Annotated in this window: 40 protein-coding genes, 1 other RNA gene, 2 pseudogenes and 1 other annotated feature (1 of these 44 running past the window's edge); of the genes and pseudogenes, 20 read left to right on the top strand and 23 right to left on the bottom strand. The window is 53.1% G+C overall.

The genetic code is table 11. The features are described 5' to 3' along the window. Positions 1 to 505: 505 nt before the first annotated feature. The 3 genes from clpB to rluD form a co-directional block, all read right to left on the bottom strand. Positions 506 to 3,079, bottom strand: a complete 2,574-nt coding sequence (gene clpB / locus ACLEXF_RS18345; protein WP_004206837.1) for an ATP-dependent chaperone ClpB — start codon at positions 3,077 to 3,079, stop codon at positions 506 to 508. Positions 3,080 to 3,207: 128 nt separating this feature from the next. Next, a complete protein-coding gene (gene yfiH / locus ACLEXF_RS18340) occupies positions 3,208 to 3,939 on the bottom strand; it encodes a purine nucleoside phosphorylase YfiH (protein ID WP_023318894.1) in 732 nt (243 codons plus the stop codon). After that, positions 3,936 to 4,916 carry a 23S rRNA pseudouridine(1911/1915/1917) synthase RluD gene (rluD, locus tag ACLEXF_RS18335; protein ID WP_004206840.1) on the bottom strand — a complete coding sequence of 327 codons (981 nt, stop codon included), beginning with the start codon at positions 4,914 to 4,916 and terminating at the stop codon, positions 3,936 to 3,938. Before rluD ends, yfiH begins: the two co-directional genes overlap by 4 nt. Positions 4,917 to 5,047: 131 nt before the next feature. Here rluD and bamD point away from each other — a divergent pair, with 131 nt between their 5' ends. The 4 genes from bamD (at position 5,048) to pheA (ending at position 7,807) form a co-directional block, all read left to right on the top strand. Then, positions 5,048 to 5,785: an outer membrane protein assembly factor BamD gene (gene bamD, locus ACLEXF_RS18330; protein WP_004145664.1), complete on the top strand. Its 738-nt coding sequence runs from the start codon at positions 5,048 to 5,050 to the stop codon at positions 5,783 to 5,785. Positions 5,786 to 6,056: 271 nt separating this feature from the next. After that, positions 6,057 to 6,392, top strand: coding sequence for a ribosome-associated translation inhibitor RaiA (gene raiA / locus ACLEXF_RS18325; protein ID WP_002914111.1), 336 nt, complete (start codon positions 6,057 to 6,059; stop codon positions 6,390 to 6,392). 105 nt (positions 6,393 to 6,497) lie between these two features. Continuing rightward, positions 6,498 to 6,622: a sequence feature (Phe leader region), on the top strand. Then, positions 6,499 to 6,546 (top strand): pheA operon leader peptide PheL, encoded by a 48-nt coding sequence (pheL, locus tag ACLEXF_RS18320; protein ID WP_100250063.1) that lies wholly within the window; start codon positions 6,499 to 6,501, stop codon positions 6,544 to 6,546. (Overlaps the previous feature by 48 nt.) 24 nt (positions 6,623 to 6,646) lie before the next feature. Further along, positions 6,647 to 7,807, top strand: coding sequence for a bifunctional chorismate mutase/prephenate dehydratase (pheA, locus tag ACLEXF_RS18315; RefSeq protein ID WP_049092790.1), 1,161 nt, complete (start codon positions 6,647 to 6,649; stop codon positions 7,805 to 7,807). On the opposite strand, the gene ACLEXF_RS18310 is transcribed toward pheA, so the two are convergent. The 3 genes from ACLEXF_RS18310 to aroF all read right to left on the bottom strand — a co-directional run bounded on the left by ACLEXF_RS18310 (position 7,804) and on the right by aroF (position 10,940). Continuing rightward, positions 7,804 to 8,676 (bottom strand): SMP-30/gluconolactonase/LRE family protein, encoded by an 873-nt coding sequence (locus tag ACLEXF_RS18310; RefSeq protein WP_004206842.1) that lies wholly within the window; start codon positions 8,674 to 8,676, stop codon positions 7,804 to 7,806. The two genes, pheA and ACLEXF_RS18310, sit on opposite strands and share 4 nt — an antisense overlap. A 62-nt stretch (positions 8,677 to 8,738) precedes the next feature. After that, positions 8,739 to 9,860, bottom strand: a complete 1,122-nt coding sequence (tyrA, locus tag ACLEXF_RS18305) for a bifunctional chorismate mutase/prephenate dehydrogenase (RefSeq protein WP_049003974.1) — start codon at positions 9,858 to 9,860, stop codon at positions 8,739 to 8,741. A 9-nt stretch (positions 9,861 to 9,869) separates the two neighbouring features. After that, positions 9,870 to 10,940 (bottom strand): 3-deoxy-7-phosphoheptulonate synthase AroF, encoded by a 1,071-nt coding sequence (aroF, locus tag ACLEXF_RS18300; protein ID WP_004206844.1) that lies wholly within the window; start codon positions 10,938 to 10,940, stop codon positions 9,870 to 9,872. A 342-nt stretch (positions 10,941 to 11,282) separates the two neighbouring features. Here aroF and ACLEXF_RS18295 point away from each other — a divergent pair, with 342 nt between their 5' ends. The 3 genes from ACLEXF_RS18295 to ACLEXF_RS18285 are packed head-to-tail and all read left to right on the top strand — an operon-like array spanning position 11,283 to position 13,504. Beyond that, on the top strand, positions 11,283 to 11,792 hold the full coding sequence (locus ACLEXF_RS18295) for a YfiR family protein (protein ID WP_017900644.1): 510 nt from the start codon (positions 11,283 to 11,285) through the stop codon (positions 11,790 to 11,792). Beyond that, entirely contained in the window at positions 11,785 to 13,008 is a 1,224-nt protein-coding gene (dgcN, locus tag ACLEXF_RS18290; protein ID WP_004206845.1) for a diguanylate cyclase DgcN, read from the top strand. Before ACLEXF_RS18295 ends, dgcN begins: the two co-directional genes overlap by 8 nt. A gap of 13 nt (positions 13,009 to 13,021) precedes the next feature. Then, the gene (locus ACLEXF_RS18285; RefSeq protein ID WP_407259632.1) at positions 13,022 to 13,504 is read left to right on the top strand and encodes an OmpA family protein; all 483 of its coding nucleotides are present in this window, start codon (positions 13,022 to 13,024) and stop codon (positions 13,502 to 13,504) included. An 8-nt stretch (positions 13,505 to 13,512) separates the two neighbouring features. Here the strand turns inward: ACLEXF_RS18285 and ACLEXF_RS18280 are convergent, their stop codons facing one another. The 7 genes from ACLEXF_RS18280 to ffh form a co-directional block, all read right to left on the bottom strand. Continuing rightward, positions 13,513 to 14,871 (bottom strand): PepSY-associated TM helix domain-containing protein, encoded by a 1,359-nt coding sequence (locus ACLEXF_RS18280; RefSeq protein WP_259119930.1) that lies wholly within the window; start codon positions 14,869 to 14,871, stop codon positions 13,513 to 13,515. 53 nt (positions 14,872 to 14,924) lie between these two features. Next, a complete protein-coding gene (locus tag ACLEXF_RS18275; RefSeq protein WP_407259631.1) occupies positions 14,925 to 15,386 on the bottom strand; it encodes a DUF2946 domain-containing protein in 462 nt (153 codons plus the stop codon). A gap of 119 nt (positions 15,387 to 15,505) precedes the next feature. Next, positions 15,506 to 15,853, bottom strand: a complete 348-nt coding sequence (gene rplS / locus ACLEXF_RS18270; protein WP_002914145.1) for a 50S ribosomal protein L19 — start codon at positions 15,851 to 15,853, stop codon at positions 15,506 to 15,508. A gap of 39 nt (positions 15,854 to 15,892) precedes the next feature. Next, a complete protein-coding gene (gene trmD, locus ACLEXF_RS18265) occupies positions 15,893 to 16,660 on the bottom strand; it encodes a tRNA (guanosine(37)-N1)-methyltransferase TrmD (protein ID WP_002914147.1) in 768 nt (255 codons plus the stop codon). A 31-nt stretch (positions 16,661 to 16,691) separates the two neighbouring features. Next, a complete protein-coding gene (rimM, locus tag ACLEXF_RS18260; protein WP_004150977.1) occupies positions 16,692 to 17,240 on the bottom strand; it encodes a ribosome maturation factor RimM in 549 nt (182 codons plus the stop codon). An 18-nt stretch (positions 17,241 to 17,258) separates the two neighbouring features. After that, positions 17,259 to 17,507, bottom strand: coding sequence for a 30S ribosomal protein S16 (gene rpsP / locus ACLEXF_RS18255; protein ID WP_002914149.1), 249 nt, complete (start codon positions 17,505 to 17,507; stop codon positions 17,259 to 17,261). Between the two features lie 306 nt (positions 17,508 to 17,813). Beyond that, a complete protein-coding gene (gene ffh, locus ACLEXF_RS18250) occupies positions 17,814 to 19,178 on the bottom strand; it encodes a signal recognition particle protein (protein WP_002914152.1) in 1,365 nt (454 codons plus the stop codon). Between the two features lie 163 nt (positions 19,179 to 19,341). Here ffh and ACLEXF_RS18245 point away from each other — a divergent pair, with 163 nt between their 5' ends. Together ACLEXF_RS18245 and ACLEXF_RS18240 are read left to right on the top strand one after the other, a co-directional pair. Continuing rightward, positions 19,342 to 20,133 (top strand): cytochrome C assembly family protein, encoded by a 792-nt coding sequence (locus tag ACLEXF_RS18245; protein ID WP_002914153.1) that lies wholly within the window; start codon positions 19,342 to 19,344, stop codon positions 20,131 to 20,133. 19 nt (positions 20,134 to 20,152) lie between these two features. Next, entirely contained in the window at positions 20,153 to 21,439 is a 1,287-nt protein-coding gene (locus ACLEXF_RS18240; protein WP_423265801.1) for an HlyC/CorC family transporter, read from the top strand. Between the two features lie 121 nt (positions 21,440 to 21,560). On the opposite strand, the gene grpE is transcribed toward ACLEXF_RS18240, so the two are convergent. Beyond that, positions 21,561 to 22,151, bottom strand: coding sequence for a nucleotide exchange factor GrpE (gene grpE / locus ACLEXF_RS18235; RefSeq protein ID WP_017900639.1), 591 nt, complete (start codon positions 22,149 to 22,151; stop codon positions 21,561 to 21,563). A gap of 124 nt (positions 22,152 to 22,275) precedes the next feature. On the opposite strand from grpE, the gene nadK reads away from it, so the two are divergent. From nadK to bamE, 3 genes are all read left to right on the top strand, one after another. Further along, positions 22,276 to 23,154 carry an NAD(+) kinase gene (gene nadK, locus ACLEXF_RS18230; protein ID WP_002914158.1) on the top strand — a complete coding sequence of 293 codons (879 nt, stop codon included), beginning with the start codon at positions 22,276 to 22,278 and terminating at the stop codon, positions 23,152 to 23,154. Between the two features lie 86 nt (positions 23,155 to 23,240). Further along, complete coding sequence (gene recN / locus ACLEXF_RS18225; RefSeq protein ID WP_004206849.1) at positions 23,241 to 24,902, top strand: DNA repair protein RecN; 1,662 nt, start codon at positions 23,241 to 23,243, stop codon at positions 24,900 to 24,902. A gap of 146 nt (positions 24,903 to 25,048) precedes the next feature. After that, positions 25,049 to 25,390, top strand: coding sequence for an outer membrane protein assembly factor BamE (bamE, locus tag ACLEXF_RS18220; protein WP_004206850.1), 342 nt, complete (start codon positions 25,049 to 25,051; stop codon positions 25,388 to 25,390). A gap of 69 nt (positions 25,391 to 25,459) precedes the next feature. Here bamE and ACLEXF_RS18215 read toward each other — a convergent pair whose 3' ends face one another. Then, positions 25,460 to 25,750, bottom strand: a complete 291-nt coding sequence (locus ACLEXF_RS18215) for an RnfH family protein (protein ID WP_004206851.1) — start codon at positions 25,748 to 25,750, stop codon at positions 25,460 to 25,462. After that, positions 25,740 to 26,177, bottom strand: a complete 438-nt coding sequence (locus ACLEXF_RS18210) for a type II toxin-antitoxin system RatA family toxin (protein ID WP_004145683.1) — start codon at positions 26,175 to 26,177, stop codon at positions 25,740 to 25,742. The genes ACLEXF_RS18215 and ACLEXF_RS18210 overlap by 11 nt, the downstream gene beginning before the upstream one ends. Positions 26,178 to 26,326: 149 nt before the next feature. Here ACLEXF_RS18210 and smpB point away from each other — a divergent pair, with 149 nt between their 5' ends. From smpB to ACLEXF_RS18180, 6 genes are all read left to right on the top strand, one after another. Further along, positions 26,327 to 26,809: an SsrA-binding protein SmpB gene (gene smpB / locus ACLEXF_RS18205; protein WP_002914164.1), complete on the top strand. Its 483-nt coding sequence runs from the start codon at positions 26,327 to 26,329 to the stop codon at positions 26,807 to 26,809. A 143-nt stretch (positions 26,810 to 26,952) separates the two neighbouring features. Next, positions 26,953 to 27,315, top strand: a transfer-messenger RNA (tmRNA) gene (gene ssrA / locus ACLEXF_RS18200). A gap of 562 nt (positions 27,316 to 27,877) precedes the next feature. Further along, positions 27,878 to 28,105, top strand: a complete 228-nt coding sequence (locus ACLEXF_RS18195; RefSeq protein ID WP_087450304.1) for a hypothetical protein — start codon at positions 27,878 to 27,880, stop codon at positions 28,103 to 28,105. Positions 28,106 to 28,135: 30 nt separating this feature from the next. Next, positions 28,136 to 29,095 (top strand): reverse transcriptase family protein, encoded by a 960-nt coding sequence (locus ACLEXF_RS18190; RefSeq protein ID WP_108433337.1) that lies wholly within the window; start codon positions 28,136 to 28,138, stop codon positions 29,093 to 29,095. Positions 29,096 to 29,376: 281 nt separating this feature from the next. Continuing rightward, complete coding sequence (locus ACLEXF_RS18185) at positions 29,377 to 30,624, top strand: integrase domain-containing protein (protein WP_407259629.1); 1,248 nt, start codon at positions 29,377 to 29,379, stop codon at positions 30,622 to 30,624. Positions 30,625 to 30,670: 46 nt separating this feature from the next. Further along, positions 30,671 to 31,270: a hypothetical protein gene (locus tag ACLEXF_RS18180; protein WP_108433335.1), complete on the top strand. Its 600-nt coding sequence runs from the start codon at positions 30,671 to 30,673 to the stop codon at positions 31,268 to 31,270. Positions 31,271 to 31,465: 195 nt separating this feature from the next. Here the strand turns inward: ACLEXF_RS18180 and ACLEXF_RS18175 are convergent, their stop codons facing one another. The 6 genes and pseudogenes from ACLEXF_RS18175 to ACLEXF_RS18150 all read right to left on the bottom strand — a co-directional run bounded on the left by ACLEXF_RS18175 (position 31,466) and on the right by ACLEXF_RS18150 (position 40,782). Beyond that, on the bottom strand, positions 31,466 to 35,305 hold the full coding sequence (locus ACLEXF_RS18175) for a DNA-binding protein (protein WP_108433334.1): 3,840 nt from the start codon (positions 35,303 to 35,305) through the stop codon (positions 31,466 to 31,468). A gap of 400 nt (positions 35,306 to 35,705) precedes the next feature. Continuing rightward, positions 35,706 to 36,782, bottom strand: a pseudogene (locus ACLEXF_RS18170) (IS3 family transposase). 194 nt (positions 36,783 to 36,976) lie between these two features. Continuing rightward, positions 36,977 to 37,288 (bottom strand): annotated as a pseudogene (locus ACLEXF_RS18165) (helix-turn-helix domain-containing protein); the annotation flags it as partial. 127 nt (positions 37,289 to 37,415) lie between these two features. Beyond that, the gene (locus ACLEXF_RS18160; protein WP_108433333.1) at positions 37,416 to 38,267 is read right to left on the bottom strand and encodes a toll/interleukin-1 receptor domain-containing protein; all 852 of its coding nucleotides are present in this window, start codon (positions 38,265 to 38,267) and stop codon (positions 37,416 to 37,418) included. A 695-nt stretch (positions 38,268 to 38,962) separates the two neighbouring features. Next, a complete protein-coding gene (locus ACLEXF_RS18155; protein ID WP_407259626.1) occupies positions 38,963 to 39,763 on the bottom strand; it encodes a nucleotidyltransferase domain-containing protein in 801 nt (266 codons plus the stop codon). Between the two features lie 134 nt (positions 39,764 to 39,897). After that, positions 39,898 to 40,782 (bottom strand): LysR family transcriptional regulator, encoded by an 885-nt coding sequence (locus ACLEXF_RS18150; RefSeq protein WP_064178282.1) that lies wholly within the window; start codon positions 40,780 to 40,782, stop codon positions 39,898 to 39,900. 211 nt (positions 40,783 to 40,993) lie between these two features. Here ACLEXF_RS18150 and ACLEXF_RS18145 point away from each other — a divergent pair, with 211 nt between their 5' ends. Further along, positions 40,994 to 41,566, top strand: a complete 573-nt coding sequence (locus ACLEXF_RS18145; protein WP_004205767.1) for a flavin reductase family protein — start codon at positions 40,994 to 40,996, stop codon at positions 41,564 to 41,566. A gap of 19 nt (positions 41,567 to 41,585) precedes the next feature. On the opposite strand, the gene ACLEXF_RS18140 is transcribed toward ACLEXF_RS18145, so the two are convergent. Beyond that, positions 41,586 to 41,939 (bottom strand): helix-turn-helix domain-containing protein, encoded by a 354-nt coding sequence (locus ACLEXF_RS18140; protein ID WP_148933793.1) that lies wholly within the window; start codon positions 41,937 to 41,939, stop codon positions 41,586 to 41,588. A 333-nt stretch (positions 41,940 to 42,272) separates the two neighbouring features. On the opposite strand from ACLEXF_RS18140, the gene oqxA reads away from it, so the two are divergent. Further along, positions 42,273 to 42,662 carry the start of a multidrug efflux RND transporter periplasmic adaptor subunit OqxA gene (gene oqxA / locus ACLEXF_RS18135; protein WP_049115824.1) on the top strand. The gene runs 786 nt beyond the window's last position, so only the first 390 of its 1,176 coding nucleotides appear in the window; the start codon lies at positions 42,273 to 42,275; the stop codon falls past the right edge of the window.

Genomic DNA, 42,662 nt, shown 5'->3' with positions numbered 1-42,662 from the left:
CGCCAGCGTTCAATCTGAGCCATGATCAAACTCTTCAATTTAAGTTTGATGCTCAAAGAATTAAACTTCGTAATGAATTACGTGTTCACTCTTGAGACTTGGTATTCATTTTTCGTCCGGGGACGTTAAGAATCCATGTCACTTTGAGTGCCCACACAGATTGTCTGATAAATTGTTAAAGAGCAGTTGCGACGCGCTTTAGTGCTCTGTCGCGAGGTCCCGTATAATACGTTTTCCTCATTCAGAGTCAAGCGCTTATTTTGCTTTTCTCTGTCGACTTCAACGTTATCTTTCGCCGTTGAATCCTGCTGCCCCGGCGGCTTGCTTGCCGTTGTTCCGTGTCAGTGGAGGCGCATTATAGGGGGTAATTCTGAAGTGACAAGGATAAATTCAAAAAAAGAATTCAATCGCTCACTTTTCAACCAAATAAGGTATTGAGCTTTAATTCTTGCCTGGTTTTTAAACAAAAACGAGCCCGCTGGGCCCGTTTTTGTCGTTTTGTGACTTACTGCACTGCCACGATACGGTCGTCTTTCACTACCAGCTCGACGGTTTTACCCGGAATCAGCTCACCGGAAAGGATCTGCTGGGCTAACGGGTTCTCAATCTGCTGCTGAATAGCGCGTTTCAGTGGCCGCGCGCCGTATACCGGATCGTATCCGTTGGCGCTGAGCAACTTCAGCGCCTCATCGGACATCCGCACTTCATATCCGCGCTCTTCCAGACGTTTATACAGGCGCTGCAGCTGGATCTGGGCAATAGAAGCAATGTGTTTCTCACCCAGCGGATGGAAGACCACCACTTCATCGATACGGTTGATGAACTCCGGACGGAAGTTCTGGCTGACAACCCCCAGCACCAGGTCTTTCATATGTCCGTAATCCAGCTCGCCGAACCGTTCCTGAATCAAATCGGAACCGAGGTTCGAGGTCATGATGACCACCGTGTTACGGAAGTCGACCGTTCTCCCCTGGCCATCGGTGAGGCGCCCGTCGTCGAGTACCTGCAGCAGAATGTTGAACACATCCGGGTGCGCTTTTTCCACTTCATCCAGCAGGATGACGGAATAAGGACGACGGCGCACCGCCTCGGTCAGGTAACCGCCCTCTTCATAACCGACGTATCCCGGAGGCGCACCGACCAGACGCGAGACGGAGTGTTTCTCCATAAACTCGGACATATCGATACGCACCATTGCGTCGTCGCTGTCGAACATAAAGTTAGCCAGCGTTTTACACAGCTCGGTTTTACCGACCCCGGTCGGACCGAGGAACAGGAATGAACCAATCGGCCGGTTCGGATCGGACAGCCCGGCACGGCTACGGCGAATAGCGTTAGATACTGCTTCAACCGCCTCATCCTGACCAATCACCCGATGATGCAGTTCCTGCTCCATACGCAGCAGTTTGTCACGCTCGCTTTCCATCATCCGGGAGACCGGGATACCGGTCCAGCGGGCCAGCACTTCGGCGATTTCAGCATCCGTTACTTTATTACGCAGCAGACGCATGGTTTTCCCTTCGGACTGAGTGGCTGCCGCCAGCTGTTTCTCCAGTTCCGGAATTTTGCCGTACTGCAGCTCGGACATCCGCGCCAGGTCACCGACGCGACGCGCCTGTTCGATGGCGATTTTCGCCTGCTCCAGCTCGGCTTTGATGGTCTGGGTGCCGGAGAGGGACGCTTTTTCCGCTTTCCACTCTTCTTCCAGCACCGAGTACTGCCGTTCTTTATCCGCCAGCTCCTCGTTGAGCATATCAAGACGCTTCAGACTCGCCTCATCAGACTCTTTCTTCAGCGCCTGCTGCTCCAGTTTCAACTGGATGATACGGCGATCGAGACGGTCCAGCTCTTCCGGCTTCGAGTCGATCTGCATACGGATGCTGGACGCCGCTTCATCGATAAGGTCGATGGCTTTATCCGGCAGCTGCCGGTCGGCAATGTAGCGATGCGACAAGGTCGCCGCCGCCACGATAGCCGGGTCGGTGATCTGCACATGGTGGTGCAGTTCATAACGTTCTTTCAGACCGCGCAGAATAGCGATGGTATCTTCTACCGACGGCTCGGCGACGAACACCTTCTGGAAGCGGCGCTCCAGCGCAGCGTCTTTTTCAATGTACTGACGGTATTCGTCGAGCGTCGTCGCCCCGACGCAGTGCAGTTCACCACGCGCCAGCGCCGGCTTCAGCATGTTGCCCGCGTCCATCGCGCCGTCGGCTTTACCAGCGCCAACCATGGTATGCAGTTCGTCGATAAACAGAATGACGTTGCCTTCCTGTTTCGACAGGTCGGTCAGCACGCCTTTCAGACGCTCTTCAAACTCACCGCGGTATTTCGCCCCGGCCACCAGCGCGCCCATATCCAGCGCCAGCACCCGGCGGCCTTTCAGCCCTTCCGGCACTTCGCCGTTGACGATACGCTGCGCCAGGCCTTCGACGATAGCGGTTTTACCCACCCCGGGTTCACCAATCAGCACCGGATTGTTTTTGGTACGGCGCTGCAGTACCTGAATGGTACGGCGGATCTCTTCATCACGGCCGATAACCGGGTCCAGCTTGCCCTGTTCGGCACGCTCGGTGAGATCGACGGTAAATTTCTTCAATGCCTGACGTTGGTCTTCGGCACCCTGATCGTTCACGCTTTCACCTCCGCGCATTTGTTCAATCGCCTGAGTCACGTTGGCGGTTGTTGCTCCGGCGGATTTTAAAAGGTCGGTCAGCGTACCGCGTGATTCAAGCGCCGCCAGAACAAACAGTTCTGACGATATAAAGTTGTCCTTTTTCTTTTGCGCCAGCTTGTCGCAAAGGTTCAGGATCCGCACTAAATCCTGAGAAGGTTGCACATCGCCGCCGGTGCCTTCCACCTGCGGTAAACGGCTCAGAGCCTGTTCGATGTCAGTGCGCAGTTTCCCGGCATTCACGCCCGCCGAGGTTAATAAAGGACGTACCGATCCCCCTTCCTGATTCAGCAAGGCGCTCATTAAATGAAGAGGTTCGATGAATTGGTTGTCGTGCCCGAGTGCAAGCGACTGGGCATCGGCAAGAGCAAGCTGGAATTTATTGGTAAGACGATCCAGACGCATAACTCCTCCCATAACAGGTCAAATTTGCTACTGGAGATTAAATGAGGTCATCCCTCAATTATTCAAGGTTAAAGACCTGAACTATGCGAAAAATAAGTTTGCCTTCTGGATCGTCTTGATTCTCTAGGTTATATCAGCCAAATGAAACTTGCCATACGACCGGTGGTCTTGTCGCGCCGGTAAGAGAAAAAATCATCCTTTTCGCTTAGCGTGCAGCGATCGCCGCCGAAAATCTGCTCAACGCCGACGTTTGCCAGGCGCTGCCGAGCCAGCTGGTAGATATCAGCAAAATATTTTTCGCCTGCCGGACGAAAAGCCTGATGCGCATTCTCATCCTTAGCCATAAAAGCGTCGCGAACTTCTGGGCCCACCTCAAACGCCTGCGGACCGATGGCGGGTCCCAGCCACGCCATAATGTTTTCGGCTTTATCGGCGAAACGGGCGACCGTCTCTTCCAGAACCCCTTCGCATAAGCCGCGCCATCCCGCATGCGCCGCGGCGACTTCAGTACCGGCGCGGTTACAGAACAGGACCGGCAGGCAGTCAGCGGTCATCACCGCGCAGACAGTCCCTGGCGTACGGCTATAAGAGGCATCCGCGCGTTTCGACGGATAGGGTCCGCCGTCCAGCGTGAGCACATCGGTACCATGAACCTGCTCAAGCCAAACCGGGTAAGACGGTAAGCCGCCGGCGGCAAACATCCTCCGCCGGTTTTCTTCGACATGCTGCAGATTGTCGCCGCAATGGGCGCCCAGGTTGAGCGAGTCATAGGGCGGCAGACTCACGCCGCCGATGCGGGTAGAACTACAGGCCGCCACGCTGCCGGGCATTGGCCACTGCGGTACAATCAGTTTAGTCATAACCAGTCAATATCGTCCTTATGGGCTTCAAAATCGGCGCGCATCGCCTCGATGAGCTCGACCATATCTTGTGGGATGGGCGCGTGCCACTCCATTTCAATGCCGGTAATCGGGTGGTACAGACGTAGCATGGTGGCGTGCAGCGCCTGGCGGTCGAATTTACGCAGCGCGGTGATGAACTCCTCCGACGCGCCCTTCGGCGGACGCGGGCGGCCGCCATACACCTGGTCGCCTACCAGCGGATGGGTGATATGCGACATATGCACGCGGATCTGATGCGTACGACCGGTTTCCAGACGCAGGCGCAGGCGGGTATGGATGCGGAAATGTTCCATAATGCGGTAGTGGGTCACCGCCGGTTTGCCCATCGGGTGCACCGCCATATGGGTACGCTTGGTCGGATGACGGCTGATCGGTTCTTCAACCGTACCGCCGGCGGTCATATGACCGATCGCCACCGCTTCGTATTCACGGGTGATCTCGCGCAGCTGCAGCGACTCCACCAGCCGGGTTTGCGCTGGAATGGTTTTCGCCACCACCATCAGACCGGTGGTGTCTTTATCCAGACGATGGACGATACCCGCACGCGGCACATCGGCAATAGGCGGATAGTAGTGCAGCAGCGCATTCAGCACAGTACCGTCAGGGTTGCCCGCGCCAGGATGTACAACCAGATCGCGCGGTTTGTTGATCACGATGATGTCATCATCTTCGTAAACGATATTGAGCGGAATATCCTGCGGCTGGAAGCGCGCCTCTTCTTCGATTTCCACATCGATAGCGATGCGTTCTCCCCCCAGCACTTTTTCTTTCGGTTTATCGCCAATGGTGCCATTGACTAATACGCGTTGGTCGAGGATCCATTCTTTTATCCGCGATCGCGAATAATCAGGGAACAATTCGGCCAAAGCCTGATCTAAGCGTTGACCGAGTTGATTTTCGGTCACCGTTGCGGTGAGTTGTACTCGTTGTGCCATATACAGCTTCTTCGTTTAACGTTGGGTTTTACGGCTTTGCCGTTTAATATAGTGTGCTATTGTAGCTGGTCTTAATCGGGAGCAGGAACAGAGATTCTCCCGCATAAACATTTTGAGGAAGTCAAAACGTCATGACGCGCATGAAATACCTGGTGGCAGCCGCCACACTGAGCCTGGCTTTGGTGGGTTGCTCCGGCTCTAAGGAAGAGGTGCCTGATAATCCGCCGAATGAAATCTACGCGACCGCCCAGCAAAAACTGCAGGACGGTAACTGGAAACAGGCGATAACGCAACTGGAAGCGTTGGATAACCGTTATCCATTCGGCCCTTATTCCCAACAGGTACAGCTGGATCTGATTTATGCGTATTACAAAAACGCTGATCTGCCGCTGGCTCAAGCGGCCATCGATCGCTTCATGCGCTTGAATCCCACCCATCCGAACATCGACTACGTCATCTATATGCGCGGCCTGACCAACATGGCTCTGGATGACAGCGCCCTGCAGGGCTTCTTCGGCGTCGATCGTTCCGACCGCGATCCGCAGCACGCGCGCGATGCCTTCAATGACTTCTCCAAACTGGTACGCGGCTACCCGAACAGCCAGTATGCCACGGACGCCTATAAGCGCATGGTATTCCTGAAAGATCGCCTGGCGAAGTATGAGCTGTCGGTGGTGGATTACTATACCGACCGCGGCGCATGGGTTGCCGTCGTTAACCGCGTGGAAGGTATGATGCGTAACTATCCGGATACCCAGGCCACCCGCGATGCCCTGCCGAAGATGGAAAATGCCTATCGTCAAATGCAGATGAACGCTCAGGCTGACAAAGTCGCGAAGATTATCGCCGCGAACAGCAAGAACACCTGAGCCTGACTCATGGATCGCAAACGGCAGCCACTGGCTGCCGTTTTTTTATTCGTTATCCTGGTTAGCTGAAGCGGTTTAGCGTCGAGTTAACTCATCAAATATGGCCTGCTTTGGCAGGTTCGACAAGTAAAATCTCACTTCTTCCTGCCCTGTCTCACAAAATGAATTCGTTGACAAAAAGTGACAATAAAACGTGATTTAGATCACACATTTTGACATTAGGAAAGGTATGCTGGATTCACCAAGACGGGAAAGACAAGAGGTAAAATTTATGACAATGAACATTACCAGTAAACAAATGGAAATTACTCCGGCAATCCGCCAGCATGTCGCAGACCGTCTCGCCAAACTGGATAAGTGGCAAACTCATTTAATTAACCCGCACATCATTCTGTCTAAGGAGCCGCAGGGTTTTATCGCTGATGCAACCATCAACACGCCAAACGGCCATCTGGTTGCCAGTGCGCGTCATGAAGATATGTACGCCGCCATTAACGAATTGATCAACAAGCTGGAACGGCAGCTCAATAAAGTGCAACACAAAGGGGAAGCCCGCCGCGCCGCGACGTCGGTGAAAGAGGCAGGCTTTGTGGAAGAAGAAGAGTAATCCTTAACTTAAGTTGTGTCATGCCACGCGCCTTCGGGCGCGTTTTTTATTGACAGAGTGAAAACAGTACAGGTACTGTAATCCCCACTACTTAAAGGAATTCATCATGAAACTCGTCCCGTTCTTCTTCGCATTCTTTTTTACCTTCCCCTGACCGGGAGGCAATTCGTCGTATAAGAAAGAATGCGAAGACGAACAATAAGGCCTCCCACCCGGGAGGCCTTTTTTATTGGATAACAACAAAGGCAACATCTATGACCGAGGAAAACCCATTACTGGCGCTGCGCGACAAGATAAGCGCGCTGGATGAGAAACTGCTTGCTCTGCTGGCGGAGCGTCGCGGGCTGGCTGTTGAGGTTGGTAAAGCCAAACTGGCCTCCCATCGCCCGGTGCGTGATATTGACCGCGAACGCGATCTGCTGGAGCGTCTGATGACCCTCGGCAAGCGCCATAATCTGGACGCTCATTACATCACCCGCCTGTTCCAGCTGATTATCGAAGACTCTGTACTGACCCAGCAAACCCTGCTGCAGCAGCATTTGAATAAAATTAACCCGCATTCGGCTCGCGTGGCGTTCCTCGGTCCCAAAGGCTCTTATTCGCATCTGGCGGCGCGTCAGTACGCCGCTCGCCACTTTGAGCAGTTTATTGAAAGCGGCTGCGCGAAGTTCGCCGATATTTTTAATCAGGTGGAAACCGGCCAGGCCGATTACGCCGTAGTGCCGATTGAAAACACCAGCTCCGGCGGGATCAACGATGTCTACGATCTGCTGCAGCACACCAGCCTGTCGATCGTAGGCGAGCTGACGATCCCTATCGATCATTGCGTACTGGTCAGCACCTCGACGGATGCCGATAAAATTCAGACCGTCTACAGCCATCCGCAACCGTTCCAGCAGTGTAGCCAGTATCTGAGTCGCTACCCGCACTGGAAGATTGAATATACCGAGAGCACCTCAGCGGCGATGGAAAAAGTCGCGCAGGCGAACGCCCCGACCGTCGCGGCGCTGGGCAGCGAAGCGGGCGGCGCTCTGTACGGCCTGCAGGTGCTGGAGCACTGCCAGGCCAACCAGACGCAGAATATTACGCGCTTCCTCGTTCTGGCGCGCAAATCGGTAAACGTCTCCGATCAGGTTCCGGCGAAGACCACGCTGTTAATGGCGACCGGTCAGCAGGCGGGTGCCCTGGTGGAAGCCTTACTGGTGCTGCGCAATCACAATCTGATCATGACCAAACTGGAATCTCGCCCCATCCATGGCAATCCGTGGGAAGAGATGTTTTATCTCGATATTCAGGCAAACCTGGACTCGCTGCCCATGCGCAAGGCGCTGAAGGAGCTGGCGGAGATCACCCGCTCCATGAAGGTTCTCGGTTGCTACCCCAGCGAAAACGTCGTGCCGGTGGATCCGGTTTAACGTTCGCGGAACGGTAATTTCTTCATCCCTGCCACCGCCACCGGCAGGGTGAAGATGGCGCCGGACAGCGGATACTGCGCCAGCTCATCGTCCTCCATGTTTTCCCGGGTGGTGGTGATATAGAGCGTTTGCATATCCGCCCCGCCAAAGCAGACCATCGTCGGGCAACGTACCGGCATCGGGTAGGACTCCAGCTCCTCACCCTGCGGAGAGAAACGGGCGATCCGCCAGCCGTCAAACATTGCGCTCCAGTAACACCCCTCCACGTCAATCGCCGCCCCGTCCGGTATCCCTTCGCCAGGCTGAAAACGGCGAAAGACTTCGCGCCGGCCAGGCTCACCCTGCTCATCCAGCGGCGTACGGTAGATCACGGCGTTCGGCGTATCGGAGGTATACATCCAGCGCCGGTCGGCGCTAAACGCCAGACCGTTGGCGCCATGGATGTCACACTGGATCACCGTCGGCTTCAGGTCGTTATCGACCCGCATCAGCAGCGCGCCGTTATAATCCCCCGGGCCCCAGAAGGTGCCGGCATAAAAGCGCCCATCGCGATCGGTCCCACCATCGTTAAACCGCGCCAGTTCCGGATTGCTCGGGTTATCGCAGACTTTACGCCGTAGCAGACCGTGGGCGTCGGTCAGCCAGATACCGCTGCGCAATGCAACGATAAACCCACCCTTCTCGCGCAAGGAAAAACAGCCGACCTCCTCCGGAAATTGCAGCACCTGGTGTTCGCCGCTGCGGGTATCGTAGCGGTGAATTTCACATTCCATAATATCGGCCCAGTAGAGGGCCTGCTCTGCCTCGCTCCAGGTCGGGCATTCCGGCAGGTATCCGGTGTAGTCAAACAGCGGTTGTGGTTCAGCCATCGTTGTCATCCCTATAAAAAAAGCCAGCGGTCGCTGGCTTTATTGTATACACCTTTTTCGCTTTACTGCCGATTATCGTTCGCCTGACGCAGCAGCGTGCGGCTCTCGCTCTGGAAACGCTGGGCGTAATCGCCAAACCAGTGTTCGACTTTACGGAAGCTATCGATAAATGCCTGCTTATCGCCCTGCTCCAGCAGACCGATCGCCTCGCCAAACCGCTGGTAGTAGCGCTTAATCAGCGCCAGGTTGTTTTCCGAGGACATAATAATGTCGGCGTAGAGCTGCGGATCCTGGGCAAACAGACGGCCCACCATCGCCAGCTCCAGCCGGTAAATGGGTGACGAGAGCGCCAGCAACTGCTCAAGGCGCACATTCTCTTCCGCCAGATGCAGCCCATAGGCGAAGGTGGCAAAGTGGCGCAACGCCTGAATAAAGGCCATGTTCTGATCGTGCTCCACCGCGCTGATGCGATGCAGGCGCGCGCCCCAGACCTGAATTTGCTCGAGGAACCACTGATAGGCCTCTGGCTGGCGGCCATCGCAGTAGACCACCACCTGCTTGGCAAGGCTGCCGCTGTCCGGACCAAACATCGGGTGCAGGCCGAGTACCGGGCCCTGATGCGCCGCCAGCATCGCCTGCAGCGGCTCTGCTTTAACCGAGGCAAGGTCGACCAGAATGCAATCCGCCGGCAGCGGCGGCAGCCTGGCGATCGTCTCCACGGTGGTGTGAATCGGCACGCTGACAATGACCATGCCGGCATCGGCGACGATATCCGTCGCCCGCGCCCAGTCCTCTTTTTCCAGAATGCGCACCTGGTAGCCGGACAGCGTTAACATCTTCTCAAACAGACGCCCCATCTGCCCGCCGCCGCCGACGATCACTACCGGCCGCAGATTCGGGTAAAGGGTTTTGAAGCCTTTGTCGTTTTCGCTGGAATAGGATTCGCGCATCACGCGACGCAGAATGTCCTCGATCAGATCCGGCGGAACGCCGAGCGCAGCCGCCTCTTCACGCCGGGAGGCGAGCATCGCCGCCTCGCGTTCCGGGACGTAAATCGGCAGGCCATACTGGCTCTTCACCTCGCCGACTTCGGCCACCAGTTCCAGGCGCTTAGCCAGCAGGCTAAGCAACGCTTTATCTACTTCATCAATTTGATCGCGTAACGCGGTCAGTTCAGCAACCATACTTTCCTCTTACACCAAACGGGCCGCCAGGTGGCCGCGGAGATCCTTATCCAGTTCACGCAGTAGCGCATCGGTGGTTTCCCAGCTGATGCAGGCATCCGTTACCGAAACGCCGTATTTCATCGCCTCACGCGGCTGTTCAGAGGACTGATTGCCCTCGTGGATATTACTCTCGATCATCAGGCCGATAATGGAGCGATTGCCATCTTTAATCTGCGCGACAACGGATTCAGCCACGGCCGGCTGGCGGCGGAAATCTTTATTGGAGTTCCCATGACTGCAATCTACCATCAGCGACGGCTTCAGTCCCGCCTGCGCCATCTCTTTTTCGCATTTCGCCACATCGTCCGGACCGTAGTTTGGCGCCTTACCGCCGCGGAGGATCACATGGCCGTTCGGGTTACCCTGCGTTTGCAGCAGGCAGACCTGCCCGGCCTGGTTGATACCGACGAAACGGTGCGGCATCGCCGCGGCGCGCATGGCGTTGATGGCCGTGGCCAGGCTGCCGTCGGTGCCATTTTTAAAGCCTACCGGCATGGAAAGACCAGAGGCCATTTCGCGGTGCGTCTGAGATTCCGTGGTTCGCGCGCCGATGGCGGACCAGCTGAACAGATCCCCAAGGTACTGCGGGCTGTTGGGATCCAGCGCTTCCGTCGCCAGCGGCAGTCCCATATTCACGAGCTCGACCAGCAGACGACGCGCAATCTTCAGGCCGCCTTCAACATCAAACGAACCATCCATATGCGGGTCGTTAATCAGCCCCTTCCAGCCAACGGTAGTACGGGGTTTTTCAAAATAGACGCGCATCACCAGATAGAGGCTATCGCTGACCTCTGCGGCAAGGGCTTTAAACCGACGAGCATATTCGATCGCCGCTTCCGGATCGTGAATGGAGCAAGGACCGCAAACCACCAGCAGGCGCGGATCGCGGCCGGCGATGATATCGGAGATGGTTTCACGGGCGTGCGCGATCTGCGCTTCCTGTTCAACGCTCAGGGGGAATTCCGCCTTCAGTTGCTCCGGGGTCATTAACACATGTTCGTCGGTAATATGTACGTTATTCAGCGCGTCTTTTTGCATGATTGCGATCCTGTGTAGCTCGTTTGCGATAGGGGTTGCCTCAGCGGGCATGACGTAACGATACCATACAAAGTAAAGAATTCAATCCATATTCCGTAAATTTTACTTTACACCAATAAATTAATTGGCACTTACCACGGCATTAAACGTACAAAAATATTTACACATAGCGAAATCGCGCCAAAATGGCTCATCAGAGCCATCGGCATTACGAAAAATCCTGGTGAGATTTGTCCCAAAGCAAAGGGCGCATCTAATGACGGGTTTTGCTATCAGTGATATTCTTCGCCGGGCATCGGCAGCGGCTTTTCCCGCGTCAGGGCGAATTTGACGGAAGCGTTAATGACAGTATTACACCGTCTTTTATTGACTGTATTTTTTCTCATCGCGGTATCTCCTGTTTTTGCTGCCGGACCTTCAGAACATGTTCGCGCGATTGTTTCCGGGATCGTGACCTATACCCGTTGGCCGTCATTAACAGGGGCGCCGAAGCTGTGCATTTTTGCCTCATCACGCTTCACCCATAGCCTGGCTCATGAAGATCCGGATGCATTGCCCTATCAACCGGTGATAGTACGTAATAGTGAAGAAGCGTTAAAAACAACATGCGATGGTTTTTATTTTGGCAGCGAATCGCCGACCCAACAGTCGGAATTAACTCGCCGCTATGGCTCGAGGCCGCTGTTACTCATCGCAGAACAAAATACGGATTGCTCAATTGGTAGCGCGTTTTGCCTGATCATCAACGACGACAGGGTCCGCTTCTCCGTTAATCTGGACGTTCTGACGCACAGCGGGGTTCGGGTTAACCCGGACGTCCTGATGCTTGCCCGGAAGAAACCACATGAATAAGGACTTTTCACAGACATCGCGCCCGACGTTCAAACGCGCGCTGCGTCGCATTAGCGTGATAAGCGTGGTGATTTCCATGACGCTGGTCTGGCTGCTGCTGAGCACGGCCTCTATCTTCACGCTCAAGCAGTACGCGCAGAAAAACCTTGAGCTCACTGCCGCGACCATGGGCCGCAGTCTCGAAGCCGCCCTGGTGTTTGGCGACAGCGCGGCAGCAGAGGAGACCCTCGCTTCGCTGGGGAAGCAAGGGCAGATTTCCCAGGCAATCGTGCTCAACGGCCAGAAGCAGCCCTTCGCCGCATGGCGCCACGAACCGCTGGCCAACAAAGAACAAGTGAGCGGCCTTATCAGTAAATGGCTGTTTCCGGAGCCCACGGTGCAGCCCATCTGGCACCAGGGCAAACAAATCGGCGAGCTGCGACTAACCGCGCTTGATGAACTAATTAGCCACTTTCTGGGCATCTCGATTCTGGTACTGACAGGCAGCATTCTGCTCGCCTCGTTTATCGGCCTGCTGCTGACCCACTCCCTGCACCGGGGGATCGTCGCCGCCCTGCAGAGCATCACCGAGGTCGTGCATGATATTCGCGAAAACCGCCACTTCTCCCGGCGGGTGCCGGAGGAGCGTATCGAGGAGTTCCATCTGTTTGCCCAGGACTTTAACAGTCTGCTGGGGGAGATGGAGGACTGGCAGCGCCAGCTGCAGGCCAAAAATGCTCAGCTGTTGCGCAGCTCGTTACACGATCCGTTGACCGGCCTGGCTAACCGCGCCGCCTTTCGCAACGCGCTTGCCGAGCTGATGAAAAATGAAGTGGATCACCAGACCTCAGCGTTACTGTTTCTCGATGGCGATAACTTCAAATTGATCAATGACAACTGGGGACATGCGGCGGGCGATAAAGTGCTGATGGAAGTCGCCAGCCGCCTGATGACTTTCGCCGGTAAACGCCATCTGGCGTGGCGTCTCGGCGGCGATGAGTTTGCCGTTCTGCTGCGCGAGGTGCGCTCGGAAGCAGAAGTCCAGGCCCTGTGCCAGGCGCTGTCGGAACAATTTCTTCCGCCATTCAATCTGCACAATGGCCATAGCGCCACGCTCTCGCTGAGTGTCGGTTATGCCCTGGCGTGGGAGCACGCCACTGCGGAATCACTGCAAGAACTTGCCGATCAGAATATGTATCGGATGAAAAACCAACGTATCCAGCAGACGCTGAAATAATAAAGGACGCATTATGATCACGAAATATTTCGCCCCCACCCTGATGGCGGCGGCGCTTTTGACAGGTTGCCAGGCTCCTCAGGGAAAATTTACCCCCGAGCAGGTGGCGGCGATGAAATCTTACGGCTTCACTGAAAGCAACGGCGATTGGTCCCTGGGCTTATCCGATAGCATCCTGTTTGACAAGAATGACTACCGACTACGTCCCGACAGCCGCCAGCAGATCACCCAAATGGCCTCGCGGCTGGCGACAACCGGGATAACGCATAGCCGCCTTGAAGGCCACACCGATAATTATGGTGAGGATAGCTATAACGAAGCCCTGTCGCTTAAGCGGGCCAACAGCGTAGCCGATGCCTGGGCGGAAGGCGCCCATATCCCGCGCAGTAATTTAGTCACCCGCGGCCTTGGCAAAAAATACCCGATCGCCAGCAACGACACCGCGGCCGGGCGCGCTGAAAACCGCCGGGTCACGGTGGTCATCAGCACGCCGTAAACGTCCGCTTAATCGCTGGACTTCGCCATCCTCATTGCCGTTGCCGCGCGCCAGCGCAGGTAGTCAACGGCAATGAACAACACCAGGCTGATGCCCATCAATGGCATGGCCAGACCCAGGGCTAACGCTATCCCCAGCACCAGGCCACGGGCAGGCCAGGCGAGCGACAGCCACGCCCGCAGCAGCGAATGCGCCGGATCCCAGACGGCCTGAGGCGGACGGCGCATCCACCACAGCCGGTACCCCACGGCGATGGTGACGCACAGCGCACAGCCAAACCCCACCAGCAGCAGTTGATTCGCCAGACCGAAGAGGATCCCCATATGGAAATCGACGCCCCAGCGGGTAAGTTTCGCCATCAGAGGAAAGTCGGCAAAATGGGTGCGATCCACCACCTCCATCGTGGCGCCATCGATCGCTACCGCATCCACCTGCGTCGGCCAGCGGCGGTCGATCTCATTCACCGTCCAGGCGCGTCCGTCTGATACCGGGGGACGGATCTCCAGCCGGCTGGCTTTCAGCCCCGCCTGACGGGCCACCGCCAGTGCCCGGTCAAACTGCGCGGGTTGATGCTGGGTCATGGCCATCGCCTCCCTGTGATGCCCGGCATGGGGATCGTGTGCCATCGGTGCCTCACCGTGCAGCAGGGTATTGACCTGCGGCGTCCACCAGCCGAAAGCCGCCCGCATTTTATCCACATTGCCGCCGGCCCATTGCGACCAGGTCAGGCCGGTGGCGGAGAAGAGCAGCATGCCCAGCAGTAAACTCCAGCCCAGCGTCACGTGCAGCCGACGATGATTCTGCAGGGCGTTATTGATCCGCCGTTTTGGTCGCGTCATCGCCCACAGGGCAATGCCCCCCAACGCGGCCACCCACATCCATGAAGCAGCCAGTTCGCTGTAGAGCCGCCCGCTGTCGCCCAACAGCAGCGAACGATGCGCATAGTCAATCCACTGACGCAGCGGCAGGATGCCGCTGGTGCCGTAGACCGTCATATCGCCCTTCACCCGCAGCGCGATCGGATCGACAAAAATGGCCCGGGATTCCGACTCCCCGAGACGCGGATCGGCAAACATAATGCGGGTGGTCTCGCCCACCGCGGGGGCCGGACGCACCGCCAGCAGCCGCAGATTACCCTGGGTCGCTTCCTCGGCCAGCGCAATCTGGGCGCTGAGCGGTTGCGGGGTGCCTTCGGGAAGGCCATACAGCGCATCGTGATAGAGCCAGTTTTCCAGTTGCGGCGTCGCCACATAAAGCGTACCGGTCAGGGCTGCGACAAAGATAAACGGTCCGATAAACAGCCCGATATAGAAATGGAGGCGACGCAGCAGGTTCAGCCATGCCGCGCGTGAGGTGCAGGTTGTCATACTTTTCCTTTTTTAAAGCAAAAGAGGTCGTTGCGCGGTGCGCAGATTGATTTTTATGAAAGGGAAAAAGCAAACAGCCGCGGCGGGGCGCGGGTTTCGGGGTAGAGCCAGGGAAAGTAGCGCCAGTGTTTTAATACCGGGCGAGAAGCCGGCAGGCGAATGCGCCGCAGGAGCATGGCGACGAACAGCGCCAGTGCGAAAATCATCCCTGGGACATGGGCTAACAGCACGCAATAGCCACAGGCTTCGGCATGGTCCAGCGGCAGTTCGTGTCCGGTAGGCGTAGCGCCGTCTGTGCTGTGCATCATCGCCATATCGTGGCCGGGCATCTGCGCCATACTCGCTGGCGAGCTGTCCATCATCATGGCGTGGTGCATGCCGGGCATGGCGCTCATAGGGTCTTTTTGCAGGGAGACGGAGATCAGGGGGGCCACCACGATCAGCAGGATCGCCAACAGCGCAAGCCAGGCGGCTCGCCGTTTAGGTGTCGTTTGCTGAAAACTGTTACTGACCACCGCCCCTCCGAATAGAGGGCGTATTGTAAATGATTTACATCACGATGGTTACAACAAAGATAAAAAAAGGGCCGGCCCTGAGGCCAGCCCTTTTTGTCAGGATGTCGCGAAAGCGAATCTTAGTTAAGACGCTCTTTGATACGAGCAGACTTACCAGTGCGCTCACGCAGGTAGTACAGTTTAGCTTTACGTACAGCACCACGACGTTTAACAGCAATGCTGTCAACTACCGGAGAGTGAGTCTGGAAGACACGCTCAACGCCTTCGCCGTTGGAAATTTTGCGAACAGTGAATGCAGAGTGCAGACCGCGGTTACGAATAGCGATAACCACGCCCTCGAATGCCTGCAGACGTTTTTTGGAACCTTCAACAACCCATACTTTCACTTCCACGGTATCACCCGGACGGAAGGAAGGTACGTCCTGCTTCATCTGTTCTTGTTCAAGTTGCTTAATAATGTTGCTCATAATTTAATCTCTTATCCTGGGTAAACTGATATTGGGGGCTCACGCCTGCCCATCATGTTTATGCTGCTGTTGCGCGTGTTCAGTTTTGAACTCCGCCAGCAGCTTTGCTTGCTCTTCAGTCAGAGCCAGGTTTTCCAGAAGTTCAGGTCTTCTAAGCCAGGTGCGGCCCAGCGACTGCTTCAGACGCCAGCGACGTATCTCAGCATGGTTTCCCGACAGCAATACTGGCGGTACTTCCATCTCTTCTAACACTTCAGGACGGGTATAGTGGGGGCAATCCAGCAACCCATCAGCAAAGGAATCTTCCGTTGCCGATGCTTCATGGCCCAGTACTCCCGGAATGAACCGGGAAACGGAGTCAATCAGCGTCATTGCCGGTAACTCACCACCGCTGAGAACGTAATCGCCGATTGACCATTCTTCGTCAATTTCGGTTTGGATTACGCGCTCGTCTATCCCTTCGTAACGACCGCACACCAGAATCAGTTTCTGATTCGTTGCCAGTTCGCTGACGCCCGCTTGATCAAGCTTGCGTCCCTGAGGTGACAGATAAATCACCTTCGCGCCTTCACCTGCCGCGGCTTTTGCTGCATGAATGGCATCCCGTAAGGGTTGCACCATCATTAGCATCCCCGGTCCGCCGCCGTAAGGACGATCGTCCACGGTACGGTGCCGGTCATGCGTGAAGTCGCGAGGACTCCAGCTTTCGATGCTCAGCAGGCCATTTTTTACTGCCCGGCCAGTTACCCCGTAATCGGTAATTGCGCGGAACATTTCAGGAAACAGGCTAATTATGCCAATCCACATGGCGCCGTCTTTTACCGTTTATCCGGAGAATTTAAAAACCAGGATCCCAATCTACTTCGATAGTACGCGTAGTGAGATCGACTTTCTTGATAACCTGCCCATCGAGGAACGGAACCAACCGCTCCTTGATACCAAATGCATCTTTCAGGTTTGCCTTGATGACGAGCACGTCATTAGACCCGGTTTCCATCATATCGATGACTTTACCGAGGCTATAGCCTTCCGTCGTCACTACCTGGCAGCCCATCAGGTCTTTCCAGTAGTAGTCACCCTCTTCCAGCTCCGGCAACTGCGATGAATCCACGATAATTTCGCAATTAGTCAGTAGATTCGCGGCATCACGATCGTCAACGCCTTTCAGCTTGATGATGATGTCCTGATTGTGGTGGCGCCAGCTTTCCAGCTCAACAACCTGCCACTGACCCGCCTTCTGGATTAACCAGGGCTGATAGTCAAAAATGCTTTCGGCGTCTTCGGTGGAGGAAAACACTCTGAGCCAACCACGGATACCGTAGGAAGAACCCATTTTCCCCAATACGATCGGATCAACAGGTGCTTGTGCGGTGTGTTGCTTGCTCATCATGACCACCGTGACAGATTAAGCTGCTTTGTTAGCGGCTTTGATCAGCGCGGCAACGCGATCGGAAACAGTAGCGCCCTGGCCAACCCAGTGAGCGATACGATCCAGATCCAGGCGAGTTTCTTCTTCCGCACCGTTAGCGATCGGGTTGAAGAAACCAACGCGCTCGATGAAGCGACCGTTGCGTGCATTACGGCTGTCGGTGACAACAACCTGGTAGAACGGACGCTTTTTAGCGCCGTGACGTGCTAAACGAATAGTTACCATAACATCCTCTTGTGTGAATAAAACAACCGGGCCCCATCGAGGAACGGAGCCCGGTGTCATATTAAAAGCCCGAAAATTTTACTGATTTCTGTGCAAAAATCAATTCAAAACTACATACTCTAAATAATTCGAGTTGCAGGACAAAACGCGAAAGCGTTTTGAACAGCGCTTGCGCTGGCCCCGAAGGGGTGAGGCCGAATGGCCGAATCACGCGGCAAGTGAGTAAATCCCCGGGAGCGTACACAAGTACGTGACCGGGGTGAACGAACGCAGCCAACGCATCTGCGGCTTGAATTATGACGCGTATTAACGGCCCGGGAAACCTGGAGGCATCATCCCTTTCATCCCGCGCATCATCTTCATCATGCCGCCTTTCGACTTCATCTTCTTCATCATGCGCTGCATGTCGTCGAACTGCTTGAGCAGACGGTTCACATCCTGCACCTGCATCCCGCAGCCGGCGGCGATACGGCGCTTACGTGAACCTTTGATGATTTCCGGCTTAGCGCGCTCTTTCAGGGTCATCGAGTTGATGATCGCTTCCATACGCACCAGCACTTTGTCGTCCATCTGCGCTTTGACGTTGTCCGGGATCTGGCCCATACCCGGCAGCTTGCCCATCAGGCTGGCCATGCCGCCCATGTTTTTCATCTGGCGCAGCTGCTCCAGGAAGTCGGTGAGGTCGAAGCCGTCGCCTTTCTTCAGCTTGGAGGCCAGCTTCTCGGCCTGCGCGCGGTCGACTTTACTCTCGATATCCTCGATCAGCGACAGCACGTCGCCCATGCCGAGGATGCGGGAGGCGACGCGATCCGGATGGAACGGTTCCAGCGCTTCGGTTTTCTCGCCGACGCCGAGGAATTTAATCGGCTTACCGGTAATATGGCGAATCGACAGCGCCGCGCCGCCGCGGGCGTCGCCGTCCACTTTGGTCAGCACCACGCCGGTCAGCGGCAGCGCTTCGTTAAAGGCTTTAGCGGTATTCGCCGCATCCTGGCCGGTCATCGCATCGACGACGAACAGGGTTTCAACCGGATTAATGGCGGCGTGGACGTGCTTAATTTCGTCCATCATCGCTTCGTCAACGTGCAGACGACCGGCGGTATCCACCAGCAGCACGTCGTAGAATTTGAGCTTCGCTTCTTTCAGCGCCGCGTTGACGATATCAACCGGCTTCTGCCCGACGTCGGACGGGAAGAAGTCGACGCCGACCTGCTCGGCCAGGGTCTCCAGCTGTTTGATCGCCGCCGGGCGGTAAACGTCCGCGGAGACCACCAGCACTTTCTTCTTGTGCTTCTCGCGCAGGAATTTCCCCAGCTTACCGACGCTGGTGGTTTTACCGGCACCCTGCAGGCCCGCCATCAGCACCACCGCCGGCGGCTGCGCCGCCAGGTCGAGGGTCTGGTTCTCTTCGCCCATCGCCGCCACCAGCTCGTTGCGGACGATTTTGACGAACTCCTGACCCGGGGTCAGGCTTTTATTGACTTCATGGCCGACCGCGCTCTCTTTGACGCGGCTGATGAAGTCCCGTACCACCGGAAGCGCAACGTCCGCTTCCAGCAGCGCCATGCGCACTTCGCGCAGGGTGTCTTTAATATTGTCTTCTGTAAGGCGTCCGCGGCCGCTAATGTTGCGCAGCGTACGCGACAAACGATCGGTTAAATTATCAAACATTGTCTCTCGCCTGAGGTGGAAACGGTCGGTCGCCGCAGCGACACACAAAACGAATGTGGCGGAGTATAACACGACATCAATCTGAATGTGCTGCAACGGTTGGAGCAGAGGCCTGCTGACGTTATACTGCTTCTCTTTCTTATTTAGCCAACAGCCGACACCTATGCCTGTTTTTGCTCTACTCGCCCTTGTCGCCTACTCCGTCAGCCTCGCGCTGATTATCCCCGGCTTGCTGCAAAAAAACAGCAGCTGGCGGCGAATGGCGATTTTATCTGCGACTATCGCGTTGATTTGCCATGCTTTTGCGCTGGAAGCACGGATATTCCCCGGCGGCGAGAGCGGGCAAAACCTCAGCTTACTGAACGTCGGGTCGCTGGTGAGCCTGATGATCTGTACGGTGATGACTATCGTGGCCTCGCGCAATCGCGGCTGGCTGCTGCTGCCTATCGTCTATGCCTTCGCGCTGATCAACCTGGCCTTCGCCACCTTCGTGCCTAACGAATATATCACCCACCTGGAAACCACTCCGGGGATGCTGGTGCATATCGGCCTGTCGCTCTTCTCGTACGCCACGCTGATTATTGCCGCGCTGTATGCGCTACAGCTGGCGTGGATCGACTACCAGTTAAAGAATAAAAAGCTGGCCTTCAGCAGCGAAATGCCGCCGCTGATGAGCATTGAGCGCAAAATGTTCCACATCACTCAGGTCGGCGTAGTGCTGCTGACTCTGACGCTGTGCAGCGGCCTGTTCTATATGCACAATCTGTTCAGCAGCGAAAACATTGATAAAGCGGTGCTGTCGATTATTGCGTGGTTCGTCTATATCGTCCTGCTGTGGGGCCACTATCATGAAGGGTGGCGCGGACGTCGCGTGGTCTGGTTCAGCGTCGCTGGCGCCGGTCTGCTGACGCTGGCCTATTTTGGTAGCCGCGTGCTGCAACAGTTCGTGAGCTAAGTCTTTTAAGGAATCCTACGTGGAACATATCTCCACCACCACGCTGATCATAACGCTGATCGTCATGGTGATTATCTCTGCCTATTTCTCCGGATCCGAAACCGGCATGATGACGCTGAACCGCTACCGGCTGCGTCATATGGCGAAACAAGGCAACCGCCCCGCCAAGCGCGTGGAGAAGCTGCTGCGCAAGCCGGACCGCCTGATTAGCCTCGTGCTCATCGGTAATAACCTCGTCAACATTCTCGCCTCGGCGCTGGGCACCATCGTCGGCATGCGCCTCTACGGCGATGCCGGCGTCGCGATCGCCACCGGCATACTCACCTTTGTGGTGCTGGTATTTGCCGAAGTCCTGCCGAAAACCATCGCCGCCCTCTATCCGGAAAAAGTTGCCTACCCCAGCAGCTTCCTGTTGGCGCCCCTGCAGGTGCTGATGATGCCGCTGGTGTGGCTGCTGAATACTATCACCCGCATACTGATGCGCATGATGGGCATCCGCACCGATACAGTCATCAGCAGCGCCCTGAGCAAAGATGAACTGCGCACGATTGTGAATGAATCCCGTTCACAAATCTCACGACGCAATCAGGACATGCTGCTGTCGGTGCTGGACCTGGAGAAGGTCAGCGTTAACGACATCATGGTGCCGCGCAATGAGATTGTCGGCATCGACATCAATGACGACTGGAAATCTATCGTCCGCCAGCTGACCCACTCCCCACACGGCCGCATTGTGCTCTACCGCGATTCGCTGGACGATGCCATCAGCATGCTGCGCGTCCGCGAAGCCTACCGACTGATGACGGAGAAGAAAGAGTTCACAAAAGAGATCATGCTGCGGGCGGCAGATGAGATCTACTTTGTTCCTGAAGGGACGCCGCTCAGCACCCAGCTGGTGAAATTCCAGCGTAATAAAAAGAAAGTCGGTCTGGTGGTCGATGAATACGGCGATATTCAGGGGCTGGTCACCGTAGAAGATATTCTTGAAGAGATTGTCGGCGACTTCACCACCTCCATGTCACCCACCCTGGCGGAGGAAGTGACCCCGCTCAACGACGGCACCGTGATAATCGACGGCAGCGCCAACGTTCGCGAAATCAACAAAGCATTCAACTGGCACCTGCCGGAAGATGAAGCGCGCACCATCAACGGTATCATCCTTGAAGCGCTGGAAGAGATCCCGGTCCCGGGCACCCGCGTGCGCATTGAGCAGTATGATATTGATATTCTCGACGTGCAGGACAACATGATCAAACAGGTGAAAGTGATGCCGGTGAAATCATTACGCGAGAGCGTCGCGGAGTAGCACGAGCGAAGGAATTAACCTCACGGTGGGCTGCGGCCCGCCGTTTTTTTTATCTCGCGCCGGGGAGCGATGACATAAAAAACGGCCGCCCGCGGGCAGCCGTTGAGCAAGGCAGCAAACGTTATTTCGCTTTTGCTACCGTCACCATCGCGGCGCGAATGGTGCGGCCGTTCAGGGTGTAACCTTTCTGCATCACGGCCAGCACGTTGCCCGCCGTCACGTCTTCAGACTCGACCATCGCAATGGCCTGGTGGACGTTCGGATCCAGCGGAACGTTGGTGTCGGCGATCACTTCCACGCCGAACTTACGCACTACGTCCAGCATTGATTTGAGGGTCAGTTCGATCCCTTCCACCATCGGCGCCAGCTCCGGGTTAGCCTTGTCGGCCACTTCCAGCGCGCGGTCCAGGCTGTCGATCACCGGCAGCAGTTCATTGACGAATTTTTCCAGCGCGAATTTGTGCGCTTTCTCGATATCCTGCTCGGTACGACGACGCAGGTTATCTTCGTCGGCTTTGGCACGCAACATCACTTCACGTTCACGTTTCTGCGCTTCAGCCAGCTGGGCTTCCAGATTCGCAATTTTTTCATCGCGCGGATCCACCTGCTCAGCCGAAACTTCAGGCTCTACCGCCTCAACGTCGTCGTGCTGCTCCGTGATAATTTCTTCCGGGGCTTGCCCCTCAGGCGTTTTCTGTTCTTTACTACTCATGAATTTCTCCGCGTTTTTTTCGCATTCATCTCGCTAACTTCGCTTATTATGGGGATCAGTTTCCGGGTTTCAAGGGAAGCGGACAGATTGTCACTATTTCATTTAACGCAAGGACATCCAGATCATGAAGAACCATTTCAAGTGTATCGGCATTGTGGGACATCCTCGTCACCCCACCGCCCTGACCACACATGAAATGCTCTGGCGCTGGCTGTGCAGCAAAGGGTATGAAGTGCTGGTTGAACAGCAGATCGCCCATGAACTCCAGCTCAGCAACGTGAAAACCGGCACGCTGGCGGAGATTGGCCAACAGGCCGACCTCGCGGTGGTCGTGGGCGGCGACGGCAATATGCTCGGCGCGGCGCGGACTCTGGCCCGTTATGACATTAACGTCATCGGCATTAACCGCGGCAACCTCGGCTTTCTCACCGACCTGGACCCGGACAACGCCCTGCAGCAGCTCGCCGACGTGCTGGAAGGCCACTACATCGCCGAGAAACGCTTTCTGCTGGAAGCCCAGGTGTGCCAGCAGGATTGCCAGAAACGCATCAGCACCGCCATCAACGAAGTGGTGCTGCACCCCGGCAAAGTGGCGCATATGATTGAGTTCGAAGTCTATATCGATGAAGTCTTCGCCTTCTCCCAGCGCTCCGATGGTCTGATAATATCCACCCCGACCGGCTCAACAGCCTATTCGCTGTCGGCCGGCGGCCCGATCCTCACCCCGTCGCTGGACGCCATCACCCTGGTGCCGATGTTCCCGCACACCCTCTCGGCGCGACCGCTGGTGATCAACGGCGACAGCACCATCCGCCTGCGCTTCTCTCACCGCTGCAGCGATCTGGAGATCAGCTGCGACAGTCAGATTGCCCTGCCGATCCAGGATGGCGAAGATGTCCTCATCCGCCGCTGCGATTACCACCTCAATCTGATTCATCCCAAAGACTACAGCTATTTCAATACATTAAGCACCAAGCTCGGCTGGTCGAAAAAATTGTTCTGATTTACATCGCTGCCTCTTTACTGGATAAAAAACCAGTCTATACTGTACGAAAACACAGTATTGGTTTTTCATACAGGAAGGCAGCTATGTTGGCGCAACTCACCATCAGTAATTTTGCTATCGTTCGTGAACTGGAAATTGATTTCCACAGCGGTATGACCGCCATCACCGGGGAAACCGGCGCCGGGAAATCCATTGCCATCGACGCGCTGGGGCTGTGCCTCGGCGGCAGAGCGGAAGCCGACATGGTGCGTCGCGGCGCTACCCGTGCCGACCTGTGCGCGCGCTTCGCGCTGAAAGATACCCCGGCCGCCCAGCGCTGGCTGGAAGAGAACCAGCTGGAGAGCGGGCGTGAGTGTTTACTTCGCCGGGTGATCAGCGCCGACGGCCGCTCGCGCGGCTTCATCAACGGCACCGCCGTCCCGCTCTCGCAGCTGCGCGAGCTGGGCCAGCTGCTGATCCAGATCCATGGCCAGCATGCGCACCAGCTGTTGACCAAACCCGAACACCAGAAAACGCTGCTTGACGGCTATACCGGTGAGTATGCGCTCACTCAGCGTATGGCCGAGCACTATCGCCAGTGGCACCAGAGCTGCCGCGAGCTGGCCCAGCATCAGCAGCAGAGCCAGGAGCGTGCCGCCCGCGCCGATCTGCTGCAGTACCAGCTTAAAGAATTGAATGAATTTAACCCGCTGGCGGGAGAGTTTGAGCAGATTGACGAAGAGTACAAGCGCCTGGCCAACAGCGGGCAGCTGCTCAGCACCTGCCAGCATGCCCTGACGGTACTGGCGGACGGCGAAGAGGCCAATCTGCAGAGCCAGCTTTATACCGCGAAGCAGCTGGTCAGCGAGCTGGTGGGTATGGACAGCAAGCTTTCCGGCGTGCTGGATATGCTGGAAGAGGCGGCCATTCAGCTCAGCGAGGCCAGCGACGAGCTGCGCCACTACCATGACCGTCTGGACCTTGATCCTAACCGTCTGTTCGAACTTGAGCAGCGGATTTCCCGACAAATCGCGCTGGCGCGTAAACACCAGGTGATGCCGGAAGAGCTGCCGGCGGTTTATCAGGCGATGCTCGAAGAGCAGCGCCTGCTGGACGACAGCGCCGGCTCGCTGGAATCCCTCAGCCAGCAGGTGGTCGAACATCATCAGCTGGCGCTGGAGACCGCGCGCCAGCTGCACGCCCTGCGCCAGGCCAGCGCCGACGAGCTAACCCAGCTTATCACCGAGAGTATGCACTCACTTTCGATGCCGCACGGGGTCTTCGCGATTGAGGTCGCTTTTGATGAACGCCATCTCACCGCCGACGGCGCCGATCATATTGAGTTCCGCGTCACCACTAACCCGGGTCAGCCGCTGCAGCCGATCGCGAAAGTGGCCTCTGGCGGCGAATTGTCGCGTATTGCGCTGGCGATTCAGGTGATCACCGCGCGTAAAATGGAAACCCCGGCGCTGATCTTCGACGAAGTGGACGTCGGCATCAGCGGCCCGACCGCTGCCGTGGTCGGCAAGCTGCTGCGCCAACTGGGCGAGTCCACGCAGGTGATGTGCGTGACCCATCTGCCGCAGGTCGCAGGCTGCGGCCACCATCATTTCTTTGTCTGCAAAGAGACCGATGGCGAGATGACCGAAACCCATATGCAGCCGCTGGATAAGCGTGCTCGTCTGCAGGAGCTGGCTCGCCTGCTGGGCGGCAGCGAGGTCACGCGCAACACCCTGGCAAACGCGAAAGAGTTGCTTGCGGCGTAAACTTTTTGATTTTCACAGGGTCATAGTGAACAGCAAATTGCCTGCTGACCGCAGCCGGAGGTTTCCATCGGCGCGAAGGTCTATTATTATCGGCATATTACAGATGAGCCACGTACTGCTCGGGCCCAAAAAGGAATCAAATCACTATGCGCTGTAAAACGCTGACTGCTGCCGCAGCGGTTCTTCTTATGTTGACCGCAGGCTGTTCCACTCTGGAACGAGTGGTTTACCGTCCTGACATCAACCAGGGTAACTATCTGGCACCTAACGATGTAGCAAAAATTCGTGTCGGTATGACGCAACAGCAGGTTGCTTATGCTCTCGGAACGCCAATGATGTCGGATCCGTTCGGCACCAACACCTGGTTCTATGTATTCCGTCAGGAGCCGGGCCACGAGAAAGTGACTCAGCAGACCCTGACCCTGACCTTCAACAATGGCGGCGTGTTAACCAACATTGATAACAAGCCCGCGCTGACCAGTCAGTAAGGCCCGGAAAAGCAAAAAGCGCTCAGTGAGCGCTTTTTTTATGGCCGATAGCGGGTCTGTTGCTGCGGGTTACTTCGCGGCGTTTTTCTCCGCCCGCTGGCGACGCAGCTCTTTTGGATCTGCGATCAGCGGACGATAGATTTCCACCCGGTCGCCGTCATGGACTTCGTCGTGCAGCTTAACCGGACGACTGTAGATACCCAGCTTGTTTTTCGCCAGATCGATGTCATCACGCAGCGCCAGCAGACCGCTGGCGATAATCGCCTGCTCGACCGTCGCCCCCTCGTCCAGGGTGACCCGCTGCAGATACTGCTTTTCAGGCAGTGCGTAGGCGACTTCAACACGAATATTAGCCGGCACTGTAAACCTCTTTGGCGCGCGAAGTGAACGCCTGCACCATGTTAGCGGCCAGCTCTTTGAAGATCCGACCAAAAGCCATCTCAATCAGTTTATTGGTAAACTCGAAATCGAGATGGAATTCGATTTTGCACGCCTCGGGGCTCAGCGGAATAAACTTCCAGCCGCCAATCAGCTTCTTGAACGGGCCATCCACCAGGCTCATCAAAATGCTCTGGTTGCTGGTCAGTGTATTCCGGGTCGTGAAGGTCTTACTGATGCCGGCTTTTGACACATCAACCGCCGCCGTCATTTGCGTCGGCCCGAATTCCAGCACGCGGCTACCGGTGCAGCCTGGCAGAAAATCAGGATAGGACTTCACATCGTTTACCAGTTGATACATCTGTTCCGCGCTGAAAGGCACCAGCGCAGTACGGCTAATCTGAGGCATAGCAGGTTCCACATTTAAACACAGTGCAAATAATATCATTTATCTGCTGCTAAAAAAAACGCTGTGCCGCAACTCGTGCTAAGATGCGCAGTACACCTCGCAGGATGCGATCGAGGTAACTGTGTATAAGACGATGACTTCAGGACATTATGACTAAGAAAAAAGCCCACAAACCTGGATCAGCCACCATTGCGCTGAATAAACGCGCCCGTCACGAATACTTTATCGAAGATGAATACGAGGCTGGTCTCGCCCTGCAGGGCTGGGAAGTCAAATCCCTGCGTGCAGGCAAAGCCAACATCGGCGATAGCTATGTCATCCTGAAGGATGGCGAAGCCTTCCTGTTCGGCGCCAACTTTACGCCCATGGCCGTGGCTTCCACCCACTATGTCTGCGACCCGACGCGCACCCGTAAGCTGCTGCTCAACCAGCGCGAACTCGACACGCTGTACGGCCGCATTAACCGCGAAGGTTATACCGTTGTCGCCCTGTCGCTGTACTGGAAGAACGCCTGGTGCAAAGTGAAAATCGGCGTCGCCAAAGGTAAGAAACAGCACGACAAGCGTACCGACCTGAAGGATCGTGAATGGGCGCTGGATAAGGCGCGTATTATGAAGCACGCCGGACGCTGATCCCTCCCCTGAGGGCCAGCTCTCGCTGGCCCTTACGCTATATCTTTGTTGATGCTGCTTTTTCGTCCACCCCTGCTGAAATAATCCTGCGTGATGGGGCTGGTAACGACATTCACAAATCTGTTATACTTGACCTACACATTGGGGCTGATTCTGGATTCGACGGGATTTGCGAAACCCAAGGTGCATGCCGAGGGGCGGTTGGCCTCGTAAAAAGCCGCAAAAAATAGTCGCAAACGACGAAAACTACGCTTTAGCAGCTTAATAACCTGCTCTGAGCCCTCTCTCCCTAGCTTCCGCTCTTAAGACGGGGATCAAAGAGAGGTCAAACCCAAAAGAGATCGCGTGGATGCCCTGCCTGGGGTTGAAGCGTTAAATCTAATCAGGCTAGTTTGTTAGTGGCGTGTCTGTCCGCAGCTGGCAAGCGAATGTAAAGACTGACTAAGCATGTAGTGCCGAGGATGTAGGAATTTCGGACGCGGGTTCAACTCCCGCCAGCTCCACCAAATATAACGGCCTGATTCTCTTAGAGTTTCAGGCCGTTTTTCTTTGGGCGTGTGGCACAACTGTGACTCAGGAGTGTACCATATGCCATCAAACAGCATTCCCCATTACCTCTACAAGCGTAACCACACCTGGTGGTTCAGGGAGTTGAATTCACACTCTTATGATTCTATCGGCTGTCTCTCATATTTTGAAACATATCCCCATCCTATCTATTGCTAACTGCCTGAATCCGATCATAAAATACCCTCGCTAGTACCTAGCAGAGAGCTCCTCGCAAAAGCTTGATGATCTGCTTGTCAGCCATCGTGGAGGCTTCGGCCTCTATTCTCTCCCCACACGACGCATGCCACACGTTCTCAATGTTCCAACGTTACGATGCTCACGCATCACCAACGCTCTGGTACTTGCTGTGACAGTTGGGATTGCCGGTATTGTGGCGAGGGGACGTCACTGACGTGACGTCGAAAACTGGGGTTAATTGCTGAACATCTCTTATTCCTGTCAGTTCAGGCGAGGCCGGTAACCATAGTGGTGACCGGGAACTGAGAAGGAGATGTAATTATGAGTCGTAAGACACGTAAACGTCGAAAGACAAATACAAGTCGAAAGACAAGTAAAAAATACCAGGCTAGTGTTCAGCAAACGTTTTGTGTGAAGGAGAGACTAAAGAAATACTCCAAAGATGCCGGTAAGCTCTTGTTTACATTGGTTATCAGCGAAGTGATTTCTGCTGTTTTTCATTCTGAAGCTGTTGCCTCCATCTTTGCATCCATCAAGGGATTCCTGTAATGGAGGCTATAATGGATAGGAACAACAACGATGAAAAGCACAAAACGTACCCCTAGTCTTCAAAGTCCCCCAAAGATTTATCCTCTGAATCAATCTCCTCTATTCAAGCTTAAAAATAAAAGTAAGTTATTTGAAATCATAGGCTTATCCAAGAAACAAGCAGACAAGCTAATGCTTGACTCAGCGTACAAAGAGTTTGTAAATGATGCCGGTAGGAAAATACAGGAACCAATTGCTCAGCTCAAAGCGGTTCATAGGAGAATCGGCGTTTTATTGAGCAGAATCGAATTACCTCCATATCTTCACTCTGGTCGGAAAAAGCATTCAACACTCACTAATGCAAAATCACATAAGCTAGCAACTGAACTTCTGAAGCTCGACATTCACAAGTTTTTCCCCTCGACTAGGGCAGCGAAGGTCTACAAGGCATTTGTTGATAAATTTGAGATGTCACCTGATGTGGCTTATGTAATGACCAATCTTGTAACCTTTGCAGGAAAAGTGCCCACAGGCAGCCCGACAAGCATGGCTGTAGCGTTTTGGGCCAATAAAGATATGTTCGATGAGCTTAGCAAGCTTGCGGCCTCAAATAGCTTGGTATTTACGGCATATGTTGACGATGTAGCGTTCTCTGGTTCAAAAATCCCAAAAGGATTTGCCGCCCAAGTTAAAAAATGTATTCGTTCTCATGGCCTCACATCTAAAGATAAAAAAGAGCGATTTTATCCATCATCAGAGGGAAAGTTGCTTACAGGGATAGTGATTCAGGATGGAGAACTCAAGGTACGTTGGGCACACAATGATTCAATCGGAAAAGAATTCGCTACTTTGGCTGAAGCAAAAGACAAAGCTGCAAAAATAATTCATCTAGAAAAGCTAGTAGGCAAGCTGCATGCAGCTGGTCAAGTTGATTTCAGACAGAAAGACAGAGCTCGCTTCTTCACTCAACAACTCAAAGCAGCCAAAAAGCAATCAACTCAGAGCAGTTAGGACTATTGATCCCAGCTAGCTGGGTGTGCCATACTGCTGTGACATTGATTCCCGCTACATTGCTCAAAGAATCAGACGGTTAGTATTTGGTGTCGCTTCAAGCCAGCTCCACCAAACATTCATTCATGATGCATCATGAACCTTAAAAAAGCCTGTAACTTCAACGAGTTACAGGCTTTTTTTATTGCATGTGTGGTCATGATCTCTGTATGAATCTTGAGCTTTTGGCACCATGTTTAGCACCACGGTATCGTGGGGCTAAAAAAGCGTGGTGCTAAAACATGTCTAAGCAACTGAAACCCTTAACAAATGTGGAGATCGCTGGCGCGAAGCCCCGTAGCACAGACTATGAGCTACGGGACGGTGAAGGCCTGTACTTGCTAGTTAAGACTTCAGGGAGGAAGGCCTGGCATTTCGAGTATTATCATCCCGTCACCAAAAAGCGCACCAAAACCAGCCTTGGCCCTTACCCGGTCGTTACACTGGCGATGGCCCGTGAAACTCGCACGAAATACAGACGACTGCTCTGGCAGGGCATCGATCCCCGTCAACACTTAGCAGGAATAGCCGAAGAAAAACGCCTCCAGAATGAATGCACGCTGGAAAAAGTTGCGGAACAGTGGCTCAGAGAGAAGAAACGGACCAGCGATCTTAGCGAAGATCACGCCAAAGATATCTGGCGCTCGCTGGAGATGCACGTCTTCCCCTCTCTGGGTAGTACGCCCGTCACTGAGATCCGCCCGAAGATGCTCAAGGAACACCTTACACCGCTGGAAGAACAGGGCATCCTCGAAACGCTGCGGCGAGTTATCTCACGGCTCAATGAAATCTTCCGTTTTGCCATTTCCGAAGAGCTCATCGAGTTCAATCCAGCTGACAACCTGGTCGCCCGCTTCAAGAAACCGAAAAAGCAGAATATGTCCGCCCTTCACCCCAGCGAACTGGGCAGGCTAATGCTGGCGCTACAGAACGCCTCTATCCGCAAGGAAACCCGCTGCCTTATCGAATGGGAGCTACTGACCTGGGTTCGCCCCGGCGAAGCCGTTAGTGCCCGCTGGTGCGACATCGATATGAAAAAAGCGGAATGGCGTATCCCTGACACCTTTATGAAGATGAACCGTTTGCACACGGTGCCGCTCAGCAAACAGGCGCTGCGCGTTCTTCAGGTTATGGAACCTGTTAGCCGCCATCGCCCGTGGGTTTTCCCCAGCATCCGCAAACCACTGGAGCATATGCATCAGCAGACCGCGAACGCCGCGCTTATTCGTATGGGGTTTGGCGGTGAGCTGGTCGCCCACGGCATGCGCAGCATTGCAAGGACCGCAGGCGCAGGTCATTTCCCCCGTGAAGTACTGGAATCCGCGCTGGCGCACCAGAAAGAAGATGAAATCGAAGCGGCCTACAACCGCAGCGACTATCTGGAACAAAGGCGACCGCTGATGCAGTGGTGGGGAAACTACGTTGATGCCGCCAGACGGCAGGCGCTGCTCGGTGCAGAAGAACCGCTGCAGATCGTGGAAGGAGAATAATGTGATCAGTCCCATTCGTCAGAATCTGTTTGAACGGGAATGAGATATGCCGCTGCTGGAAGCGCGGCATCTCGCTCTTTTGCCTCTCGGCCTCGATGCTTCCCAACCGGCAAATGCCCTGCCGGAAGAACATCAGGAGAATTACCGTATCCTGCAAGACGCCATCAGCCGCACCATCAAAGCAACGGGCATGGTCAGCGCCCCGGCGAACAAACGCATGTTCTATGCCGATGAGATGTTCGCCCTGGCCTGGCGGCTTATTGATGACGAACTTACACCGCCAGAAATTAAGGCTCGGAGCTTGAAGGCGGTGATGAAACTGTCACGCAACAGCCGTGGCCGCAAATGGCTAAAGACGCTCGGCGACGACGCGCTACCGGTTCTCACTACTTCAGCACAACCTTCCCAGCGTGGGATACATAAGCGCAACAAGGCTCGGGAGAATACTGCCAGGCTCTGCTGGTTACTGGTTCAACTTCTGGTTGAGGAGACTGACGGACGGTATGGCACGTCTGATAAACCGGCTTCGGATCGGATACTTCGTAAGCTGAAGACGCTGGCTCAGGAACAGGAATTGCCGTCGGATGGGCTTGGGCGAGGGATGTTTTATGAGGTGTTGAAGATGGGAAGGGAGAAGAGAATGTAAGTAGTCGCTCCCAGTGTCGAGTGTAGTGAACCGATTAAGCTCCGAAACCTTAGGCGTATAGTCGGCTTTGTGCCAGCGGACTATTCCGCAACAATTACTAAAAAATCTAACATGTATAGAGACAATCTAGGTTCGTTAACAGATTAACGAAGACCGGCAGAGACCTACCGGTCCCGGCCAGCAAAGGTTAAATAGCTAATCTTCATCCTCTGAGTTAGGTTCGATAACAACAGAGAATTTCCCATCATCACGCTCCTTGAAATCCCTGATGATGCGTACTGCTTGCAGATGCTCAAGAATTGATATCACGCGTTCCCTGTTTGCAACAGCAATTGTCGCTCGGGTTCGATTAAGGAATATATTTCTCAATTCATCTTCACCTAAATGATGACAAAGCCCGGCCAGTTGATGTTTATTGAGACCTGTCACAATAAATCGTGTAAACAGCATGCCCTTGAATTCTTCATTACTAGTGTTGTTAAACACCTGCAGCAGGACATCATGTGGGAAATTAAGGTCAGCGATATCAGAAGCAATGAAATAATCAATAAATAGCGATACCAGGTCCGCTCTCTCTTGCACAGTAAAGAGTGCGTAAGTCATGACTTTTGTGAGCATGGCTTTAAAGAAGCGCGCATCTTTTTCTTTTCTTAGATAGAACTCGGGCTGCGCCAAAAATTCACTTTTATACTGACTGAACCAATAGACGAAGGCATCACTGATTTTCTCATCCAGATCCGCGTATTGAGCCGCAATTTTTTCATACACATCCGCGTCGAGAGGCAGTTTCAACATAGCTATCAAGGTGCAGAAATTACGGGCGCTGAGGTGCTCATCAATTTTCCGCATGTTAATCTCAATCGGTGCAACTAGGTTCTGATAAGTCCACTCGTCTAGGTCATCATTACAGATAATTTTCATGTACAACAGGTCATAGCGGTCGCCATCATAGACTTCTAGCGGGGACTGACCTAATGCAGCCACATGCTTTGTCACATACGCCGTCAGTATCGCCATGTTGCAGTCTTCACAGATATAGTCTATGAGCGCGCCCCATCCCGGCACGACCCGGTCATAACGGTAAAACAGGTCGTGATAGGAGATCGTTAGCTGGTCTTCGGTAAATTCTTCTTTAGCCAATATCCCGGACAGATCAGCAAACGAGAAGGTCATTTTTCTGACGATATCGCCTTTGGAACCATCGCTTAGGGAGGTGCGGGTCAGAACGTAGCGAATACATTCGGCATCCTCAGCAGAGGAGATAAACACATCCCTTACGAATGTATCGATGTTTTGACTGAAGTAATCAGAAACCGCATTGAGTTTATGCTCATAGGCGAGCGTCCAAGGTTTCCTTTCCGCCTCTTCAGGCGTTATGTCTTCAATAAGACACGAAACGGCAATGCCAACATTGTGCCGAGTTAACTGATAAAGATTGTTTTGTGCAATAAATTGCAGGCAATACCGCTCCGTTAGCGTCATTGGTTCGAACAGCTCGTCATAACATGCATCCGCCTGTTGTATGTGACGCATGAACACTTCCTGATTCTCCTCGGTGAGCTGAGAGATGATACGGCAGCCCAGCGAATGAATAAGCTGGCGGTATTGCGATTTAACTAGCGCATATTCAGGCGATACGCAGGCTATCACACTTATAGCAATATCATTGGTGAATTTTTCACCCGGCTGGCCTGCGAGAACGGCAACCATTCTGTCAAGATAACCATTTTTTTGCAGTGCAGTAACGATTAACTTATCGAAGGTCTCGGGTTTGCCAAATCTGCTATAAAGCTCAGAAAAAACAGCAAGGATATGTTCATCAGACTTGCTGAATAGCGAAGTGATCATACCAGCCAGATGTTCATCCTCGTTATCAATCAGATGTGTTACCAGTTGATAATGAAGCGCTCCATCGGCATAAATACGGTTATGTTCAACCAGTTCGCTGATGACTCTGTTCTCATCATCGATAAAATATTCACCGTTTGAGGTTGCGTAGCTCAGATCCTGACCAACGGCTTTCAGGAAGTCGTTATCATTTACGGTCATCGATCCTTCATGGAAAATAGAACGGTAGGCCATGAAGTCCTGCATCACCAGACCATCTGACAGCAGCAGATACAAGGCGTCTAACCCGCCATTGCGCATATCGGTACGCAAAGCATGGAGCTGCTGCTCAGAGACGAAGTCATGACCCTCCATCGCCTCAAGATACCCCTGAGCAATATCTTCAAATTTTTCACGCCCGATGATTAGCGTAAGTTCTCGCAGTGAAAGGGCATTTTTTAATTTTATTGACTCTTTAAGTTTCTTTATTTTTATCTGCAGCTCACTAAAAGCCGAGTTTTTATGTTTACCCATTTTTCTTTTTCTTTTCAGGTATTCTTCTTTTAGTTGTTCTCTTAGTGCCCTATCAAAAAGAGAGAGTGAATATCTCTGATGACTAACAAAGTAGCCTATATATAAATTTTCCTTTTGCGATAAAAATTCTAAAAAAACATTTTCATCATCAATTAAAGCCAAAGTTGTTAGGGGGTAAAAATTACTATATCCATTCCCCGTACCAAAATGAATGCCATCCCAGAGTATTTTCGGAATATATCGACAAACTATTTCCTCTCTAATTCCTCTATGATCATACATAGGTTCATGATTAAGATGCTCTATTTCGGACTGTAAAAGATCCAGTTTAATTTCCAGAGAGTCGAAATGATTACGGTGAAGTTTGCGAGTGCGATAGTCGCGAATAAATGAATATAAAACCCCTGTTTTCTTATCAGTAAGAAAATAGTCTAAGGCGTAGATGTTTTTATAAAAAACCAGCGACAACAGTTTGATTTTATCATTTGCGTTATCAACGATATTGCTGAATACATGATATTCATTGACCAAATTTTGTAGGCTGCGCATATCATTTATATATGCCGAAATGTCTTTCAGATATTTATCATTATGCGTATCGAGCGACATTTTCCTCTTTAATAGAGTAAACGCATTTCTGCTATCCATAAATGGAATAACGGGAAGAATGAAATCAAAGAATTTAGTTCTGGCATCAGCACCCAGGAACAGGTCGTCTCTTACCGCATAAACAAACCTGACTGGATTGCCATCAACAATATTGTTATTAACTATTTTGTTAATTTCACGCAACTTAACGAAAATCTCAGGCGTTCCTAGCCTGTCAAGATCTTCAAAGATAACCACTTTATATTCCAACTTGGTAAAAAAATACACAATCTCGTCAAGGCAGTTATTCAATAAGGATGGCGTCTCTTGGTCGCTTGCTTCAACATCCCCGCTTAAAAGGGCAATCTTGCTCAACTTAAGTTTCTTATCAAAAATACCGATTCGTGATGCACTGGCAGTTATAAAGTATAGCGACGTAAAAGCCAGCAAAACTAATATAATGCTTTTTATAATATAGTGTGCATTAAATACCTCGGTCCAGGATAGTGGAAGGCTTAGAAACTCTGCAATTGTTTTGAAATAAATAATAAATGCGGCAGCCGCAATGGGCGCAATGACTTTAAGTAAGGCCCGATAGGTTCCTCTGACATAGTCGGGGCCTCTATCGATTATTCTGTCTATCCTTGAGTCGGGAAGTTTCTCTCTATTCTCTTTATAAAGAATTTGTTGAAGGATACTGAGTTCAACCTCCTGATGAGTTGGGCTGACGGTTGTTTCATTTTCCGTCATATCGAATCCGGCAAGTGATACATTGATGTACTTATCATCGCAGTGATATTTCATAAATGATGAAATAACCGTACTTTTCCCTGCTCCGTAGCTACCTGTAATGGCAATGTTTCTCACATCTTTCTGCGACAAAGCGTATTTCAGGGCAATGAAATACTCTCGCATACTGGCATCATTGATAGTTTTCGGCGCTAAGGTGTCATAGCGGCCATCTAACTCTCCTTCCGTCAGACTCAGCCCCTGCTCTGCACGCTGTACCTGATCTTTTGCCTGGTGATTAACCAGCCATGCTTCCGTCTTCCTGCACAGGCCTATTGCCCAGCTCAACACGCTCATTCAGCGACTCCATTTTGCCAATACCCGATTACGATAAGCGTAAATTCCAACTGTGTTTAGTGATGCCAAAAATAATCCTGATGGTTATATCGTAACGTTTCAATACGATGAAAACATACTCTTTTTTGAGTTACTCGTGCGGATTCAAATTTGGCATGTATGAGAAGGCATCTCTGGGGATCATGACACGGCCTTAGCCACATACTTTCTCGCAAACACAGCAGTAATAGTTACAAGTTACCCTTTGCATCTTCGAGTTCAGATAAAGAACACACCGCTGTACCACACCTGATTTGGCTCCGTCATTGTGAACTAGTACCAAGTAACACAGCATAGCAACGCACTTCTAAGTCGAAGTGCTTTTATATGTTCTTGGCAATATTCTGTAAGCACACCCGTTTTAGTTCCACGCATTTTTTGAGAGTTCCGGTTTTTCAGCCATCAGCCGGTACTCTTCCGGCGTCAGGTTGTTCAGGGATTCATAAGGCCGCTCGTTGTTATATTCCATCAGCCAGCGCTCGGTAATTTCCCGTGCTTCATTCAGTGTTCTGAACAGGTAAAAATCCAGGATTTCTGTCCGGTATGTTCGGTCGAACCGTTCTATAAATGCGTTCTGTGTCGGCTTATTCGGCTTGATAAATTCGAGCTATACGTCATGTTCTTCGGCCCATTGTGCCAGCGCCAGTGAGACCAGTTATGGTCCGTTGTCCATCCGCATTTTCAGCGGGTAGCCGCGGTTTGCCACGATCCTGTCCAGCACCCGGATAGCTCGCTGAGCCGGGATATTCAGGTCGATTTCTATCGCCAGTGCTTCACGATTAAAATCATCCACAACATTGAAGGTCCGGAAGCGCCTGCCGCAGACCAGCGAATCGTGCATAAAATAGATGGACCAGCTCTGGTTTAGCGCTTGCGGCGTCGCCAGTGGTGCTGGATTACGCACAGCCAGCCGCTGTTTTCCTTTGCGACGAAAATTCAGTTTCAGCAGGCAATAAACCCGGTGAACGCGTTTATGGTTCCAGCTAATGCCCTGCCTGCGCAGCAGCTAGAACAGCTTCTTAAAACCGTAGCGCGGATAGCGTTCTGCCAGTTCAGTCAGCGCGTGGATCACTGGTTCATCACGCTGGGTATCGGGCTGATAAAAATACACCGTCCTGCTCAGTGATAACGTCCTGCAGGCCTGGCGTAAACTCATGGCAAATTGCGTCGCCAGATAGCTGACGAGTTCACGCTTTATCACTGGTTTTAAAGCTTTTTCGATGACGTCTTTAAGTGCCCGGCACTCAAGGCTGAGATCAGCAAACATCTGTTTAAGCCTCCGATTATCGTCTTCAAGATCTTTGATTTTTTTAATATCGGCCGCTTCCATCCCGCCGTACTTTGCCTTCCAGTTGTAATAGCTGGCTTCCGAAATAGCGGCCTCACGGCAAACATCCTTGACGGTACGTCCAGCTTCGACGGACTTCAATACGGCGATGAACTAGTGTTCAGTGAATCGGATCTTGCGCATAGTGATCTTCTCAGGGGACATAATCAGTATGTCGGAAGATCTATAAAAGTGAATGCCCCGTTTTGCCGGAATACTTACATTACGGAGAGAAAGTTTTCTCGACTCTATGAAATCGCTATTCCAGACGATATGACCGAAGGCGAGATTGCCGGCTGGTGGGGGCCGCCTTGATCATACAGTGGTTCCCACTGACAGACAGTAGAAAAGGCAGGGATAGTAAATTTTGCACAGACTTCGCGAACAGACAGTCGGTGTTTACGCATATGCAGAATAACGGACTCTTTAAAGGCAGTAGAATAGGTGAAATGCCGGGTTGTCAGTCCGGCTTTGCCATGAAGCTTTCAGGCAGCAGTCCACTTACGAACGGCACCGTGATCGATACCAAAACGCTTTGCTGTCGCTTGCTGCCCTTCCAACCCGGAAAGATCGTGCTGTACAACCTCAAGCTTAAAACTGAGAGAATACTTGCTCATAAAAAACTGCACCTTACTTCGTTGGATGTCCAACTTTTTGGGCGCAGTTCAACAAAGAGTTTTTTATTCCAACCTAGCCTATTCTGCTTAAACCATATGAGCCAACGAATATAACCGAAGTAAAATCCTATTTTTTCAACTCAATAGAACCAACTTTAACAGGCAAAGCATCAAGCAAAAACCTCATAGCCTCCAAATCATTCTTAGGTTCCTTCCACACATATGGGGTCAACAGTTCTGGAACAACACCTTTTCTACCGACTTCTTCATAAACCAATGCTATAATTGAAAAATTAGGCCTTTTCCTTTTTTCAGCTATAGCATAATTGATTTCGGCAGATAAATAACTATCGTCTTTATAACTAGGTGTGATAAAGAAAACAGCAGCGCAAGAATCTTTCATCCCTTTCATTAAAGCGCGTTCTAATTCGACACCAGCACTCATCTTATCCTCATCAAGCCATGGGTCGAAACCTAGTGTCATTAATATTTTATGGAATTCTCTAACTTTCGGTTTGTCGATAGTTTTGTGACTTAGGAATATTTGCAGCGGTATCATATTCAATGCCATCTCATGCTTCTTTAAAATCATATCAACCTGTTCGTCAATATACGAACCAATTTTAACAAAACCTTTATCACCATTCATTACCACTTCAGCAATGAAAACAGCATCTTTTTCCTTAACATCAAACAGTTGCTCAACTACTGATATAGCATTTTTAAAGTCTAGACTCCCGTCAGGATAAAGGCAGTTATTAAAAACTTCCTTTGACAACTCACCAATTCCATTGGATGTTTTGAATACGCTATTTCCAGTATTTTTATAAATAAATACCTGATATTTACCCAGGAGAGAACCTATCCTTATGTTAAAGCCATTAATTAAAGGCCACATTAATACTTTGTCTGGGTATTTGTTTCGAACAGCATCTTTGTAAATCTCATAAATAAGATGATCGCTAAAATCCTTTGCCATATACACCTCTGATTGTCTTTAATATGATTATACACTGAAGTATCGCCTTGTACATGCGAACAATGGAACGCTATTTACCATAACGTCGAATTACGCGCACCGCTCAGCCGGTCTCAGCCGCATTCCGGCGCGAACAGTGCAAAAAAACAGTGTTTTGAAATGCCATTTAGGGGCCGCTTTGGCACAGAGCGGCCTGTTTGTAAGACCAGCCAGATCTGTTATAAGCGACAAGCTAGATCTTTCATCAGAGCCTCAACCAACACGCAAACTCCCGCCCCCAACAATCATATTTAAAATCAATCAATTAAAAAAATCCCTTCCATATCAACATCATCGCCACCCTTTTTGCGCCTTCCCTTCCCCGCAAAAAATCAAAATCCCTAACAAACTCAACCACCTCCCCCACCAATTACAAGGACGCCACCCATCGATGATTACCAGAGTCATCCGATGAAGTCCTGAAAGCCCGCACGGCGCAAGCCCTGCGGGCTTTTTTGTGCCCTCAATTTGTCCCGCGCAGTCCAAAGAAAACTCATTAAATCCGAACCTTTTAGGCCTATTGATAGGCACAACGAAAAGCTCTGGTATTTTCACGTTACCGATACCCCGCTAGCCCCCCTCTCAGAATTAGACCTCCCACGACACTCGCACAACCCTTTCACCTTCCGGCCGCGTTAGCGGCCGGAGTGATAGGTTTACCCCTTGTCAGAATACGCGTCCAGCATGGCAAGGACCGCCCGACGCGCCGCATCGTCTGCGATATTGTCAGGCAACGCATCAGCCCGCAGAGTGACATAAGCATCAGCAGCCCTTCGAATGGCAATCCCGACAGAGTGACGATCGTGCGTTGCCAGGGTGGAAGTCAGCAGGCCATCGGGATCAATGCCGAGGGCTTCTATTCGGCGAACGCCGCGTTGCGGTAGATTGGCGCGACGGAACAGCATCGGTCCCAGCACTTGTTCCCGGAAGAAAGACAGCATCCCCAGCGCTTCGAAGAGTTCGCCCCTGCCCAGTTTAACCCCGGCATAATGCAGCCAGATCCAGGCTCGGGACTCAAACCACTCCGGCGTCATATTCGGCCAGTGCGCGCTAAATTTTGCCAGCTGTCGCTCGAGAGCATCGTTATCACGGGTAAATAGCACGGCAGGCTCCTCAACGCGCTGAGTGAGCATGTCCAGGGTGATAAATTTCAGATCGACATGCAGAAGTTGCGGGCCAAACAGGCAGATCAGCAGGCGAGGCTCACCGACGTGTTCCCCGGTGAAAGCATGTAACAGATGGCCGAGGGTTCCGGCGAACGCCATACGCTGAGCCATGATTTCGTCATAATAGAGAGGGTCGACCACCACCACGAAATCCAGATCGGAGTATTGATCAAACCCGCCATGGATAAACGAGCCGCCGGCGAGAAGGGCGTGGATCCGCGAATCGGACTGTAATTTAAGCTTCAGTTGCTCTGCAAAACTTCTGTGTAAATCGGGTAGCGTATTCAGCATACTTTTTCCTGTTCACAAAAAAGACAAAGCATTACAGAATATCGAGCGATTGATCGGCAGACCAGATATTTCTGCTGGAACCCTCCCCTCCCTGGCGAGGCTCCCGACGCGCTATATCGTAAGCAATACCTCCCTCAAACCACCTCCCGCATCCACTCAGCAAACGCCCGCACGGCGGGAGAGAGAAAACGCTGGTGCGGATAGAGCAAAGTGACGGGTACCGGGGGCGGCTGCCAGTCCGTCAGCACTTCCACCAGTCTCCCCTCCTGCAGGTGGTCAGCAACGATATTCTCCGCCAGCTGCGCCAGCCCAAATCCTGCCAGGCACATTTTTATATAGAGCCCCGTTTCATTCACCGCGGCGGTGCCGCTGACGGGTACAGAAAAAGTCTCGCCGTGGCGAACGAAGCGGAACTCATCGGCCCGCCTCGCCTGGCCGGAGAAATAATGCACCGCCCGGTGCTGAGAGAGCGCCTCCGGTGACGGCGGCACGCCATATTCCCGAAGATAGTCCGGTGACGCGCAGGTCACCCAACGAAAGCGGCCCAGAGGCCGGGCCACCAGGCTGGAGTTGTTCAGCTCTCCCGTGCGTATCACGCAGTCGATGCCTTCCTGAATGAGATCGACCGGCCGATCGCTGACGCCGATCATCAGGTAGATGTCAGGGTAGCGTCGGTAAAAGTCTTGCAGATGGGGCATGACGATGAAATGCGCGATGCCCGCGGGCATATCAACCCGCAGGCGCCCCTGAGGCCGCGCCACAGACTCGCTCAGGCTGGATTCGCTATGTTCGATGAGGGCGAGAATTTCCCGGCACTGCGCCAGATACTGCATCCCTTCCGGAGTCAGGCTCACCCGCCTTGTGGTCCGGTTCAGCAGCCGCACCTTCAGGTATTTCTCAAGGTTTTTAATGGTACTGGTGACAGTGGAGGCTGGCAGGGAAAGGGTTTCCGCGGCACGAACGAAGCTCCCTGCCTCCGCGACGCGCACAAACATCTGCATAGCCTGGATACGATCCACCTTCTTTCTCTCCTGTAGCGAGCAGCTTACCGACAGATGGCATGATTATTCGTTGATTATGAATAATGAAAACAATTTACGCATCTTTTTGCGCTTAATCGCCTGGCGTATCGTTGCACGGTGGATGACGAATGAGGGGTTGAAAACGACCATAGCCTCAACAAATATCCATACAATCAACAAATTAAATAACACGTATAAAGGAAAAATCATGTCCGTTCAGGCTGTCGAATTACGTAAGGCCTATCGTTTATTGCAGGTCGGGTCCACCACCATGATTTCCGCAAAATATGATGGCGTCGAAAATGTCATGTCAGCCGCCTGGGTTGGGCTGGCAGGCGAGCGAAAAGTGGTGGCCTATATCGGCACCCAGGCCTTCACTCGTCAGCTGGTGGAAAAGAGCGGCTATTTCGTCGTGCAGATCCCCGTAGTCAGCCAGATGGCAACCGTCCTCTACGCTGGCGGGCGCAGCTATGCCGATGCGCCGGATAAAAACGACACCATCCCCTTCTTTTATCAGCCGGGGTTCGATCTCCCCCTTGTGGCAGGCTGCGCGGGCTGGCTGGTGTGCAAAGTGATGCCTTACCCGGACATCCAGCAACAGCACAATCTGTTTATGGGCGACATCGTCGCCGCCTGGAGCGATGACCGGGTATTCCGCAACGGACACTGGATCTTTGATGATGCACCGGACGAACTACGGACCGTTCACTATGTCGCAGGCGGGCAGTTCTATGCCATCGGCAAAGGCAGCAAATTCGATCATGGACCGGGTAAGGACTGACCCTCCCCGGTCATGAAGATCACTGACGAGATGTCTGCGCGGCAGAGCGGCTGATACTCCGGCGCCAGACGCCGGGCGCCTGGCCATACTGGCGCTTGAAGCTGCGGTTGAAGGACTGCTGGGAGTCAAAGCCGAGGGCGATCGCCACGTTGAGGATCGGCTCGTTGCTGTGGGCTAAGCGTTCAACCGATTTTTGCAGCTTTTGCGCCCGGATATACTCCCCGAGGGGGTGCCCGGTATGTTCTTTGAAGATCCGCTGCAGGTGCCACTTCGAATAGCCGGCTCGCCGGGCAACGGTATCAATATCCAGACGGCTATCAAGATGGTTGTCGATCCATTCGATCAGATCCTGAATGATGGCGCCAGTGTTCATCATATTTCCCCCTCGCGGCCGGTTAAAAGCATCTTTAGCAGTTGCATTAAAAGGTGGCCTGGTTTTACACAAAATGCAAGTTTTATTGTTGCATTTAAAACCCTGCCAGGATCGCGCCTTTTTTCTCCGGTGAGGATCGCACATAAAGTGCAACAATTATTCTTGCACTTAGTTAAGCGCCTTCCTACAATCGCCGCGATAGTGTATTCGAAATTGTTACAATTTTGTGGCGATGATCGACACAAATGGCCTTAAGCCAGCCCGGACAAAGGAAGTGGCGCAGCCACTCAGGCTGCGTCTTGCCCGGCGGCTACAATGACTGGAATAAAAATAATGAGCCTGCAAAAAACCTGGGGAAACATTCACCTGACCGCGCTCGGCGCGATGATGCTCTCCTTTCTGCTCGTCGGCTGCGACGACAGCGTCGCACAAAACGCCGCGCCGCCCGCTCCGGCCGTCAGCGCCGCTAAGGTGCTGGTGAAGTCGATCAGTCAGTGGGATAGTTTTAACGGTCGCATTGAAGCGGTGGAGAGCGTTCAGCTCCGCCCCCGCGTCTCGGGATATATTGATAAAGTGAATTATACCGACGGCCAGGAGGTGAAAAAGGGCCAGGTGCTGTTCACAATAGACGACAGAACCTATCGCGCCGCGCTGGAGCAGGCGCAGGCAACGCTGGCGAGAGCCAAAACGCAGGCCAGTCTGGCGCAAAGCGAGGCGAACCGC

Origin of the sequence: Klebsiella pneumoniae complex sp. WS1778 (genome assembly GCF_049472055.1) — a bacterium.
GTDB lineage: Bacteria > Pseudomonadota > Gammaproteobacteria > Enterobacterales > Enterobacteriaceae > Klebsiella > Klebsiella quasipneumoniae.
Note: the sequence above shows the minus strand (reverse complement) of the source record. Positions and strands in the feature narration are given on the sequence as shown.

What these genes read in the sequence shown, in the direction of transcription:
- clpB (WP_004206837.1), bottom strand. Translation starts at nt 3,079, where the DNA reads ATGCGTCTGGATCGTCTTACCAATAAATTCCAGCTTGCTCTTGCCGAT.
- yfiH (WP_023318894.1), bottom strand. Translation starts at nt 3,939, where the DNA reads ATGACTAAACTGATTGTACCGCAGTGGCCAATGCCCGGCAGCGTGGCG.
- rluD (WP_004206840.1), bottom strand. Translation starts at nt 4,916, where the DNA reads ATGGCACAACGAGTACAACTCACCGCAACGGTGACCGAAAATCAACTC.
- bamD (WP_004145664.1), top strand. Translation starts at nt 5,048, where the DNA reads ATGACGCGCATGAAATACCTGGTGGCAGCCGCCACACTGAGCCTGGCT.
- raiA (WP_002914111.1), top strand. Translation starts at nt 6,057, where the DNA reads ATGACAATGAACATTACCAGTAAACAAATGGAAATTACTCCGGCAATC.
- pheA (WP_049092790.1), top strand. Translation starts at nt 6,647, where the DNA reads ATGACCGAGGAAAACCCATTACTGGCGCTGCGCGACAAGATAAGCGCG.
- ACLEXF_RS18310 (WP_004206842.1), bottom strand. Translation starts at nt 8,676, where the DNA reads ATGGCTGAACCACAACCGCTGTTTGACTACACCGGATACCTGCCGGAA.
- tyrA (WP_049003974.1), bottom strand. Translation starts at nt 9,860, where the DNA reads ATGGTTGCTGAACTGACCGCGTTACGCGATCAAATTGATGAAGTAGAT.
- aroF (WP_004206844.1), bottom strand. Translation starts at nt 10,940, where the DNA reads ATGCAAAAAGACGCGCTGAATAACGTACATATTACCGACGAACATGTG.
- ACLEXF_RS18295 (WP_017900644.1), top strand. Translation starts at nt 11,283, where the DNA reads ATGACAGTATTACACCGTCTTTTATTGACTGTATTTTTTCTCATCGCG.
- dgcN (WP_004206845.1), top strand. Translation starts at nt 11,785, where the DNA reads ATGAATAAGGACTTTTCACAGACATCGCGCCCGACGTTCAAACGCGCG.
- ACLEXF_RS18285 (WP_407259632.1), top strand. Translation starts at nt 13,022, where the DNA reads ATGATCACGAAATATTTCGCCCCCACCCTGATGGCGGCGGCGCTTTTG.
- ACLEXF_RS18280 (WP_259119930.1), bottom strand. Translation starts at nt 14,871, where the DNA reads ATGACAACCTGCACCTCACGCGCGGCATGGCTGAACCTGCTGCGTCGC.
- rplS (WP_002914145.1), bottom strand. Translation starts at nt 15,853, where the DNA reads ATGAGCAACATTATTAAGCAACTTGAACAAGAACAGATGAAGCAGGAC.
- trmD (WP_002914147.1), bottom strand. Translation starts at nt 16,660, where the DNA reads ATGTGGATTGGCATAATTAGCCTGTTTCCTGAAATGTTCCGCGCAATT.
- rimM (WP_004150977.1), bottom strand. Translation starts at nt 17,240, where the DNA reads ATGAGCAAGCAACACACCGCACAAGCACCTGTTGATCCGATCGTATTG.
- rpsP (WP_002914149.1), bottom strand. Translation starts at nt 17,507, where the DNA reads ATGGTAACTATTCGTTTAGCACGTCACGGCGCTAAAAAGCGTCCGTTC.
- ffh (WP_002914152.1), bottom strand. Translation starts at nt 19,178, where the DNA reads ATGTTTGATAATTTAACCGATCGTTTGTCGCGTACGCTGCGCAACATT.
- ACLEXF_RS18245 (WP_002914153.1), top strand. Translation starts at nt 19,342, where the DNA reads ATGCCTGTTTTTGCTCTACTCGCCCTTGTCGCCTACTCCGTCAGCCTC.
- grpE (WP_017900639.1), bottom strand. Translation starts at nt 22,151, where the DNA reads ATGAGTAGTAAAGAACAGAAAACGCCTGAGGGGCAAGCCCCGGAAGAA.
- nadK (WP_002914158.1), top strand. Translation starts at nt 22,276, where the DNA reads ATGAAGAACCATTTCAAGTGTATCGGCATTGTGGGACATCCTCGTCAC.
- recN (WP_004206849.1), top strand. Translation starts at nt 23,241, where the DNA reads ATGTTGGCGCAACTCACCATCAGTAATTTTGCTATCGTTCGTGAACTG.
- bamE (WP_004206850.1), top strand. Translation starts at nt 25,049, where the DNA reads ATGCGCTGTAAAACGCTGACTGCTGCCGCAGCGGTTCTTCTTATGTTG.
- ACLEXF_RS18210 (WP_004145683.1), bottom strand. Translation starts at nt 26,177, where the DNA reads ATGCCTCAGATTAGCCGTACTGCGCTGGTGCCTTTCAGCGCGGAACAG.
- smpB (WP_002914164.1), top strand. Translation starts at nt 26,327, where the DNA reads ATGACTAAGAAAAAAGCCCACAAACCTGGATCAGCCACCATTGCGCTG.
- ACLEXF_RS18195 (WP_087450304.1), top strand. Translation starts at nt 27,878, where the DNA reads ATGAGTCGTAAGACACGTAAACGTCGAAAGACAAATACAAGTCGAAAG.
- ACLEXF_RS18190 (WP_108433337.1), top strand. Translation starts at nt 28,136, where the DNA reads ATGAAAAGCACAAAACGTACCCCTAGTCTTCAAAGTCCCCCAAAGATT.
- ACLEXF_RS18185 (WP_407259629.1), top strand. Translation starts at nt 29,377, where the DNA reads ATGTCTAAGCAACTGAAACCCTTAACAAATGTGGAGATCGCTGGCGCG.
- ACLEXF_RS18180 (WP_108433335.1), top strand. Translation starts at nt 30,671, where the DNA reads ATGCCGCTGCTGGAAGCGCGGCATCTCGCTCTTTTGCCTCTCGGCCTC.
- ACLEXF_RS18175 (WP_108433334.1), bottom strand. Translation starts at nt 35,305, where the DNA reads ATGAGCGTGTTGAGCTGGGCAATAGGCCTGTGCAGGAAGACGGAAGCA.
- ACLEXF_RS18160 (WP_108433333.1), bottom strand. Translation starts at nt 38,267, where the DNA reads ATGGCAAAGGATTTTAGCGATCATCTTATTTATGAGATTTACAAAGAT.
- ACLEXF_RS18155 (WP_407259626.1), bottom strand. Translation starts at nt 39,763, where the DNA reads ATGCTGAATACGCTACCCGATTTACACAGAAGTTTTGCAGAGCAACTG.
- ACLEXF_RS18145 (WP_004205767.1), top strand. Translation starts at nt 40,994, where the DNA reads ATGTCCGTTCAGGCTGTCGAATTACGTAAGGCCTATCGTTTATTGCAG.
- ACLEXF_RS18140 (WP_148933793.1), bottom strand. Translation starts at nt 41,939, where the DNA reads ATGAACACTGGCGCCATCATTCAGGATCTGATCGAATGGATCGACAAC.